Origin of the sequence: Leptospira johnsonii (assembly GCF_003112675.1) — a bacterium.
Classification (GTDB): Bacteria; Spirochaetota; Leptospiria; order Leptospirales; family Leptospiraceae; genus Leptospira_B; species Leptospira_B johnsonii.
The window spans coordinates 115,344-172,662 of the sequence record NZ_BFAY01000011.1 but is presented as its reverse complement, the minus strand read 5'-3'; the positions used below and the strand labels follow the sequence as shown (position 1 = coordinate 172,662).

General features: G+C 41.0%; 57 protein-coding genes (2 of these 57 only partly in view). 37 read left to right on the top strand and 20 right to left on the bottom strand.

Annotation, left to right across the window (positions count from 1 at the left end):
- The 9 genes in view from nuoF to LPTSP_RS09570 are tightly spaced (at most 26 nt apart) and all read left to right on the top strand, a layout consistent with a single transcriptional unit that may run on beyond the window.
- Positions 1 to 1,023 carry the 3' portion of an NADH-quinone oxidoreductase subunit NuoF gene (nuoF, locus tag LPTSP_RS09610; protein ID WP_108928579.1) on the top strand. The gene continues 273 nt to the left of window position 1, outside the view, so only the last 1,023 of its 1,296 coding nucleotides appear in the window; its start codon lies beyond the left edge, outside the window; its stop codon occupies positions 1,021 to 1,023.
- Positions 1,024 to 1,026: 3 nt separating this feature from the next.
- Positions 1,027 to 2,085, top strand: a complete 1,059-nt coding sequence (nuoH, locus tag LPTSP_RS09605; protein WP_108928578.1) for an NADH-quinone oxidoreductase subunit NuoH — start codon at positions 1,027 to 1,029, stop codon at positions 2,083 to 2,085.
- Positions 2,079 to 2,690 carry an NADH-quinone oxidoreductase subunit J gene (locus LPTSP_RS09600; RefSeq protein WP_108928577.1) on the top strand — a complete coding sequence of 204 codons (612 nt, stop codon included), beginning with the start codon at positions 2,079 to 2,081 and terminating at the stop codon, positions 2,688 to 2,690. Before nuoH ends, LPTSP_RS09600 begins: the two co-directional genes overlap by 7 nt.
- Positions 2,687 to 3,022: an NADH-quinone oxidoreductase subunit NuoK gene (gene nuoK / locus LPTSP_RS09595; RefSeq protein WP_425324605.1), complete on the top strand. Its 336-nt coding sequence runs from the start codon at positions 2,687 to 2,689 to the stop codon at positions 3,020 to 3,022. Before LPTSP_RS09600 ends, nuoK begins: the two co-directional genes overlap by 4 nt.
- A gap of 4 nt (positions 3,023 to 3,026) precedes the next feature.
- Positions 3,027 to 4,958, top strand: a complete 1,932-nt coding sequence (gene nuoL / locus LPTSP_RS09590) for an NADH-quinone oxidoreductase subunit L (protein WP_108928576.1) — start codon at positions 3,027 to 3,029, stop codon at positions 4,956 to 4,958.
- The gene (locus LPTSP_RS09585) at positions 4,959 to 6,608 is read left to right on the top strand and encodes a complex I subunit 4 family protein (protein ID WP_108928575.1); all 1,650 of its coding nucleotides are present in this window, start codon (positions 4,959 to 4,961) and stop codon (positions 6,606 to 6,608) included.
- Positions 6,605 to 8,083: an NADH-quinone oxidoreductase subunit N gene (locus tag LPTSP_RS09580; RefSeq protein WP_108928574.1), complete on the top strand. Its 1,479-nt coding sequence runs from the start codon at positions 6,605 to 6,607 to the stop codon at positions 8,081 to 8,083. Before LPTSP_RS09585 ends, LPTSP_RS09580 begins: the two co-directional genes overlap by 4 nt.
- Position 8,084: 1 nt before the next feature.
- The gene (locus tag LPTSP_RS09575) at positions 8,085 to 8,597 is read left to right on the top strand and encodes an SseB family protein (RefSeq protein WP_108928573.1); all 513 of its coding nucleotides are present in this window, start codon (positions 8,085 to 8,087) and stop codon (positions 8,595 to 8,597) included.
- 26 nt (positions 8,598 to 8,623) lie between these two features.
- Positions 8,624 to 9,244, top strand: coding sequence for a hypothetical protein (locus LPTSP_RS09570; protein ID WP_108929861.1), 621 nt, complete (start codon positions 8,624 to 8,626; stop codon positions 9,242 to 9,244).
- Here the strand turns inward: LPTSP_RS09570 and LPTSP_RS09565 are convergent.
- A complete protein-coding gene (locus LPTSP_RS09565; protein WP_108929860.1) occupies positions 9,234 to 9,662 on the bottom strand; it encodes an MAPEG family protein in 429 nt (142 codons plus the stop codon). The two genes, LPTSP_RS09570 and LPTSP_RS09565, sit on opposite strands and share 11 nt — an antisense overlap.
- Positions 9,663 to 9,830: 168 nt before the next feature.
- On the opposite strand from LPTSP_RS09565, the gene LPTSP_RS09560 reads away from it, so the two are divergent.
- Positions 9,831 to 13,670, top strand: a complete 3,840-nt coding sequence (locus LPTSP_RS09560; RefSeq protein WP_108928572.1) for a PAS domain S-box protein — start codon at positions 9,831 to 9,833, stop codon at positions 13,668 to 13,670.
- 17 nt (positions 13,671 to 13,687) lie between these two features.
- Here the strand turns inward: LPTSP_RS09560 and LPTSP_RS09555 are convergent, their stop codons facing one another.
- Genes LPTSP_RS09555 through thiL form a run of 3 tightly spaced genes read right to left on the bottom strand, consistent with a single transcriptional unit; the run spans position 13,688 to position 17,158 of the window.
- On the bottom strand, positions 13,688 to 14,851 hold the full coding sequence (locus LPTSP_RS09555) for a DUF418 domain-containing protein (RefSeq protein WP_108928571.1): 1,164 nt from the start codon (positions 14,849 to 14,851) through the stop codon (positions 13,688 to 13,690).
- Positions 14,852 to 14,860: 9 nt separating this feature from the next.
- Positions 14,861 to 16,189: an MFS transporter gene (locus tag LPTSP_RS09550; RefSeq protein WP_108928570.1), complete on the bottom strand. Its 1,329-nt coding sequence runs from the start codon at positions 16,187 to 16,189 to the stop codon at positions 14,861 to 14,863.
- A 48-nt stretch (positions 16,190 to 16,237) separates the two neighbouring features.
- On the bottom strand, positions 16,238 to 17,158 hold the full coding sequence (thiL, locus tag LPTSP_RS09545; RefSeq protein ID WP_108928569.1) for a thiamine-phosphate kinase: 921 nt from the start codon (positions 17,156 to 17,158) through the stop codon (positions 16,238 to 16,240).
- Positions 17,159 to 17,216: 58 nt separating this feature from the next.
- Here thiL and LPTSP_RS09540 point away from each other — a divergent pair, with 58 nt between their 5' ends.
- The gene (locus LPTSP_RS09540) at positions 17,217 to 17,861 is read left to right on the top strand and encodes a YceI family protein (RefSeq protein WP_108928568.1); all 645 of its coding nucleotides are present in this window, start codon (positions 17,217 to 17,219) and stop codon (positions 17,859 to 17,861) included.
- A gap of 75 nt (positions 17,862 to 17,936) precedes the next feature.
- On the opposite strand, the gene LPTSP_RS09535 is transcribed toward LPTSP_RS09540, so the two are convergent.
- The 5 genes from LPTSP_RS09535 to LPTSP_RS09515 form a co-directional block, all read right to left on the bottom strand.
- Complete coding sequence (locus LPTSP_RS09535; protein WP_108928567.1) at positions 17,937 to 18,596, bottom strand: hypothetical protein; 660 nt, start codon at positions 18,594 to 18,596, stop codon at positions 17,937 to 17,939.
- Between the two features lie 65 nt (positions 18,597 to 18,661).
- Entirely contained in the window at positions 18,662 to 19,333 is a 672-nt protein-coding gene (locus LPTSP_RS09530; protein WP_108928566.1) for a hypothetical protein, read from the bottom strand.
- 97 nt (positions 19,334 to 19,430) lie between these two features.
- Entirely contained in the window at positions 19,431 to 20,066 is a 636-nt protein-coding gene (locus LPTSP_RS09525) for a hypothetical protein (RefSeq protein ID WP_108928565.1), read from the bottom strand.
- Between the two features lie 55 nt (positions 20,067 to 20,121).
- Positions 20,122 to 20,697 (bottom strand): hypothetical protein, encoded by a 576-nt coding sequence (locus LPTSP_RS09520; RefSeq protein WP_135354752.1) that lies wholly within the window; start codon positions 20,695 to 20,697, stop codon positions 20,122 to 20,124.
- Between the two features lie 97 nt (positions 20,698 to 20,794).
- A complete protein-coding gene (locus LPTSP_RS09515; RefSeq protein WP_108928563.1) occupies positions 20,795 to 21,481 on the bottom strand; it encodes a hypothetical protein in 687 nt (228 codons plus the stop codon).
- Between the two features lie 139 nt (positions 21,482 to 21,620).
- Between LPTSP_RS09515 and LPTSP_RS09510 the strand changes: the two genes are divergently transcribed.
- The 6 genes from LPTSP_RS09510 to mpl17 all read left to right on the top strand — a co-directional run bounded on the left by LPTSP_RS09510 (position 21,621) and on the right by mpl17 (position 27,111).
- Positions 21,621 to 22,388 carry an LA_0442/LA_0875 N-terminal domain-containing protein gene (locus LPTSP_RS09510; protein WP_245915538.1) on the top strand — a complete coding sequence of 256 codons (768 nt, stop codon included), beginning with the start codon at positions 21,621 to 21,623 and terminating at the stop codon, positions 22,386 to 22,388.
- Between the two features lie 67 nt (positions 22,389 to 22,455).
- The gene (gene rplM, locus LPTSP_RS09505; RefSeq protein WP_108928561.1) at positions 22,456 to 22,905 is read left to right on the top strand and encodes a 50S ribosomal protein L13; all 450 of its coding nucleotides are present in this window, start codon (positions 22,456 to 22,458) and stop codon (positions 22,903 to 22,905) included.
- A gap of 13 nt (positions 22,906 to 22,918) precedes the next feature.
- Positions 22,919 to 23,317, top strand: coding sequence for a 30S ribosomal protein S9 (rpsI, locus tag LPTSP_RS09500; RefSeq protein ID WP_020768787.1), 399 nt, complete (start codon positions 22,919 to 22,921; stop codon positions 23,315 to 23,317).
- Between the two features lie 83 nt (positions 23,318 to 23,400).
- The gene (gene alaS, locus LPTSP_RS09495) at positions 23,401 to 26,160 is read left to right on the top strand and encodes an alanine--tRNA ligase (RefSeq protein WP_108928560.1); all 2,760 of its coding nucleotides are present in this window, start codon (positions 23,401 to 23,403) and stop codon (positions 26,158 to 26,160) included.
- 1 nt (position 26,161) lies between these two features.
- Positions 26,162 to 26,656, top strand: coding sequence for a YajQ family cyclic di-GMP-binding protein (locus LPTSP_RS09490; RefSeq protein ID WP_108928559.1), 495 nt, complete (start codon positions 26,162 to 26,164; stop codon positions 26,654 to 26,656).
- A 59-nt stretch (positions 26,657 to 26,715) separates the two neighbouring features.
- Positions 26,716 to 27,111 (top strand): cell surface protein MPL17, encoded by a 396-nt coding sequence (gene mpl17, locus LPTSP_RS09485; RefSeq protein WP_108928558.1) that lies wholly within the window; start codon positions 26,716 to 26,718, stop codon positions 27,109 to 27,111.
- Between the two features lie 103 nt (positions 27,112 to 27,214).
- Here the strand turns inward: mpl17 and LPTSP_RS09480 are convergent, their stop codons facing one another.
- Together LPTSP_RS09480 and LPTSP_RS09475 are read right to left on the bottom strand one after the other, a co-directional pair.
- Positions 27,215 to 27,634: a lipoprotein gene (locus LPTSP_RS09480; protein WP_108928557.1), complete on the bottom strand. Its 420-nt coding sequence runs from the start codon at positions 27,632 to 27,634 to the stop codon at positions 27,215 to 27,217.
- 17 nt (positions 27,635 to 27,651) lie between these two features.
- Positions 27,652 to 28,260 (bottom strand): hypothetical protein, encoded by a 609-nt coding sequence (locus LPTSP_RS09475; RefSeq protein WP_108928556.1) that lies wholly within the window; start codon positions 28,258 to 28,260, stop codon positions 27,652 to 27,654.
- Positions 28,261 to 28,367: 107 nt separating this feature from the next.
- Between LPTSP_RS09475 and LPTSP_RS09470 the strand changes: the two genes are divergently transcribed.
- The 8 genes from LPTSP_RS09470 to LPTSP_RS09435 all read left to right on the top strand — a co-directional run bounded on the left by LPTSP_RS09470 (position 28,368) and on the right by LPTSP_RS09435 (position 37,126).
- Positions 28,368 to 29,945: a M16 family metallopeptidase gene (locus LPTSP_RS09470; protein ID WP_108928555.1), complete on the top strand. Its 1,578-nt coding sequence runs from the start codon at positions 28,368 to 28,370 to the stop codon at positions 29,943 to 29,945.
- Positions 29,942 to 31,375 carry a M16 family metallopeptidase gene (locus LPTSP_RS09465; protein ID WP_108928554.1) on the top strand — a complete coding sequence of 478 codons (1,434 nt, stop codon included), beginning with the start codon at positions 29,942 to 29,944 and terminating at the stop codon, positions 31,373 to 31,375. The genes LPTSP_RS09470 and LPTSP_RS09465 overlap by 4 nt, the downstream gene beginning before the upstream one ends.
- Positions 31,375 to 32,205: an MBL fold metallo-hydrolase gene (locus LPTSP_RS09460; protein ID WP_108928553.1), complete on the top strand. Its 831-nt coding sequence runs from the start codon at positions 31,375 to 31,377 to the stop codon at positions 32,203 to 32,205. The genes LPTSP_RS09465 and LPTSP_RS09460 overlap by 1 nt, the downstream gene beginning before the upstream one ends.
- 3 nt (positions 32,206 to 32,208) lie before the next feature.
- A complete protein-coding gene (locus LPTSP_RS09455) occupies positions 32,209 to 32,895 on the top strand; it encodes an O-methyltransferase (protein WP_108928552.1) in 687 nt (228 codons plus the stop codon).
- Between the two features lie 54 nt (positions 32,896 to 32,949).
- Positions 32,950 to 33,705 carry a hypothetical protein gene (locus LPTSP_RS09450; protein ID WP_108928551.1) on the top strand — a complete coding sequence of 252 codons (756 nt, stop codon included), beginning with the start codon at positions 32,950 to 32,952 and terminating at the stop codon, positions 33,703 to 33,705.
- Positions 33,706 to 33,803: 98 nt separating this feature from the next.
- The gene (locus tag LPTSP_RS09445; RefSeq protein WP_108928550.1) at positions 33,804 to 35,159 is read left to right on the top strand and encodes an N-acetylmuramoyl-L-alanine amidase; all 1,356 of its coding nucleotides are present in this window, start codon (positions 33,804 to 33,806) and stop codon (positions 35,157 to 35,159) included.
- A gap of 113 nt (positions 35,160 to 35,272) precedes the next feature.
- A complete protein-coding gene (locus LPTSP_RS09440) occupies positions 35,273 to 36,757 on the top strand; it encodes an MASE3 domain-containing protein (RefSeq protein ID WP_108928549.1) in 1,485 nt (494 codons plus the stop codon).
- Between the two features lie 6 nt (positions 36,758 to 36,763).
- Positions 36,764 to 37,126: a response regulator gene (locus tag LPTSP_RS09435; protein ID WP_108928548.1), complete on the top strand. Its 363-nt coding sequence runs from the start codon at positions 36,764 to 36,766 to the stop codon at positions 37,124 to 37,126.
- An 11-nt stretch (positions 37,127 to 37,137) separates the two neighbouring features.
- Here LPTSP_RS09435 and LPTSP_RS09430 read toward each other — a convergent pair whose 3' ends face one another.
- Genes LPTSP_RS09430 through LPTSP_RS09420 form a run of 3 tightly spaced genes read right to left on the bottom strand, consistent with a single transcriptional unit; the run spans position 37,138 to position 39,866 of the window.
- Positions 37,138 to 38,568, bottom strand: a complete 1,431-nt coding sequence (locus tag LPTSP_RS09430) for an OmpP1/FadL family transporter (RefSeq protein WP_108928547.1) — start codon at positions 38,566 to 38,568, stop codon at positions 37,138 to 37,140.
- A gap of 51 nt (positions 38,569 to 38,619) precedes the next feature.
- The gene (locus tag LPTSP_RS09425) at positions 38,620 to 38,979 is read right to left on the bottom strand and encodes a hypothetical protein (protein ID WP_108928546.1); all 360 of its coding nucleotides are present in this window, start codon (positions 38,977 to 38,979) and stop codon (positions 38,620 to 38,622) included.
- The gene (locus tag LPTSP_RS09420) at positions 38,976 to 39,866 is read right to left on the bottom strand and encodes a patatin-like phospholipase family protein (RefSeq protein WP_108928545.1); all 891 of its coding nucleotides are present in this window, start codon (positions 39,864 to 39,866) and stop codon (positions 38,976 to 38,978) included. Before LPTSP_RS09420 ends, LPTSP_RS09425 begins: the two co-directional genes overlap by 4 nt.
- A 210-nt stretch (positions 39,867 to 40,076) precedes the next feature.
- Here LPTSP_RS09420 and LPTSP_RS09415 point away from each other — a divergent pair, with 210 nt between their 5' ends.
- The 3 genes from LPTSP_RS09415 to LPTSP_RS09405 all read left to right on the top strand — a co-directional run bounded on the left by LPTSP_RS09415 (position 40,077) and on the right by LPTSP_RS09405 (position 43,959).
- Positions 40,077 to 41,705, top strand: a complete 1,629-nt coding sequence (locus tag LPTSP_RS09415; RefSeq protein WP_108929859.1) for an FAD-binding dehydrogenase — start codon at positions 40,077 to 40,079, stop codon at positions 41,703 to 41,705.
- Positions 41,706 to 41,723: 18 nt separating this feature from the next.
- A complete protein-coding gene (locus tag LPTSP_RS09410; protein ID WP_108928544.1) occupies positions 41,724 to 43,457 on the top strand; it encodes a thiamine pyrophosphate-binding protein in 1,734 nt (577 codons plus the stop codon).
- Between the two features lie 67 nt (positions 43,458 to 43,524).
- Positions 43,525 to 43,959 (top strand): copper resistance protein CopD, encoded by a 435-nt coding sequence (locus LPTSP_RS09405; protein WP_245915537.1) that lies wholly within the window; start codon positions 43,525 to 43,527, stop codon positions 43,957 to 43,959.
- A 20-nt stretch (positions 43,960 to 43,979) separates the two neighbouring features.
- Here LPTSP_RS09405 and LPTSP_RS09400 read toward each other — a convergent pair whose 3' ends face one another.
- Positions 43,980 to 44,681, bottom strand: coding sequence for a Crp/Fnr family transcriptional regulator (locus LPTSP_RS09400; protein ID WP_245915536.1), 702 nt, complete (start codon positions 44,679 to 44,681; stop codon positions 43,980 to 43,982).
- A gap of 136 nt (positions 44,682 to 44,817) precedes the next feature.
- On the opposite strand from LPTSP_RS09400, the gene LPTSP_RS09395 reads away from it, so the two are divergent.
- From LPTSP_RS09395 to LPTSP_RS09365, 7 genes are read left to right on the top strand one after another with little or no spacing between them, the layout of a single operon-like run.
- Positions 44,818 to 45,264, top strand: a complete 447-nt coding sequence (locus LPTSP_RS09395; protein ID WP_108928542.1) for a c-type cytochrome — start codon at positions 44,818 to 44,820, stop codon at positions 45,262 to 45,264.
- A 53-nt stretch (positions 45,265 to 45,317) separates the two neighbouring features.
- Positions 45,318 to 47,198, top strand: a complete 1,881-nt coding sequence (gene nosZ, locus LPTSP_RS09390; protein WP_245915608.1) for a Sec-dependent nitrous-oxide reductase — start codon at positions 45,318 to 45,320, stop codon at positions 47,196 to 47,198.
- 12 nt (positions 47,199 to 47,210) lie between these two features.
- Entirely contained in the window at positions 47,211 to 47,819 is a 609-nt protein-coding gene (locus LPTSP_RS09385) for a hypothetical protein (RefSeq protein WP_108928540.1), read from the top strand.
- On the top strand, positions 47,806 to 48,246 hold the full coding sequence (locus LPTSP_RS09380) for a nitrous oxide reductase accessory protein NosL (RefSeq protein ID WP_108928539.1): 441 nt from the start codon (positions 47,806 to 47,808) through the stop codon (positions 48,244 to 48,246). Before LPTSP_RS09385 ends, LPTSP_RS09380 begins: the two co-directional genes overlap by 14 nt.
- Positions 48,230 to 49,525: a nitrous oxide reductase family maturation protein NosD gene (locus LPTSP_RS09375; protein ID WP_108928538.1), complete on the top strand. Its 1,296-nt coding sequence runs from the start codon at positions 48,230 to 48,232 to the stop codon at positions 49,523 to 49,525. Before LPTSP_RS09380 ends, LPTSP_RS09375 begins: the two co-directional genes overlap by 17 nt.
- On the top strand, positions 49,522 to 50,232 hold the full coding sequence (locus LPTSP_RS09370) for an ABC transporter ATP-binding protein (RefSeq protein ID WP_108928537.1): 711 nt from the start codon (positions 49,522 to 49,524) through the stop codon (positions 50,230 to 50,232). The genes LPTSP_RS09375 and LPTSP_RS09370 overlap by 4 nt, the downstream gene beginning before the upstream one ends.
- Positions 50,229 to 51,014 (top strand): ABC transporter permease, encoded by a 786-nt coding sequence (locus tag LPTSP_RS09365; protein ID WP_108929857.1) that lies wholly within the window; start codon positions 50,229 to 50,231, stop codon positions 51,012 to 51,014. Before LPTSP_RS09370 ends, LPTSP_RS09365 begins: the two co-directional genes overlap by 4 nt.
- Before the next feature lie 55 nt (positions 51,015 to 51,069).
- Here the strand turns inward: LPTSP_RS09365 and LPTSP_RS09360 are convergent, their stop codons facing one another.
- The 5 genes from LPTSP_RS09360 to LPTSP_RS09340 all read right to left on the bottom strand — a co-directional run bounded on the left by LPTSP_RS09360 (position 51,070) and on the right by LPTSP_RS09340 (position 55,930).
- Positions 51,070 to 52,227, bottom strand: coding sequence for a transporter (locus LPTSP_RS09360; RefSeq protein ID WP_108928536.1), 1,158 nt, complete (start codon positions 52,225 to 52,227; stop codon positions 51,070 to 51,072).
- A gap of 59 nt (positions 52,228 to 52,286) precedes the next feature.
- Entirely contained in the window at positions 52,287 to 52,961 is a 675-nt protein-coding gene (locus tag LPTSP_RS09355) for a hypothetical protein (protein WP_245915535.1), read from the bottom strand.
- Positions 52,962 to 53,151: 190 nt separating this feature from the next.
- On the bottom strand, positions 53,152 to 53,598 hold the full coding sequence (locus tag LPTSP_RS09350; protein ID WP_108928534.1) for an LIC_11090 family protein: 447 nt from the start codon (positions 53,596 to 53,598) through the stop codon (positions 53,152 to 53,154).
- Positions 53,599 to 53,703: 105 nt separating this feature from the next.
- Positions 53,704 to 54,675, bottom strand: coding sequence for a sterol desaturase family protein (locus LPTSP_RS09345; RefSeq protein ID WP_108928533.1), 972 nt, complete (start codon positions 54,673 to 54,675; stop codon positions 53,704 to 53,706).
- A gap of 76 nt (positions 54,676 to 54,751) precedes the next feature.
- On the bottom strand, positions 54,752 to 55,930 hold the full coding sequence (locus tag LPTSP_RS09340) for an NnrS family protein (RefSeq protein ID WP_108928532.1): 1,179 nt from the start codon (positions 55,928 to 55,930) through the stop codon (positions 54,752 to 54,754).
- A 181-nt stretch (positions 55,931 to 56,111) separates the two neighbouring features.
- Between LPTSP_RS09340 and LPTSP_RS09335 the strand changes: the two genes are divergently transcribed.
- On the top strand, positions 56,112 to 56,858 hold the full coding sequence (locus tag LPTSP_RS09335) for a helix-turn-helix transcriptional regulator (RefSeq protein WP_108928531.1): 747 nt from the start codon (positions 56,112 to 56,114) through the stop codon (positions 56,856 to 56,858).
- Positions 56,859 to 56,943: 85 nt separating this feature from the next.
- Positions 56,944 to 57,319, top strand: the 5' end (the start) of a protein-coding gene (locus tag LPTSP_RS09330) for a M24 family metallopeptidase (RefSeq protein ID WP_108928530.1). The gene runs 512 nt beyond the window's last position; only the first 376 of its 888 coding nucleotides appear in the window; the start codon lies at positions 56,944 to 56,946; the stop codon falls past the right edge of the window.

Genomic DNA, 57,319 nt, shown 5'->3' with positions numbered 1-57,319 from the left:
GATCGTAAACTGATAGAGAATCTTCCCCACCAGATCATTGAGGGGATGGTGATCGGTGCAAAAGCCATCGGCGCCAATAAAGGATTTTTTTATATCCGCGGAGAGTTCAATAAGGGGATCGACTCCATGCAGAAGGCTATCGATGAGGCTTATGCAAAAGGATATCTAGGCAAAAACATCCTAGGCAGCGGATTTGATTTTGATCTGGTATTATATGCAGGTGCAGGTGCTTATATCTGCGGAGAAGAAACCGCTCTTATCAATTCTTTGGAAGGTCGTAGGGGCCATCCTAGATTAAAACCTCCATTTCCTGCGGTTTCCGGATTGTATCGTTGCCCGACTGTGGTGAATAACGTGGAAACTTTTTCCACTGTGCCTCATATCTTGGACAAGGGTGCGGATTGGTATTCTAAGATCGGGACTGAAAAATCCCCGGGCACTCGTTTATTCTCAGTTTCCGGTCATGTGAAAAGACCAGGAGTATACGAGATAGAATTAGGAACTCCTCTATTAGAATTAATTAATGATCTTTGCGGTGGAATGCTGGACGATATGCCGTTAAAAGCGGTGATCCCAGGCGGTTCTTCCGTTCCGATCTTAACTGCAGAAGAATGTAAAACCGCAAACATGGATTTCGAATCTATGGCGGCTCATAAAACAATGCTTGGTTCCGGAGCGGTGATCGTGATCGGAGAAGGCACGGATCTGGTGGAGACAACGTATCGGTTTGCAAGATTCTACGCTCATGAATCCTGTGGACAATGTACTCCTTGTAGAGAAGGGACACATTGGGTGAGAGATCTTCTATATAAGATCAGAGAAGGGGAAGGCACAAGCGCAGACTTGGATCTTATCCTCTCCTTAGCTAGGAATATGGAAGGTGGAACTACTATTTGTCCACTTTCCGATGCATGTGTTGGAGCGGTCAGGCCTACTATCTTAAAGTTCAAACATGAATTCGAAGCCAGATTAAAAGACAAAGCAGACAAAGAAGAAGAAGTATCTGCGGGGACCGGAGCCTGAACCATGGATTGGAATATTGTTCTACTCTGGTTATTAAAAAGTGCGCTTTTTTTCTTAGTGTTCATCACTGCTTGTGCGTATTATACATTAGCAGAACGTAAAGTAGCCGGATTTATCCAGGACAGAAAGGGCCCAAACCGTGCGGGCCCGCTTGGCTTATTGCAACCTTTAGCGGACGGGATCAAGTTCTTAACCAAGGAAGAGATTTTTCCTAAGAACGTGAATAAGGTCATGTATCTGATCGCACCTGCGATCTCTATGACCTGTGCGATCATGGCTTGGGCTGTGATCCCTTTGGGTGGAACTGTTCTTTTGCCGGAGTGGCTTGCGAAAGAGATCGGTTCTCCGTATTTAGACCTACAGATTGCGAATCCAGATACAGGGATCTTGTTCTTGTTTGCGATCTCGAGTCTTTCGGTTTATGGGATCATTCTTGCGGGTTGGTCCAGTAATAACAAATATTCTTTGATCGGTGGGATCCGTTCCACTGCGCAAATGATCAGCTATGAATTGCCTTTGGGGCTTTCTGTGGCGGCTATCGTGATCCTGACCGGATCCTTAAGACTCACTGATATCAACGATGCTCAGATCGGTCTGTGGAATATTTTCAAACTTCCGGGCTTTATCGCATTTTCCGTTTTTGTAGTGGCAATGTTTGCGGAAACAAATCGACTTCCTTTCGATTTGGCGGAAGCAGAATCCGAATTGGTGGTTGGATTTCATACGGAATACGGTGCATTCAAATTTGCGTTATTCTTCATTGCGGAATACATGAATATGATCACCATGAGTTGTGTGGTAACTATCCTGTTTTTTGGTGGATACCATCTTCCTTTCGGTTTGTTGGACGGATCTATTTGGAAGGCCTGGGTAGGACTCGGGTTTTTTATCGTAAAAGTGTTGTTCTTCGCATTTTTGTTCATGTGGGTGAGGTGGACGTTGCCTAGGTTCAGGTACGATCAGCTTATGACGATCGGCTGGAAAAAAATGATCCCTTGGGCAGTGGCGAATATAATAGTCGCAAGCGTTTACGTTGGTTTGGACGGTTTCTGGAAATGGTAGGAATATTTGATAATCCTCAGCTTCTGCTCTTTTTTATTTTTAGCGGAGTATTGATTGCCGGCGCTCTTGGTGTGGTTTTTCATCCGAACGCGATTAGTTCCGCAGTTTTACTCGTGCTTTCTTTTTTTGCGTTAGCCGGAATCTACGCTGTGATCGGTTCCGTTTTTGTGGCCACCATGCAGATCTTGGTCTATGCAGGGGCGATTATGGTGCTTGTGGTTTTCGTTCTAATGCTTCTATCTTTGCATGATGAAGGGGCCGCAAAACTTTGGAACCACCCGCTCAAAAAAGTTTTGGTCCTTTCGGTAACGGTATTACTTGCAATTGTGCTTATTCATTCCGTGAAGGAAGGTATCCCAAACACAGATGCTACTCCTAACGGATATTCGGCTTCTGGATCTTACGAGTATACCTTGTCCGAATCGGAAGAAGGTAAGGCAGGTGTGATCGCAGAAGGAAATACCGCTGTGGTCGGAAGTTCCATGTTCTTGGATTATCTTCTTCCTTTTGAAATAGTTTCCATTCTACTTTTGGCTGCCGTGCTTGGTGCGGTTATATTAGGAAAAAAGAATTTAGGTAAAAAAACAGAAGAAGGGGAACAATGAATCCGGGAATTCTGAAACCAACTCTCGCGGGGATCCCCGTGGAATATTTGCTGATCCTTGCCTGTATCGTTTTTTCTATCGGCGTCGCCGGGGTTCTGTTCAGAAGAAGCGCAGTCATCATCTTCATGAGTATAGAGCTCATGTTAAACTCTGTAAATTTAGTATTTGTTGTTTTTTCCAAATCACTTCATCAGGTTCAGGGAGAAGTGGTGGTGTTTTTCGTGATGGCAATCGCAGCAGTGGAAGCGGCGATCGGTTTGGCCTTAGTGGTCGCAATTCATAGAAAGAAAAAGACAAGTTTCGTAGACGAAATGAATTTAATGAAATGGTAATTCGATGAGTTGGGAAATCCTTATACCGGTTTTAGTTTTTTCTCCTCTTCTTGGATCCGTATTAAACGCATTGTTCGGAAGATATTGGAAGGATCTTTCTGGTCCGATCGGGACTTTATTGTCTTTTGTTTCCTTCGGAGCTAGCGTATTCGCATATGTACAATTCCATCCTTTAGAAAGACAGGATGCACAGATCGTTACCCTATTCAATTGGGTAGAAGTCGGGAATTTTAAAGCGGATCTTGCATACCAAGTGGATCAGCTTTCTCTGTTCATGGCATTGATCATTACCGGGATCGGAAGTTTGATCCATCTCTACTCAATCGGATACATGAAAGGAAATCCCGGGATCGGTAGATTTTTTTCTTATCTGAACCTATTCGTCTTCTTCATGCTCCATTTGGTTTTAGCGGAAAACCTGGTGGTTCTATTTTTCGGTTGGGAAGGTGTTGGGCTTTGTTCTTATCTTCTGATCGGGTTCGATACTCATAAAGAAAACGCCGCACAAGCAAGTATCAAGGCTTTCGTTACCAATAGGATCGCTGACTTGGCGATGATCGGGGGAATTGCTCTGACCTATTGGCTTGCAGGTTCAGTCTCCTTTATTACAATTTCTGAATCTTTGCCACAGGCAAAGTTTTTGCTGAACGCACTTCCTTTTGTTGCGATCTGCTTTTTTATCGGAGCAATGGGAAAGTCTGCTCAATTCCCATTCCATGTTTGGTTGCCGGATGCGATGGCCGGACCAACTCCGGTTTCCGCTTTGATCCACGCGGCTACCATGGTAACTGCAGGACTCTTCTTGATCGCAAGATTGAATTTTATTTTTATCTTAGTGCCTAAGGTAGGTTTTTGGATCGTTTGTATCGGAACATTCACCGCATTTTTTGCGGCGACCATAGGCGTTTACCAAAACGATATCAAAAAAGTTTTAGCTTATTCTACGGTTTCTCAGCTCGGTTATATGTTCGTAGCGATGGGAACAGGCGCTTATGTAGCGGGACTTTTCCATCTATTGACACATGCATTTTTTAAGGCTCTTCTTTTCTTGGGCTCCGGTTCCGTAATCCATGGATTGTCCGACGAGCAGGATTTGAGAAGAATGGGCGGACTCAAGTCCCAGATGAAGATCACCTGGTTGACCTTCCTTTTGGGGACCTTGGCGATTGTAGGAGCTCCTCCGTTCAGCGGATTTTTCTCTAAAGATCTTATCTTGGAAAAAGCTTTCTACTTTCATCCTGTATTCTTCGGGATGGGAATTGCTACCGCATTCTTAACTACATTCTATATGTTCCGCCTAACGTTCTTGGCATTTACCGGTAAATCTCGGGTTTCCCATCATGTGCATCCTCATGAATCTCCTTGGACCATGACTTTGCCACTGGTTATTTTAGCAATCGGCGCTGCGTTTTCCGGATATTTATTGGTTCCTGAATCCTTAGGAGGCGGAATTGATTTCCTAGAGAAGTATTTTTCTCCTGTTTTTGCAAAAGGATTATTGTATTCTTCTCAGCAAAAGGGTCCTACGGAAGTTCATCATTTAAGCCATGAGTTGGAACTCCTACTGGCCGGACTTTCTTTAGGAGCGATCCTTCTCGGGGTAGGGATCTATTGGTTCTTTTTCGGCAAAAAGGAAAAGTTGCCTTTAGATGAATCCGCATATAGTGGCTGGAGAATTCTCCCTGCAAACAAATACTTCATAGATGAAATTTTCAAAAACGTTCTGATTGGGCCGATCTCCGCTTTATCCGAATTTTTATCCGAAGTGATAGAGAAACGTTTGATAGACAGGGTTTTGACCGGAACCGGAAAAATTTCCGGAGGTATCTCCTCATTACTACGTAGATTGCAGACGGGTACCGTAGTAGATTACGCTTTCCTAATCGTCTTAGGGACTGTTTTGATCTTGTCCGTATTCTTATGGAGGGGAATCTAAGTGCCCCAATACTATTTAAGCATTCTATTATTTTTGCCTGTTTTAGGGATCCCTTTCTTATTCTTTTCTAAGAACGAAAAATGGATACGGCTCTGGTCTTCGATCGTGACTCTCGGAGTTTTAGGGATGACCGTCCCTCTGTTTTTGGAATTCCTAAAAGGGGACAGCGGCTTTCAAGCTACACATCGCATCTGGAACTTTCTGCAATTACAGTCGGGAGGATTGGATTATCATATAGCGATAGACGGATTCTCCTTATTGCTAATTACGATGTCCGCGCTACTATTCTTTCTTTCAGCTTTATCCGCTTTTTCTAATGTAAAGCATAGGGTCCGAGAATTTTTTATACTTCTTCTTTTGGTAGAAACAGGTGTGATCGGAGTATTTCTTTCGGTCAACTTGATCCAATTTTACGTTTTCTGGGAATGGATGGTCCTTCCTTTTACCTTAATGGTAGGGATCTGGGGAGAAAAAGGAAGAATCAAGGCCGCAATGAAATATCTGGTATTCTCTTTTACCGGATCCGTTTTCATGCTGGCGAGCATTTTGGTTTTATATCATTATACACACACATTCGATCTAGAAGAATTAGCCGTGGCTTCCCTGAATTCTATTCCTGGGAATATTAAGTTTTGGTTATTTATAGGATTTAGTTTCGCATTTGCGATCAAGGTACCTTTATTTCCTTTCCATACTTGGATGCCTGATGTTCATGAAGAAGCTCCGACTGTAGGTTCCGTTGACTTAGCGGGTATCCTGTTGAAGATCGGACTATTCGCTTATGTGAGAGTGGTTATCCCTCTTTTTCCTCAAGTATTTTTGGAATACAGGAACTTGCTCATTGCTCTCGCAGTGGCCGGGATCGTTTACGGAGCGCTGGTCGCTCTGACCCAGAAAAACAGTAAACGTTTAGTTGCGTTCTCTTCTCTTTCCCATATGGGATTCTGTATTTTAGGGATCTTAACGCTTACCGAAGAAGGTGTGGCAGGTGGAATGCTCCAGATGGTGAATCACGGGTTCACTTCGGGACTTCTTTTCTTTATATTAGGATTCTTGCATGAAAGAACAGGGACCAATGAATTGAAGGATTATTCCGGTCTTGCTAAGTCTGCTCCATTCTTGGCCGTAGCGATCGGTCTGGCTGCGTTTGCAAGCGCTGGGCTCCCCGGGACAAACGGATTCGTAGGAGAATTTTTGGTTCTTATCGGAACTTTCAAATATAGCCTTCTTTACGGATTCCTAGCAGGATCTGCGGTAATCTTTGCTGCAGGGTATATGTTATATTTTGCAAGGAATTTGCTATTCGGTGAGCCGAATTCGCTATCTTCCGGTTTGTCTCCTTTAAATGTACGGGAGAAGTTTATAGTCTCGGTAGTTGCAGGAATTATAATATTAACAGGGGTTTTTCCAAACATTCTACTCGAATATTTGAAACCTAGTGCAAGAGTAGTGTTGAACCTCACTTCCAAGCAAGCTCTGCAAGAGAGAGCCTTTTTGGAACAAGAAGGTACTCTGAAAAACACCAAAAAGAAATTTATAAATTATAGGACCTTGGGCGTAGAGCCTCCTAGTTATGAGGATAGGATCAGTTCCGGACGAGGAACGGGGATCCCGGGTAAAAAGACAGTGTCCCAAGAGGCGGAAGAATGAATTTAATTCCAAATTCCAACGATCTAATTTCTATACTTCCTATTCTGGTTCTTTCCGGAGGAGGGATCTTATTACTTGGATTGCAGTTCTTTTTCCAAGGATTCGAATTTAGGATCGTTAGATTCACTTCCGGGTTGGTTTTGATCGCCGCATTCTTTTCTCTATTTGTTTCTCATTCAAACCCTGGAGTTGGCTCTTATTTTTCAGGACATTATGAAATCTCCACTATAGGTTTCTGGTTTGGAGTATTGTATCTGGTTGCCGCATTCTGCACAGTTCTTGCTTCTCCGAGAGTATTAGAACAAAATAAAATGGAATTTCCCGAGTTCTATCCTCTTCTTCTATTTTCAGTAGTCGGAATGTTCCTAATGACTTCCGGAACGGACACGGTTACCATTTTCGTTGGACTGGAATTGATGTCAGTATGCTTGTATGTTTTGGTAGGAATGGCCAGAAGCGATGTTTATTCTTTAGAAGCTAGTTTAAAGTATTTTCTTTTGGGAAGTTTTTCTACCGGATTTTTCTTATTCGGAATGGCATTCTTGTTCGGAGGATCAGGCACGACTCATTTACAAGACTCTTTAAAACCTTTGGTGAGTTCGGGATTTGATTCCAATTTTACGAAGATAGGACTATTACTTTTACTAACCGGGATATCATTTAAGATCGCGTTATTCCCATATCATTCTTGGACACCTGATGCTTATGAAGGAGCCCTGACGCCGGTTACTGGATTTATGGCGACTGCTTCCAAGTCCGCTTCGATGGGATTGTTATTAGTTGTCTTTTCTAAATTTCCTATTTCCGTTGCCGGTGGAGAGTGGACCTGGGTGATGGGAATTTTAGCTCTGATGTCGATGACGTACGGAAACTTCGTGGCTTTAAAGCAGACCAGTTTAAAAAGAGTTTTGGCATATTCTTCAATCGCTCATGCAGGCTATGTTGTTGCCGGGATATCCTTAGGCGGAAAAGAAGAAGTCTTATTCTATCTGATCGTATATTCTTTCATGAGTTTGGGAGCATTTGCAGTCCTTTCTTTCTTGGAAGAGGGGAATCGTCACGTAACGTATGAATCCATTGGTGGACTTGCAAAGTCCAGGCCATGGACAAGTTTTGCATTATTCATTTTCTTCTTATCCTTGGCTGGAATTCCTCCTTTAGGCGGTTTCTGGGCAAAGTTATTCTTATTCCAGAAGATCGCAGAAGGAACGGATCAGATATCAAGATGGTTGCTCATCGGAGGGATTGCAAACTCCGCACTAGCGCTATATTATTATGTAAAAGTAGGAATACTTGCTTACATGAGCTCTGAAGAAGGAGAAATTTCTAAATTAGATTCTCCTAAAGCGAGTTACGGGGTAATATTCGTTTCTGCAGTTTCTTTGGTTGCAGTGTTAGTGGGATGGTATTTTCTCCAACCTAAGGATTTGAATCATTTAAAGTTTGCAAACAAATCCGCAGAATTACGAAAGTAAGATGTATAACATTAAGAAAGTTCTATCATCCATTAAAGAATATTTTGAGCCCATTCCCAAGTTTGATGGAGAAAACGCAAAGTTCAGAGAGGCTATTTATCTTTATTCTAAGAACCGTTCCGAAAAGAATTTAGAAAAACTTTCCGCTGAACTTACCAAAGCTTACTTTCTCATCCCGCATGCTGGTGAGGAGGCTGTCCCTAAAAAGGCGAAACCTAAAAAGAAAGTTGCCGCTAAAAAAAAGAAGAAGACTCTTCCTAAAAAAGGACCGGAACCTATCGTATTATTATATGTAAGCGACGAGCATGGCAGGGTATTCTTACCCGCATTCTCCCATCCGTCCGAATCATTCCGCTATTTTAAGAAAGACGCCGCACTTGTTCCGATCACAGCAAAAGAATTATGGGCCTTAGGACTACAGAATAAAGGAGTTTCCGGAGTGGCAATCGATCCTGGCTCCACGTTATGGTTGCTTTCCAGGGAACATTTGGAATTATTGCAAAAAGAAAAATAATCTTTTATTTTATCGAACGCCATTCCATGTATTCTTCTTTTCGAATATATACTTTCTGCCTTCTCACTATATTCGCTTTATTTGCAAATTGTATCCTAGTTTCCAGATCGGAACTTTCTTCTCCTTCTACTTTAAACGAGGGAAAAGTATTAAAACATTATAAAAAAGTTTCCATTAAAGTGATCTATATCCCAGAGAAGGACGATCACGCTTATAATCTGGACGAAGAAGAGCAGAAAAGTCGAGAAGAAATCTGGACAGATCTGCTGACTTCGGCGTATGAGGATTCCGGATTGTTTCGAGAGGTGGTGACTTCTTCCGACGGAGATCTGAAAGTCCAAATAAAGATCGTGGAATCCCAAGCTGAAGATAGGGGAATGGATTACGCATTTTCCAAAGGTTGGGGTTTTCGTCCATACAGGGAAGAAGGCTCCTTTGCAATGAGCACAGACTTTTATAATTCTAAGGGTGAACTTTTAGGTTCGGTAGACTTAAGCGAAAAATACGATTACTATTATCAGGTTTTCTTTATATTCCTGATGCCTTTTTATTCTCCGGGCGGAGAATACGAAAGATTGGGACGATTTATGGGGCTAAAGACCTTGGATAGGGCCTTATCTAAGGAAATTTTTATCCCTAAAAAATAATTCCTAAAAATTTTCTGAAATAGTTCACCCAAATCCCGAACAAGATCAAATTACTCGCCGCAAAGATCGCCAACCTATGTATAACGTTGTTATAGGTGAGATGGATCAGGCTGTGCAATATCCTAAGTCCCACATAGATCCATGACAGTTGAAAATTTAACGGATCGTTAGAGCTCGTTAGGTATTGTATTAAGCAGATCAGATAGAACAATAGAGGCATTTCTAATAAGTTCATATAGTTCCGATTTGCAATGGATACCCATTGAGGAACATTTTTGGACTCTCCGAATTTAAAATCGTCCGGGATTACCTTTCCTATAAAACCTGCGTAAAAACGGCGGATAGGGATCTGCAATAAGACGAAAAAAGTCAATAGAGCTAACGCTCCGATCGGAAGAAGCCAATATTCTTTTTGCATTTCTGGACCTTTTAAATTGAAAAGAATTTTATATAGAATACTTTTCAATTTAATCTGCAAGCAAAAGACGCAGAATTTCAAAGCTCTTCATTTCTATTTTCATTGACTCCTATGCTTTTTTGACTAATCTAAAAGCCCTTTATTTTCGTCTCATACTCTTATACAAAAATGCAAGAATCCCTAGAAAAGTTAATCTATCACTGGATACAAAACGATTGGGAAGTTTTCCAGTTCATTCAAACTGAAGGGCTGGATGGGATCTGGGTATTGGATCTTAAGGATCGAGATCGATTTTGGATCAATCCAAAATTCAGATCAGTTCTTGGATTTTCCGGATCGGATAAGGATCTCTCTTCTATTCGTTGGAAAGATCTATTTTTAAAAAAAGATCATGAATCAATAGATTCTCAAATAAAGAAAATAGAAGAAACGAAAGTTCTTCCTATACGTTACAAAACCTTCTCCGGTTCTGAGTTAGAGACGGATACCAAACTTAAAATTTTAAAAAATTCGTCAGGCGATCAAATTTGTATAGGGGGGATCAAGATCGTCCAAGAATCGGAGATCCATTCTCTGAAAAGAGAATTAGATTTTCTATCTCTAATCAATGCTTTACCGGATATGATCGGTTATTGGGACTCTAACCTGATTAATAGGTTAGCAAATGATGCATATCAAAGATGGTTCGGAATAGAAGCTAAAAAGATATCAGGCATGCATATGAAAGCCGTGCTTGGGGAGGAACTATTCGCATTAAATTATCCTTATGTGCAAAAAGTTTTAAAAGGAGAAACTCAATTATTTGAGAGAAAGATCCCAACTCCTGACGGACAACATTTCGTGCATTCATTGGCGAAATACGTACCCGATTTTAGGGAAGGGAAAGTCATAGGATTTTCCGTTGTAGTTAGTGATATTTCTAAGATTAAGAATGCCGAAGCTGCCAATCTAAAACTAGCAAAGATTGTAGAATCTTCCGACGACGCGATTATCGGGAAGGACTTGGATGGTACGATCACTTCCTGGAATCATGGAGCCGAAAAAATTTTCGGTTATAGCTCTACAGAAATGATAGGATCTAAATTCGATCTATTAGTTCCGGAGGCATCCAAACTTTTGGAATCTAGGATCAATCTTAAGATCAAATCAGAAAAAGAAAACCTTCGTTTCGAATCCGTCCGTATGGGAAAGGACGGACACTGGATCGAAATGTCCATCACACTCTCTCCTATGTTCGATTCCTCTGGTAAGATGACTGGCTCTGCAGAGATAGCAAGAGATATAGGCGAAAGAAAGAGAATGGAAAGCTCCTTTAGGAGTGCTTTTGAATATTCTGCCATTGGAATGTCAATCCTAGATCCGAAAGGAAGATGGATCCAAGTTAACGGAAATCTAATCAAGTTGCTTGGATACGATTGGGAAGAATTATCCAAGCTAACCTTCAGGGATATCACATATCACGAAGATTTAGGAAAGGATCTTCAGTTATTAGCGGAGACTTTGGACGGAAAAAGATCCGGTTATCATTTAGAAAAACGTTATGTAAAGAAAGATGGGAGTATTGTGTGGGTACTTCTTTCTGTGGCCTTAGTTAGGGATGCTGACGGAAGGCCAAACCATTTTATCGCCCAGATCATGGACATAAACGAGATCAAAAAGACGGAAGAACAATTACGTCATGCCAAGGAAATTCTAGAACAAACCAATAAGCTTGTAAGAATAGGCGCCTGGGACCTGGATCTGAAGAACAATACGGAAACCTGGTCCGCGGTCACAAAAGAAATGTTCGAAGTTCCTTTCGATTTCGATCCAGATACAAGAGGAGTATTGAAATTTGTTAAAGAAGGAGAGTATAAGGAAAAAATTTTAGAAGCGGTAGATAAGCTTACGAAACAAGGAGAACCTTACGATCTCGAGATCCAGATGATCACAGATAAGGGGAACGAACTTTGGGTAAGGACAGTAGGAAGTGCGGAGTTCGAAAATGGAGAATGTACACGGATCTACGGTGCATTTTATGATATAGATAAAAGAAAAAAAGCGGAACTGGAATTGTTCCGAGAAAAATCCAGACTTTCCGCATTCGTTGAACATGCTCCTGCTGCGGTCGCTATGTTCGATGCAGAGATCAAATACATCGCCGTTAGTGAAAGATGGTTAACTGAATATCATTTGTCCGGGAGAAATATCATAGGGCTCTCACATTACGAAGTATTTCCTAATATTTCCCAGGAATGGAAGGAAATCCATAGCCGATGTTTATCAGGAGAAGTGCTGAAGAATGATGAAGATGTATGGAGGCCCGAGGGTTGGGATGACGACCAATATCTTCGTTGGGAAGTAAGGCCTTGGTATCAGCTGGATGGTTCAATCGGCGGAATCATGATGTTCACCCAGGACATCACTGAAAGTTGTAAACAAAGAGAAGAATTAACGAAAGCAAAACTAGCCGCAGAGCAGGCAAATAGAGCCAAGTCGGATTTTTTAGCGAATATGAGCCATGAGATTAGGACTCCTTTGAACGGGATCATAGGATTTTCGGATCTTTTATTGCGGACTTCCATGGATTCTACCCAACACCAATACATGATGACCGTATTCCAATCGGCTGAATCCTTGCTCGATATTATTAATGATATATTAGATTTTTCTAAAATAGAGGCTGGAAAATTGGAATTGTCTTATGAAAAGACAAACCTATTGGAACTTTGTAGCCAGATAGTAAATACGATCAAGTTCCAGGCGCAGAAAAAAGGATTAGAAGTTATAGTAAATGTAGCCTGGGATGTGCCACGTTTTGTAAAAGCGGATAGTGTAAGGCTAAGGCAGATCATAGTAAATCTATTCAGTAATTCCATAAAGTTTACGGAAGAAGGCGAGATTGAATTTAAGATAGAACTTCTTAAAAAAATTTCAGAAACGGAAGGGGAGTTTAGATTCTCCGTAAGAGATACCGGAATAGGTATCGCACCTGATGCGAGGGATAAGATCTTCGAGGCATTTACCCAAGGAGATGTATCTACCACTCGTAGATTTGGAGGCACGGGCCTTGGGCTTGCTATTTCCAATAAACTTCTTTCTATAATGGGAAGCGGTCTTCAGCTCAAAAGTGAATTAGGAAAAGGAAGCACATTCTATTTCGATTTAAAACTGAATATTTCCGAAATTGTGGGAGAGGATTGGATTAGGCTACGTTCTATCAAAAAGGTCTTAATTGCAGATAAAGATCAGGAGAATATAAACTCGATCGGAGAAATGTTGTCTTTGCAGAATATTCCCGCTGACTTCTTCAGAAATGGAGAAGAGATGCTGAAGACTTTATCAGACGGAAATAGATACGATATCATTTTGATGGATTCCGAAATGCCGGAAGGGGACGGTTTGGAACTCGTCCGAAAAGTAAGAGAGGATCTTAAGATCAGAAGTGAAGATCAGCCGATCGTATTGATCGTAAATCCGGATGAAGGGGATTCGTTTACAGAAGAGTCCAGAAAACTCGGGGTCCAGGAAGTGATCTCTAAACCGATCCATATGCAGAAATTATTCGATATCTTGGCCAGAAATCAGATCTTTAAGGAGCCTTTCGAATTTCCTTTGATTACGAGGGACCAAGAGGGAGCCGCTACCATTCGTAAAACCGTAACTGTCTTGATCGCAGAAGATAATTCGGTGAATATGATGCTCGCAAAAAGTATCGTAAAAAGAATTCTTCCCAAGGCAAAATGTATAGAGGCGCAGACAGGAAGAGAGGCAGTCGATAAGTATAGGGAAACTGATCCGGACTTGATCTTCATGGATATTCAAATGCCTGAGATGAACGGATACGAGGCCACCAAAGCGATCCGTGTTCTCGAAAAAGACGGTCACAGGGTCCCGATCATTGCAGTGACTGCTGGTATCGTTTCCGGCGAAAGAGAAAGATGTTTAGAAGCAGGTATGGATGATTATATCAGTAAACCTGCTGTAAAAGCGGATTTTGCTCGGATCATCTTTCGCTGGATGAGTTGATCATACTTTAAGTATCTCTAAAGTATTTTGATCGTCTTCCAATAGGTCCAGGATCTTAAGATCCATTCCATAGGGCCTAAAGAAAAAGTCCTTTTCCAAACCATTGAAAATATTCCCCAGAAAATCCAAATGGGAACAGTCAAGATTAGAACGATAAAACTTCCTATTTGATCGAAATATCCTAATCCCCAACCGCAAAAGATCCAGGTGCAAACCAAAGATTCTCCTAAATAACAGGTCAAAGAAAGTTTTCCCATTGATTCGAACCAGACCCTGTCCGCAAAACTTCTCTCGGAGTTATAATAATTTCCGAGTAAATACACGTAGCAGAATGTGAGTGCAGGTGCGCTGAAGGTATCCGAGATCGCAAATAAGATCTTTAAAAATACACCTTGGTTCTCCGGAAGAATATGCCGGGAATGTAATGTGTAAACGAAATTCCCTATAATACCGAATATTAACGCCCAAGGAAAAAGTTTTTTGAGTTCGGGCTTTGTATTCTCCCAATCAGTAAAGATGGAATTTTTGGCCGCATAAAAACCCAATGCGAACATGGAGAGAACCGAAGGCCATTGGTAAAATACCAAAAAAGGAATGGAAAGAATGGTATCCTTTGTCCTCTGCACTGTGCTTTCCCAGAACCCGCCTAAATATGCTTTTCGACTCTCTTGTAATAGGCGGGGAAGATTTACTTCTAATTGGGATCTGAATTCTCCTTCTGCAAAACTCATTCCTATTCTGCAAAATACTGCAATCACCAAACAGGATAGAGAGAATTTCAATAGCCAGGAAGAGGATTTGTTCCTTAAAAACCAGAGCAATGCCCCTAAAATAGCGTAAGAAAGAAGAATATCTCCAATGAACAGGAAAACTCCATGCAGAAGTCCTAATATTCCTAAACCTAGTATTCTTCTGAAATATCTGGATTTAGAATTTGTTTCCGGATTATTCTCCAATTGGATGAAAAATCCATAACCGAATAAAAAGGAGAATAATACATAAAACTTGGATTCGAAGAAGAACGCTACAATCCATGAACCTATGGAATCCAAAAGAGTAGAATTTTCTCCCAAGGAAGCAACGAGATACATAGGTTTAGAAAAATAGGGGAGATTGACTACAAGTATTCCTAATAATGCAAATCCTCTTAAAAAGTCTATGAAACCGATCCTGTTTTTCATTTTCGTCTCTTAATGTTTAGGTTTCCAGTTCCAAGTGAAAGCAAGTAGGATTATGGCCAGGATCGCTGAAACGAATATTATAGATATAGAATATTCCCAGCGAAACCAGGAGAAGGAACTCATCCATCCTAAACCTTTAGAAAGTGCTGTCCTTCCTAAATAACCGAATAATCCTATAAATCCAGCCGCCGTCCCAACCGCTTTTTTTGAAGTAAAGTCCAGTCCTGCTACTCCTAGTAACATTACAGGAGGATAGATAAAAAATCCTACCACTCCGAAAAGTGTGAGGTCCGCCCATAAATATCCTGGAGGAAGAAGTAGTATTCCGAATAACGCGAATAATATCGGGACCATACAGACCAAGCTGACTAAACCTCTTTTTCCTCCCACTTTGTCGGAATACCAACCCACAAGTAATGTGGAGCCTATTCCTGCAAATTCATAGATAAGAGTACTGATCCCTCCTTTTTCCAAACTTGCTCCTTTCGCAAATTTTAGATAAGAAGGTCCCCAATCGGTGAGGCTGTATCTGACTATGTATACGAAAAAATTCGCTAAGGCAAAAACCCAGATATACTTATTTAAAAGTACTAGATCTATAAAAATTTCCTTAAAACTAAGTTCTCTTTCCGATTCGGAAACTTTGGAAGGATCCGTTTCTGTTCCGGTATATTCTTCAATGGAAGGAAGTCCGACAGATTGAGGAGTGTCCAATAATCTGAAATACAAATAAATCGCTGTTAAAAATGAGATTGCTGCAGGGATATAAAATGCGTTTCTCCATCCGAACCAAGAGGCGCTATAAGCCGCGATCACTCCTACAAGTCCGCCTCCCACATTATGTGCGATATTCCAGATTGCGAATTTTGCTCCCCTTTCTTTAACAGAAAACCAATGGCCCAAGGATCTTCCACAAGGTGGCCAGCCCATTCCTTGGAATAAACCGTTCAGTCCCCATAAAATTAGATGTGTTTGGTAATCGGAAGAAGCTCCGAAACATACATTACAAATTCCTGTTAGAACTAGGCCTAACGGCATAAAGACCTTAGGATTACTTCTGTCCGACAGAGCACCCATTAGGAATTTTCCAATCCCGTAAGAGATTGCAGTGATTGCCAAAATATTTCCGATCTGTTCTTGGGAATAGGAGAGAGCTTGCCCTATTTCCTTGGAAACTACAGGAAAATTGTTACGTACAGTATAAAAGACTGAGTATCCTAAAAATGTGGCTTCTAAAATTCTCCAGCGAAACTTTGGATAAAGGGAGCGGACTTCCGACTCGGGAAGTAATGGTTTGGGGGACTTCGGTAAAATCCAAGATAATAGACCGTTTCTCATCGATCGGGAAGAATGATCGTATCTATCCTAAGCACAAGTAGAATTTGATTAAAAATGTCTAAATCCGGATTCTTTAGGAGAGTAAGGTTTTCCTTCGTAAGAATATATGACCTGAGGGGATTCGCCTTTTTCCAAATCGAAGACTGAACCTATCTTTCGGATAGAGATCCCTTCCCAAAAAGAAGGCAATTCGTCCGGAGATAAAAATAGAAGTTCTAATTCTTCTCCAGAAGTTAAAACACCTTCGATCCCGATGGCTTCTTTTACTCCATTTTCGAAGGGAAGTTCATCTAAGTCCAATTCGATCTTGACACCAGAGGATTTGGCCAATTTGAATACGTCCTGTTTGAGTCCATCGGTCAGATCCATTCCCGCATGTATTCTAATTTTTGAATATAAAGAACGACTTAAGTTCAACCTTGATTTAGGCCTTAAATGCCTATCCAAGGCGATCTTTTTGACTTCCGAGGAAAGGGAAATATGGGCACCTTCTAATATTTTATAACCTAGAAGAGAAGCGCCTATATGACCGCTCAAGTACACATTATCTCCATGCTTTCCGCCCTTTCTGTCTACAGGAGAATCTGATTTTCCTAATAGAGTTAAAGTTAAGTTTAACTCTTGTGTCCTATAAGTGTCGCCGCCGCAAAGTTCTATCTTGTAAGAGGTTAATGCCTTTTTGAATGAATCGATAAACGGTTCTAGGAACTCTTTTCGATTGCAGGAAGGAGAAAGTCCGAAATTGAAAAACGCTTTTTGAGGAGTTCCGTTAGCCGCTGCTATATCCGATACGTTAACTTCTATCAACTTGTTTGCCAAGTCTTCGGGACGACTCCAGTCCAATCGGAAATGAGTTCCTTCGACTATCGTGTCTGTAGTGATCAAGTTTCCTTCTTTGTCCGAATAACAGTCGTTTTCCTGTTCTTTGCCGGGAGGATATAAGGAGGAGATGAGTTCTTCTTCGTTCAAGTGTTTTCCAATATCTAAAAATCTTGACTTTGTTTTATTTCAACCCTAGTATAAGGCTATGAAATCACGTATAAATTCTTTTTATCTCGCCACACTGATTTTTTCAGTATTCTTCCTTGGAGCAAGTTGGCAATTCAATTCGTTATCTGCAGAGACTTCTTGTAAATATTCCGTGAACCCAGAAGTAACTGGTCTGGAGTGGAAAGCATTTAAATTCACCGAGAAAACTGGAGTGGGTGGTAAGTTTACTAAAGTAAATATTACTGGAGTTAAATCAGGGGCCACGGTTCCGGATGCATTAAAAGGCTTAAAATTCTCTATAGACGCTTTAGACCTGGATAGTGGAAATCCGGAAAGAGATCCTAAGATCAAAGGAGCATTTTTCGGAAATCTGAAAAAGAACGGAAAGATAGAAGGTTCCGTATCTTCTGCAAAACTGGAAGCGGATGGAAAATCCGGAACTGGAGTAGTAAAACTTACTTGGAACGGTGTGAGTAAGGATGTTCCATTACAATTCACTTTAACTGGAGAAGTTTTAGAAGCAAAGGGTTCTTTGGATGTAAACAATTGGAATGCAGGCAAAGCATTAACTGCGTTGAACGCAGTTTGTAACGATCTACATAAGGGCAAGGACGGTAAGTCTGTTCTCTGGCCGGATGTAGAAATTACGATTAAATCTACTTTAAAGAAAGATTGTAAATAAGATTGAAATGCGGAGTGGGTGACCACTCCGTTCTATTATAAATTTAAGATATTCTTTCTAATTCAATCAGCTGATCTAACTTGACGGTCTATAACAGATACAAAGTATCCTGAAAGCGTTGTCACAGGTTTCGGCCTGTACACTATTCCAGGTACCTGCTGCAGAAAGAAGAGGACTTCCTACGTATCCAGTGTTGGATGAGGTATTGTCGTCCCCGTCATTACAGGTAACACCTGAAGCGTAATTACCGGTTCCATCTCCATAGGTCCAGAAATTAGTGCTGCCCAAACCTCCGGCTTCTAAAGTCACATGTAGATCCAGGGAGAAAAAAGAAGCCAGATCGTCTGCGAGGATCGTGCCTGTAGGTCCTCCTCTCATTGGTGAGTTAGTCGGAATATCAGAATAGAAAGAGGTTAAATTATTAGCAGATACTGCAAGTGTAGATACTAAGGGAGCTACGCTTTGACATCCAGTATCTAAGATAGAAGCAAAAGTTCGTTCTTGCTTGCAAATAGTCTGTAAGCTAGGGTCTAAGTTGCCTGTACCTAAAATGGATAAGTTCCCGCCATAGGCTACAGTGGAGGAATATACATAGATCCCTGACGGTGCGGAGAAAAAACTCAGCAAGCTTGCCGTAGGACTACAGGATCGATCTTGGTCCGAACAAGTTTTTGTATCCATACAATTCTGGGCTAAAAACGTGAAAAACAAGATCAGAATAATACGGTATATCATAACATTTTTCCTTATCAGAGGATCCTTTCGATTATATTAAAAATTCAGAATATTGTTCTAATAGATCAACCGCCGCCGGAGGAAGGGACGTAACAAAGACAAAGTACTTTATGTAATTCCGCGCAACCTCGAATGTCAGTGGCAAACCAGCTTGCTTGATTCTTTAAAGCGGTATTTCCGGTGGCACCCAGGGTAGATAAGCTGCCGTCATCTTCTCCGTTAGAACAGGTATCTGCAGCAGCATTACCGTTCCCATCTCCGAAACTCCAAAAGGTTAGGCCCCCTAGCCCACCTGCTGACAGAGTATATTCTAGATCCACTGTAAAAAGGTTGGCATAATCTAAGGCAATCTGTGTTCCGAATGGACCACGGATCGGAACTCCAGTAGTAGGGAGATCCGAATAGAATGCGTTAAGTGACGATGCGGCAACAAGAGAAGTAGAAACTAAAGGAGCATATTTAGAGCACTTTGTATCTATGATGTTTGAAAAAATCCGTTGCTGGCCGCATATAAAATTCAAACTAGAATCCAAGTTGCCTGCTCCCAAAACGGATAAATTTCCGTTGTAGCTTGTATTCGTAGCGTATACATAAATTCCGTCAGGAGCGGAAATTAGGAGACTCAGTAAAGTTGCCTTAGGACTGCAGGTCCTGTCCTCATCCGAACACGTTTTATCGGAGAGACAAGCGTTAGATAGTACACAAAAGAATAAAACAGGAAGAATGCGAAGAGTCATCCAACCAAGGGTAATATTGTGTTAATCCATAGGCAAGAAATTATAAATCGATTTCAGGCCCGAAATCCTTTTTAAGCCTGAATTCTTGAGACTTAACTTAGTTTCTATAACAAAGGCAAACTATCGGATGCGACTCACTACACGCAGGCGCACCCGCCTGCAACCAAGCGTTACTGCTGTCTAAAGGGTCTCCAGTGGCACCTGCGGCACCAGTATTGGTTCCGTTAATACAATTGTCCGCAGAATTATAAACTCCCCCCGAACCTGCGAAAGTCCAAAACTCTTGGGATACCACTCCCGCCTGTTCCAAGCTGATCAGTAGCCCGGGAAACATATTCGTCCAAGAATTGGCAATGATATCTCCCTTTGGTCCTCTCACTGGATAATCCGTACTATTAGGTAAGCCATAATCCGTTGCAAAATTGTAAAGAGGACGTGTGGAGGTAGAAACTACCGGAAGAACATTAGAACAACTAAAATCGGTGATCGCAGAGAATAATTTATTGCTGGTGCAGATATTATGGAGGCTATCTTCCAAACTGGATCCGTATTTTGCCAGATCGCCTTGATAACTTTGGGTGGAATACAAATAGATCCCCTTTGGAGTGGAAAAGATAGAAAATAATTGTTCTTTCGTATTGCATACTTTGTCCGTATCCGAACAGACATCGGAAGACATACAAGCATTGGAAAATAAAAGTAAGAAGCTAAAAAGGTAAAATGTTTTGTTCATATAAAAATTCCCGAAAGTAAACGATTCTCTAAAACTTAAGACGAAAAAAAAGTCTTCAATAACAGATGCATAAAACCTTTCGATATTGGTCACAGGTTTCATTTACGAAGGAACCCCAACTTAAATTTATATCATTTGGATCTCCTGTAACTCCTAGATTTCCGTTATCCATCAGAGTACCATTCAAGCAGGAACTGGAAGAATATGCCCATCCAGTGGTGGCAAAAGTCCAAAATTTTTCAGTCGTAACTCCCGCTTGGCTCATAGACAATGTAGGAGTAGAAGCGAAAACCTGATCCCATGTGCTAAAAATTAATTCTCCTCGAGCTCCTCTTACCGGTAAAGTCCCATCCAAAGAAAAATCGGTGGTATAAGTGTTTGCTGAACTAGTCGGACTTGCAGTCATAGGGAGAGTATTCCCGCAATTAGAAATGGTCTGAGCGAAAAGCCTCGCTTCCGCACAGATATTCATGAGGCTTATCTGCAGATCTGGCCCATACGCGGCTAAGTTCCCTTGGTAGGACTTTTGGGTAGAATAGAGATAGATTCCCGGGGGAACGGAGATATAAGAATACAAAATTTCATTAAAGCTGCAACTTTTGTCCTCTGAGGAACAGGTTTTATCACTCATGCAGGAGCTTGAGAAAAAAAGCACGAAGAAAGATAACCAGGCAAGAAATTTCACCGCACGATTAAAGACCGAATGGGTGGCTTTTGCAAGAAATAATTTACTGAGCTTGTTGAGAACTGCTATCCGGCGTGAAACAAATACAAAGTACTCGATGACTTGTATCGCATGAGACTGTAGTCTCTCCGTTTTGACTTAGCCAATCAGTATTCGTAGTCGTTGCGGACCCAATTGCCCCGAAAAATTCCGAAGTCTTATCCGTACCTTGGCTACAATCGTTTCCTGCAAGTCCCCCGCCTTGGGCGGAATAGCTCCAAAAATCTTCGGTTCCTAAACCTGCACTTGCCAAGGATTGGAGTAACTGGGTACCGCCATTAACGACAAAATTATCCCAGTTGGAGGCAAGTATACCTCCTGTCGGTCCGTAAACAGGGAGGCCGGCCGGAACAGAATAGGATGTGTTATAATTATATAGAGCTACTGACACGGTCGATATAAGCGCCCATACATCCGGACAAAATTGATTTACAAGAGAGGAAAATAATTTTTCTCCTCTGCATATATTTTGCCCGCTTATTTCCAGAGTGGATCCGTAAGCAGCAAGATTACCTTGGTACTTCGCGTTCGTAGAATAGACATAGATCCCTTCTGGAACGGAGAACGCAGAGGTAAGTAAGGCTTGGGTACTACAACTTTTATCCTCGTCGGAACAGGTTTTTCCACCCAAACAATTGTAATAAAGGGAAGAATATAAAAAGACTATTAGGAAAAATGAGCGACTTCGCATAATATAACACTCCTTAAAGGGCTATACAAAGTTCAAGGAATTTCTCATTCCCACTTGACTAAATTGTCAGAAAGTTTTTCCTTCTGCCAAGATGCGTCCAAACCTTAAAGCTCGTTCTATAATTTTTTTCCTATTGGCAATGGTACTAACTCCAAGCCTATTATTTGCCGATCAGACCATTCTTCTTCGCAAGGGAGGCAAGGTAATCGGTAATGTAGTAGGCCAAAACGAGAAGACGATCACTGTTCAATCCGACTCGGGCAAACAGACCATTAACAAAAGAGATATATTAAAGATTATTTATAAAGATATCACAAGAGAAGAAGAGAACCGCATCCGTAAGGAAGAAGAGAAGAAAGTCCAGGAAAACCCTCAAGTAGTTGAGGAGCCTGTCCAGGTCATTCCACCTCCCACTTCCAACGAACCGAGCAGGAGTAGATGGAGCGCAGTCTGGCGTTCTGCGATTCTGCCTGGTTGGGGACAATGGTATACTGACAATAAATTGGAAGCTAAGATTACGGGCGGGGCCTTCCTCGGTAGCTTGGCATACGCAGGATATTCCAGATCCGAAGCAGAATCAGCAAAGAGTAAATACGACGACGCAGTTTCCAAGAGTAGCAGTACGGGGGCATTGATCTACGGAGGTGGAATTGCGAACTTCTACCTTCTAACCGTAGTCCCGAGCGCGAGGGCAGATTACGAAAGTTCCGTCCAAGCTTATAATACTTCCGTGTATGTGCTGGGAGGAGTGTATCTGGCCCAATTGGTCCGGACATATTTCCTCGGAAAATCTTGGGAGCAGGGGGCTTCTCCCAATCCTGTAGCTTGGACAGTTGTACCTAGACCGGACTGGTCTGCTGGCAAAGTGGGCTGGGGCGCAGAAGCAAGTTTTAGCCTTGGTTTTTAGTAATTTTGTCCGTATTTCCTTGACCCCTTAGGCCGGTACGCGAAATTGGCCAATACAGGACATACCCATGCCAATCGTATCTAAACCGCATAGAACTCCTTCCTTAAAAAAGGAACAAGCTAATAAAGCTTGGTACGTAGTCGACGCTGAAGGCAAAACCTTAGGTCGTCTCGCTTCGGAAATTGCACACAGACTCCGCGGTAAACATAAACCTACTTTTACTCCCCACGTAGATTGTGGGGATAATATCGTCGTTATCAATGCTGCTAAGGTAGCTGTGACTGGAAATAAAGAGACTCAAAAAGAATATTTCCATCACTCTCGTTATCCGGGTGGTATGACTGCTACTACTCTCCAAAACATGAGAGTGAAACAACCTGAAAAAATCCTGTATGAAGCAGTAAAAGGTATGCTTCCAAAAAGCAAACTCGGTGCTGAAATGTTAACTCATTTTAGGATTTTCCCAGGAACCGAGCATAATCTCGGCGCCCAAAAGCCGATCAAACTGGAACTCTAGGAGATATTAGAATATGGCAACCGCCAAGGAAATCTGGGCAGTAGGTCGTCGCAAGAACGCGATCGCCCGTGTAAAATTAAAAGAAGGTTCCGGCAAAATTGTAATCAATGATAAGGATTACAAAGACTATCTTCAAAACAGCCGCTCTAATATTAAAGAAGCATTAACTGCTTTAACTCTGATGAATGTTTCCGAAAAGTTCGATCTTAAGGTAAACGTTTCCGGAGGAGGGATCATCGGGCAAGTCGGAGCGATCCGTCACGCACTTGCAAGAGTGATCTGCCGTTATAATCCCGAGTTCAGACCGACTGTTAAAAAAGAAGGCCTTCTGACTCGTGACCCACGTATGGTGGAGCGCAAGAAATACGGTCTACACAAAGCACGTAGAGGAACTCAGTTCTCTAAACGTTAATTTACGCTTTTTAGATCTTTTTTTGGGAATGCCTGAAGTTCTTGCCAACAAGACCTCGGGCATTTTCTGTTTTTAGGGGTTACATGAATTTTAAAAAAGTTTCCGAAGTCCGCAAAATCTTTTTGGATTATTTTAAGGAGAAGGGCCACACGGTAGTTCCTTCTTCTTCTCTATTACCTGCGGGAGATCCTACACTTCTATTCACCACTGCCGGAATGGTGCAGTTCAAACCTTTATTCACAGGTGCGGTAGAACTTCCTTATACTAGAGCAACCTCCGCTCAAAAATGTCTTCGAACCACCGATCTGGAGAATGTAGGTAAAACGGAAAGGCACTGCACATTCTTCGAAATGTTGGGGAATTTCAGCTTCGGAGATTATTTTAAGGAAGAAGCGATCGAATACGCTCTGGATTGTTCCGTAAACCATCTTGGATTTCCTAAAGAAAAGATTTGGATCACAGTATTCGAAAATGATGATGAAGCGGAGAAGATCTGGCTCTCCAAAGGTATTCCTAAGGAAAGGATCACTCGTTTAGGCAAAAAAGATAATTTCTGGGGACCTGCGGGAGACAGCGGTGCTTGCGGACCTTGTTCTGAGTTATACTTGGATAGAGGACCGGAAAAGGCTCTTCCGGATTGCGGAGTCAAATACGAATGTAAACCTGGCTGCGATTGCGATCGTTTTTTAGAATTTTGGAATATAGTATTCAACCAATTCAACCAAGATACGGAAGGAAATCTTCATCCGCTCAAACAAACCGGGATCGATACAGGTTCCGGATTAGAAAGAGTGGCTCTACTTCTGCAAGGTGTGGATTCAGTTTACGATACGGACGAACTAAGAAGAATTATCCAAGAAGTAGAAAAAATCTCCGGAAAAACTTATAACGAATCCACCAAAGTTCCTTTTAGAGTGATTACGGACCATATTCGTTCCGTACTATTCACTGTGTCCGATGGGATCTATCCGGACAGAACCGGAAGAGGATACGTTATCCGTCGCTTGATCAGAAGAGCGGTTCTATTTGCAAGAAAACTGGACCTAAAAGAGCCTTTCTTGTACAAATTGGTAAAATCCGTATGTGATATTTATAAAGAAAGATATCCTGAGTTAGAAAAACATATTTCCTCGGTAGAAAGAACACTTCTCGCAGAAGAAGAATTATTCCTCAAAACCTTAGAGATCGGTCTGGAAAAGATAGAAGTCCTGGTTTCCAAAACAAAATCCGAAGGTTCCAGTACATTCTCCGGAAAGGACAGCTTTCTGTTATACGGAACGTACGGATTTCCTGCGGAGATGACGGAAGAGATCGTAGCTGAACACGGACTTTCTTTCGACAGAAAAGGTTTCGAAGAAGAACTGGAGAAGGATAGGCAATCTTCCCGAGAGACCTGGAAAGCGAACAAGGTTTCCTTATTCACAGGGATCAAAACGGATAAGACCCAATTTTTAGGCTACGATGTTTTAGAAGCCGAGTCGGATCTTAAATTTATATTCTCCGATAATAAACAAGTTTCCGAGCTTAAAGAAGGAGAGTCAGGGGTATTGGTTTTCTCTTCCAGTCCATTCTATCCGGAAGGAGGGGGACAAGTAGGAGATATTGGATTCATTCGAAAAGGACAATCCGTATTTAAGGTTTTAGATACCCAAAAAGAGAATGATATCATTCTTCATATAGGAACCGTTCTCTCCGGAAGTTTCTCCTCTGGAGACAAAGCCAGATTGGAAGTGGAGAAGGAAAGAAGAGAAAGACTGAAATTCCATCACTCCGGAACTCACTTATTGAACGGTGCGCTCAGGAATCTTTTAGGAAATCATGTGCTCCAGAAAGGATCCATTGTTTCTCCTGAATATCTGCGTTTCGACTTCTCTCATCCGAGCCCTTTAAGTTCGGAAGAAATTCGTAATATAGAATCCTGGGTGAACGAAAGTATTGTTCGCCATATTCCTGTGGATACCAAGGTGCTGCCGATAGAAGAGGCTAAAAAAACCGGAGCGGTTGCCGCCTTCGACGAAAAATACGGAGACAGTGTAAGAGTTCTTCAGATGGGAGATCGTTCCTTGGAGTTCTGTGGAGGGACCCACGTAGGAAATACGGGAGATATCGGATACTTCTTCATTAAAAAAGAATCCAGCCCTGGCGCCGGAAATAGAAGGATAGAAGCAGTTGCAGGCCCGCTGGTTGTAGAGACCTTCCAAAACAGATTTGCAGAATTAACGGAAGCGGTTCAAAATCTAAATCTTAAGATCAAGGACGAGTTAGGGGCAGAGGGTAGTTCACTTTCTATCAAAACTATAATCCCAGGGCCGGATGAGATCAGATCCTTGTTTGAATCCAAGGGTGCGGATGCAGTAGTTTCTCTCAGGGATCTTTCCGAAAAATTATCCATTGAATTGGAAGAAACCCAATCCAAGTTCTTAAAAGAAAAGAAGAATAGAGAATCCAGGGATTTCGAGAACAATCCGGAAGTCATCGCAAAAGTATTCGAAAATTCTAAAGTGATTGGATCTACTAAAATTGTTTCTGCTATCTTCGAGTCCAAGGATGCAAAGGCTTTAAAAGGACTTTCTGATAATATCAAAGTCAGAGAAAAAGAAATAGTAGCGATTCTCGCAAGTAAAAATACCGAAGATGCAAGTATAGTAATAACCTGTTCTTCTTCATTGGTAGGAAAGATCCACTGTGGAGAGCTTGTAAAAATCGCCTGTGAAATTTTAGGCGGAAAGGGCGGCGGAAAACCGGACATGGCCCAAGGCGGAGGAAAGGAAGTTTCCAAAGTAGAAGAAGCGGTTCGATCCGCATTAGAAAAGGCAAGTTCCAGTTTGAACGGAGGAAAATAAAATGAGCGATCCATCATTCGATGTTGTTTCCGAAATAGATAAACCTGAATTACAAAACGCGGTTACCCAAGCGATCGCCGAGATCAAGAACAGATTCGACTTTAAAGGATCCAAGTCCGAGATCAAACTAGAAGAGGAAAATCTGATCCTAATATCAGACAATGAAGCAAAGTTGGAAAGTGTGATCGATGTACTGATCAACAAGATGGCAAAAAGAGGGCTCGGTCTTAAGTCTTTCGATTTTAAATCCAAATTGGAACCTGCTACAGGCAATACCGTCCGAATGAAAGTGAAAATACGTAACGGTCTCGAAAAAGAACAGACTAAAGAGATCACTAAGATCGTAAAAGATTCTAAACTGAAAGTGATCCCTACCATCATGGGGAATTGTGTTAGGATCCAAGGAAAGAAGAAGGATGATCTTCAGGAGATTATGAAACTCTTGAAATCTGCGGATCTTCCTTTCGACGTTCAATTCCAGAACTTTAAAGGTTAATGGATTTTTTTCAGGCGGCTTGACAAAACATTCTGAAACGATAAGGGTCTAATTTAGGTATGAAACGTTTTATATTTCTCGCAATTATTTCTATTTTTTTGATCTCTGGGCTCTCGGCAGAGGAGGAAAACCCGATCAAGTTCAAGATAGAAAAAACCTCTCCTTCCGTTTATCTTTTGAAAGTCGCCTATCCTGAAAATTTCGGGATCCAAAAAGAAGCTCCACATCGAATCTTACTCAATCCTGGATCTGGATTAAAAGTGGTTTCTGCGGAGCTAAAACTGAAAGGTAAAACTTCTACCCGAAAAAAAGAATATTTCGAATCTGTGGAACCTATGCAATTGAAATTAGAAGGAAAAGGTGAGCTGGAAATCCATGCAAAAATTTTCTACTGCGACTATAACAGGAATATCTGCATCCCCGGAAAGATATTACAAAAAGAAATTATACAATAATCGAATGTATTTTGTTTAGAAAGAAAAAGCGGTCGAAAGCCGCTTTTTTTATTTGGATTTGTTTTAAGATCCCTTTGTAGGAGTTCCTACGAATAAGGTCCTATCATTTCTTGATTTCGATCTTGAGATCCGGTTGAGATACATGAAATAGATAATATGTCTTTCCATTGATCGGCTTGGAAACTTTTACGAATTTGCCCTTGGAATCTACAAGTTCTTTCAGGAATTTTCTGTCGGTTGGACGGAATGAGTCTCCCTTCTCCGCTATAAAAAGATTTAAGGCCCTTTTTTTGGCTAGATCCAATGCCTCGCTTTCGTTCCCATCCAGAGAAGACACAACAACTTGATACGTAGAAGAGCTGATAAAACCTTCGGTTGCTTTTACGAATTGGTCGTCTTCGGTCGGAGCGGATTCTTCCGCTACATTCTTAGGGGTTTCTTTTTTAGGTTCTTCCGTTTGAGGCGTTTTACATACGGAAATGAGAGAAACGATCAGTAACGCGAAGATTGTTTTTGTAGGCATAGCGTTAGATTCCTTTGTTATGGAATTAGTTTAGATTCTAAGGTTCGCTTAAGTAAATCCGCATCCACAACCCTAAAAACAAAAGTACAACTCTTAGGGTCGCTATAATCTTCTCTGTATAAGAACAGTTTATCCAAAAGCCAAGCGAAAGAAGCTCGGTAGGTTAAATAATCCGCATTTACGATTTCCGTCTTCTTCTTTTCTTTTTTTTCTTCCGGAGAATCGTCTTCTACCGGGGCCTGTATGTTTTGGGTAGCTATAGAAGCTGTACCCATAGGAGAATTGGATTTGGTTCGAACTGCTTGAGGTGGCCCTGGAAGTGGCTCATATTTGGGAACGGTAGAATTGACCCCAACCCCGATCCAAGTTTTTCTTTCTTCCGAAACCTGAGCTAAGAGCAAGTTTACGGACATCTCATCTCTTTTGCGGATTGCTCTTGCTTTACAATCTTCTCGCAACGTTAAGAGAGGTTTTTCCTGATTCGGGACAGGAACTGTCACCACCACTTGGAAATAATCATGAGAGATAAAACCAGAGTCGCTTAAATTATCCCAAACCTTTCTTCTGTATTCTGGATCTGCAGGTTCACAATAACCCAAGAAAAATGTCAGGAATAAGACCGACAAAACCCGCAACATAGTTCCTAGTTTAAAGCTCCCCTCTACAAAAACCAGCGGGATTTTTTCCCGGTATCTTCTGGACAACATAACTTTTAAGGGAAATCTTGTTGGTTATGTGGGAATACCTTTCCAAGTCCGTCATTTCTCGTTTTAGCTTTTTGTTTTTCACTCTTTGCATTTTTATAAACCTCGAAACCTTCGCCAACGAAGACATCTTCTCAGAGATCCGAACCAATTTGGAGTCCAGAGTAAAGAAGGTGACTCTGAAGAATGGGATCAGGCTTCTTATGATGAAGAGAGCGGATTCCCCTACTGTTGCGGTTTATACCAAATTTTTGGTAGGAGCTGCGGATGAAACTCCAGAGATCGCAGGAACGGCTCACCTTTTAGAGCATATGCTTTTTAAGGGCACAAAGAATATTGGGGTCACCGATGCTCAAAAAGAAAAAGTATATCTGGAGCAGATCCGTGTTTGGGGAAAACGTTTAGATTCTTATCGTCTGCAAGAAAGGGAATTGGCCGCAAAAGGTGAACCTGTTCCGGAAAAACTGATCAAAGACAAAAATATTTTAGAGATTAGATTTAAAAATTTGTTGGAGCTCCATCGTAAGTTTGTGGTTTCCAACGAGGACTCTTATATTTACGAAAAGAATGGCGGCACCGGCTTTAACGCATACACTACGAATGATGTTACAAATTACCAAATTTTGCTTCCTGCAAATAGATTAGAGATCTGGGCTAAGCTGGAATCGGATAGATTAAAAGATCCTATATTAAGAGAATATTATACTGAAAGGGACGTGGTCCTGGAAGAGCGCAGGATGAGAGTGGAAAACCAAGGAATGGGGATCCTAAGAGAAAAATTTTTAGGTGCCGCTTTCCCGAAACATTCTTACGGAATGCCTGTGATCGGTTACGAAGCTAATCTCCCTTTTTTAGATATAGATAAAACGGAAGAATTTTTCAAAAAGAATTATAGACCACATAAAATGGCGATCGGGATCGTAGGAGATCTTGATTTTGATAAGACTGAAACATTAGTTCGGAAATATTTCGAAGATATTCCGGATGGACCTTCTCCTAAACTTTCTCATGAGCCAGAAAGTTTTGATCATGAGACTAGGAGAGTGAGTGTAAAACATTCTTCCGGTCCTATGAAGGTAATGGGTTGGTTGACTCCTGCTTCTCCTCATTCTGATCGACCGGTTTTGGAATTGATAGATGCGATCTTATCTCAGGGAGAGACAGGAAGATTGTACAAAAGACTTGTTCTTAGGGACAAACTTGCCCAAAGAGTGGCTTGTTGGACTGGAGAGCCGGGAGAAAGATACGCAAATCTTTTCGCGATCTATGTGACGAATGTAAGAGGAGCAGACCCGGATAAGATCGAATCTTCTATTTTAGAAGAGATTGAAACTCTCAAAAAAGATGCGGTTACCGAAGAGGAACTGGCAAAGATCAAAAACCAGATCGTTGCTGATTATATCAGAGGTTTAAACAGTAATTCAAAACTCGCAGATGTTCTTACTTATTACGAATTGGTGGCCGGGGATTGGACAGAAATTTTCGACGATTATGCACGTTTGGATAGGGTAACTCCGGATGATATCAAGAGAGTCGCCCAAAAATATTTCACACCCCGAAATTTGACTGTAGGTGATCTGATCAATTCAGACGGAGAGAAAAAATGAATATTATAAAAAAATTAATTATCTCCGCATTCGTATTTTTATTCTCCTTTGTTGCTTCTGATGCTGCTCCTGGGGATTTCATAAAAGACGTAAAGGTCCCCGCTTTAGAATTCCATTTCCCGGAAATTAAGGAGATCGGTCAGGATCCAAATACTCGGATCTTATATCTGGAAAATTCAGAGTTCCCGATCAAAACTTTGGAGATCACTTTTTACTCAGGACCTTCTTTCTATAACAAAACATCTTTCGAGCTAGTTGAAATTTTCCCGGAGGCTTGGAAGAAGGGAGGCACAATTTCCCATCCTGGTGAAAGTTTCGCTGAAGTCTGGGAGTCCTACGGTTCCAAGCTGAGAGTAGACTCCGATCTGGATACTGTGACCGTAACATTCTCCTGGCTTTCCAGATACGACCGAGAATCCAAGGCTTTAATCTCAGAATTCCTAAAACAGCCGATTTTTGGAAAGGAAGCATTCGAGATCGCAAGATTGCAGTTAGGCGAGCAAGTCAAAAGAAGAAACGATAATATTGTGGGACTCGCTTTTAGAAAGGCAAACGAACTTGTATACCAAGGTAAAGTAAAAGGTAAGTCTCTTTCTTTGCCCGCACTCGAGCAACTAAAGGAAGAAGATCTAGAAGAATATTATAAAAACCAATTATTGAGTTCCAGACGCTCTATACTCGTGAGCGGTAAATGGAGCCAAGATGAGATCCCTCAGTTTTTAGGAGATATTCTTCCGAAATTTGTCGGATCTCCTGTGATGGAATCACAAGGTTCCAGTCCGGAAGAATTGAATAAGAACCTAAAGAGTAAAGAGATCAAAAACCTGATCGTGGATAAGGCAAACACCCAAAACGTGGTTTTATTTCTGGGAGTTGGGCCTGCTCATAACGATAAGGATTTTTATGCAGTCCAAGTTTTAAATTATTTGGTTGGAGGCGGAGGTTTTACTTCTTACTTCATGAGTAAGATCCGATCCGATAAGGGTTTGGCTTATTCTTCTTCCAGTCATCCTGTGTTCGAAAAGGATCATTCAGTAATTTACTTTTTTACTCAGACTAAATCCCAAAGCACCATGGAGGTTTATAATCTCATGGGAGAAATTTTGGGAGATTCTACATTCTCCAATATAAGCGAAGAAGAATTGAAGAATGCAAAAGAGGCAATTCTAAACAAGTTCATCTTCTTGTTTACCGACTCGGTGGAAATTCTCAGAAACGAAGTCCGATTCAGAGAGCATAAAATGCCTAAGGATTATCTAAAGAATTATAGGGACAAAATCCAAGAAGTAAGTCTTGCAGATTTGAGAAGAGTGGGTAAGATATATTTTAGAAGAGATAAATTGACAGCGGTGATCTCCGGACCAAAATCTTCGGTCGCTTCTGACCTGCCTGGACAAAAAACAATAGGTCCGGAAGATCCGATCCCATAATGGATTGTAAATTCGAACATAGAGGATATTTATTCGAAGGAATTTCGGAAGGAGGGATCCGTACCTCTGTTGTCATGCCTCGTTTAGGATTGATGTTCGATATTGGACACCAAAATCCGGATCGTATCAATATAGAAAGGTTACTCTTAACCCATGCACATTTGGATCATTCTGCGGGAATTCCTTATTATATTTCCCAAAGATCCTTACGTAAATTAGGACCTCCTAAAATATATCTTCCTAAAACTTTGGAAGCACCTATGAGAGAAATTTTATCTCTCTATTCCAAGATAGAGGATTTCCCTTACAACTATGAGATGAAAGGATTGGAAGAAGGGGAAGAAATAGATATAGACGCGTACCATTTTTTTAAAGTATGGAAAACTTTCCATAGAGTGGATTCCCAAGGTTATACGATCTACGAAAGGAAAAAAAAGTTAAGATCCGAATTTGCAGGGCTGGACCGGAACGAACTTTTAAAAAAGAAAGAAGAAGGGATTGAAATCAACGAACTTCATTCCAAACCTGTGGTCAGTTTTTCCGGAGATACTAAAATTGAATACGTCCTGACTCATAAGGATGTAGCAGAATCAGAAATTCTATTTTTAGAATGTACTTATATAGATCATGAGAGAAATGTGGAGGATGCCAGGGAGTGGGGGCATATTCACTTGGACGAGATAATGCATCACCTCTCTTCTTTCAAAAACGAAAAGATAGTTCTGATCCATTTTTCTAAACGTTATCCTCCCGCTTATATTCGAAGAGTATTCTCTAAAAGAATTCCACCTTCCGAAAGAGATCGGATCCATCTTTTTATTCCCGAATAATTTATGGCTTCTCAAAATCCAAAACAGAAATACGGGACTTCTATTTATAAGGACGGATTGGAAGAATGGATCCATTCGGAATTAGTAAAACGCCCTTATGATTGGCTGGAAGATCTGGAAAGGAAGGCAGCTCAGGATAAGTTTCCCGTTTTGACTCCTGCCTCAGGAGCTGTTCTCGCATTTTTGGCTTCTTCTTGGGATCCGGACTTCGTTTTGGAATTGGGGACCGGATATGGGATCTCTTTATTTTGGATCTTATCTGTAGTTCGTAAAATCACTAAGATCCAAACTGTGGACCGAGAGGCGGAGTTTATCCAAGTTGCGAAAGAATTTCTTTCTAAACTGGAGCCAAATTCTTCCAGAGTGGAATTTAAGAATGCGGACTGCTCCGAGATCGCAAAAGAGTTTTTGGGGACTTCTTCTTCCGGACAAAAAGAACTGATGTTTGTGGACTGCGATAAGATCCGTTACCCTGAAATTTTAGAAATTATCCTGGAAAAAGGTAGAACCAGAAATCTAAGAGTGATCTACGATAATGTTCTCTGGCATGGGAGGATTGCAGATCCTGAAAACCAAGCTCCTTCAGACCAGGCGGTGCGTAAATTATGGTCCCTAACCAAAAATTCTAAGATAGAATACACCTTATTCCCTGTTGGTGACGGAATATTATGTTTCGATTTTAAGCAATAAAAAGCTTGTTTGCTTCTTAAGCGTTGTGTTATATTACCGCGAAGGGTCGATCACATGACAAAAATTTCTTTCCCTCGGATGGTCGCGGTTCTTGCGGCATTCTTCTTAATTTCGTACGGCGTAACTGCACAAAATAAACCTACAAGTAATGACGGTAAGGGTTCTGCCTTGGCTAACGCAGCCGAAGATCCTAAATACCAGGGAGATTATTTGGAGGAATTTCATTTTGCCAGGACCTTGGATTCCACTCAGAACAAGATCAAAGGTGATTTAGGTGCTCTAGAAGTGGTTGTAAAAAATTTCGGATCTCAGGTCCAGAATTCCCAACAGGATTTCGATACCATCTGGAAAAAATACAACGAAGCATATCGATATTCTTTAATGCGCAAGTATATTGTCGCCGGCCGTAAAATGAAGGAAACGGAAGACGAGACCAATAAGTTGTACGGAAAATTTTCCGATCTATACAACCAAAAAGTGGATCAGCTATTGGGGGAATGTGCGGACGCGATCGTTTCTATCGAACAAAAGTCCGGACCTGGGGCTGCAGCAAAAGGATATGCGGGAAGAGAAGTTTCTCATAACCAGCACAAACTTCAGATCGCTTACTACCAGTTCATCCAAGCGGAGAAGATGAGAAGGGACTCCAGATATAAGGACAGTCTAATGCATCTCCGCATCGCGAAAGAATATGGAATTTCCATCCTGAGCAAATTAAAGACCGAAGAGGAAAGTAAAAATGTCCGGGAGAAATATAAGGTGGATCTGAGCGATAACCGCAATATGGTGTACGCAGAAACCAAACTTTAAAATATCTCCCGAAGGAAAACATTCGGATTCCTTCCTTGACGTATCATGAGGGGATACCAGGCTGTGCCTGATATCCCCGGAGAAATAAATTTCCATACGTGATACGAAAAATTTTACTCATCCTTTTCCTTTTAATATTCTCTCTCTCCGTTTCTTCCCAAGAAACAATTCCGAAAAGAACCTATAATATAGTCATAGATCCTGGCCATGGAGGTTTGGATTTAAAACCGAAAGAGGAACACGGAGACAAATACGATCCTATCTCCAATAAATATCTGGAACCTTATAAAGCAGGCGCCCAAACAAAGTCCAGAAGAGAAAGTGAAGTCGTATTAGCTCTTGCAAAAGAAGTAAAAGAAATTTTGGATCTCACTAAAACTCCGGAAGGATTCGAAACATTTAGAACTTACGCCAAAAAATTCACGAATGATACACTCCCATGGATCAGGATCGATTCGGATCTCACTAGAGAAGAAACAGCAAAAGAAGAAGGAGCAGATCTTTCTTCCGATCCGAATGCATTTTATAGATTATACGATTACCCGGATAAAAAATCAGGTAAGATCAAACCGGGTAGAATTTCCAGGATCAACGCTGCTCGACCTTATTTAGTTCTATCTTTACATTTGAATCCAAGTTGGAAAGGACATCCGGGAGGAATGGCTGCAGTACTGTCTCCTTCTTATAGAACATTCTATAATTTACGAAAAATATCCGAAGGGAAATCTTCCAAGTCATTCGAAGAAGGACCTTGGAGCGAATGGATGCGTTTCAAAATGGAATGGTCGCGTTTAGAAAATGCGGTAGCGGATGCTTGGATCTACTTTAATGGGTACTGGCCGAATAAATCCGGAAAAAAAACGGACCTTTCTAATTTCGAAGGGTATCGCCAAAACATGGTGACCTGGAAATATGCGGATCCTTCCGGATGGATCGATAAAGCGGTGTTAGACGGTCCGGGACCTTATGCCAAGAAACATTCAGAATATTCCGCCAAAGGAAAATTCTGGGACAGAGAAAGAGGAGAGCCTGAACTCTGGAGAAGAGAAGACGGTGCAGAAGGTTTCGGGGGAGACAATCATTACGCCGCAGCAGAACTCATGAGATTTTTGCAATACGGCCTTAGGACTCTTCCCAACCAAGAGGAAGAATTATCCAATCCTGGTCCAATCAATAAACCATATATCTCTACTTATAGCCTTCCTACTTTTATCAATGCAATCTCCGCTTATTTGGAAATTGGTTATATTGATAAGGAGAAGGACATGAAAATCCTAACCCAAAGAAGAAGGGATACTGCAATCAGTTTAGCAGTAGGACTTTATTCGTTATTCCATGGTATCAAAATTAAACCTGCTGATCTACCTTACGTCCCTAAAGGTAAAAAAATAGACTGGCAACGTTATGAGAACTTGAAGGAAGGAAATTATTTCAGGGTAGTAAGGGACGAGTGATCCCTCATTGATATTTGTCAACATTCCGATCAATGAATTGTAAGAATTCTGAATGACAGAATTTATTTTTACTCATACATACATTAAACTCATTTCAGATCGGAATGGCGGTAATGGATCAGGAAACTTCTTATTCGAATCGTCATTGGCTGAACGTAGTTATAGTCTTATTTCTTGCTTCTCTTCCCATACTCGTCATTCAGGTTTTTCATTCGTCAGTCTATTTCGAATCCGAAATTCCTCCTTATCTCGTTTTTCATAATATAGCCGAATCATTCAGTATTATAGTATCGATGTCTATTTTCGGAGTAGGCTGGTTTACTTATGCACAAAGTAAAGATAGTCACACCTTATTTTTAGGGACTGCATGTTTGGGAATCGCCTTAATGGATATGATGCATATGCTGGGCTACACCGGCATGCCGGATCTACTTACCCCGAATTCTCCTAATAAATCCACACAGTTCTGGATCATAGTTCGTCTCTTTGCGGCAATTTCGTTTTTGGTGAGTGCATTTGTTCCGAACGAAAACGGTCTATTTACGCGGAAAAGATGGATACTTATTGTGCCGGGTCTAGTTTCTATATTTACATTCATTGGAGTAACCTATTATCCGGACCTTCTCCCTGTTACCTTTTCTCCTGAGATTGGTTTAACACATTTTAAACGGGTTTCGGAGTTCGTTATTATTTTCATCCTTGTTCTTGCTTTGATCGCTTATCGATTTAGGATACCTAGGTTTGGCTGGAGTCATACTAAATACTATATTTACGCATTTATCTTTTCTATATTCAGCGAGCTTGTATTTGCGGTGTACACTACTGTATTCGATATATATAATATACTAGGCCATATTTATAAGATCGTTTCTTTCTGCTTGATTTACAAAGGTGTTTTTATATCTTCGATTAATAGCCCATATCGAAAAATCCTAGAAACAAACGAGATATTGTCCAGATCCTTGGTCGAGAAAGAAAACTTGATCCGAGAGATATATCATCGTTCCAATAATACCCTGCAAGTGATTGGTAGTTTGATCTTTTTGCAAGCAGAGGCATATCCGGACAGTCCAGAAATTAAAACGGTAGTGTATAGGATCCAGGATCGTATTCAAGCGATCTCTCTTGTCCATCGATTGCTATTTTCCGGGCAAGATCTATCTTCCGTACAAATAAAACAATATATCTCCGAGTTATCGAATTATGCATTGCAGAGCAACAGCAATGATTCCTGCAAGCTGAGTCTTAAGATGGAGATCGAAGATCGGAAACTTCTTTTTGACGTAGTAATTCCTATCGGTTTGATCCTTTCTGAACTTTTGAATAATTCGGTCAAATATGCTTTCCCGGAAGCTTCTTCCGGGAATATCTCGATCTCTTTCTACGAAGGTAAGGATAATAGATTTCATTTAATATATTCCGATGATGGAGTAGGAATGAAGGAAGATTACAATTTTAAAAGTTGTAGTTCTCTAGGTATACAGCTCATCCAAGGGATCGCGGAAAATCAACTATCAGGAAAGGTCCGTTTTAAGACAGGCTCGAAGTTCCAATGCGAGATCGATTTTCCGAATAATATATATAAGAAGCGGGTGTAACTAATAATGAACGGTTTAAACGTGCTTCTTGTAGAAGACGAGGTCATTACTGCCATGTTGATCCGAAGAGAGCTGAAAAAGATCGGATATAATGTGATAGACCTCGCCACATCAGGAGAAGAGGCGGTTCGGATCGCGAAGGAAGATCGTCCTGATCTGATCTTAATGGATATCACTCTCGCAGGAGAAATGGATGGGATTGCCGCAGCTTCCGAGATCAAAGAGGATGTAGATATTCCCATCGTTTTTGTCACCGGATACCAGGATAGAGGCACTAAAGATAGAGCCGCCTTAACTAAACCTTTGGGTTATTTTGTAAAACCATTACAGATCGATCAATTGAAGAGTCTGATAGATTCTCATTTTTGAACCCTTCCCCCTTAAATATTTTTCTCAATACCAAAACTTAAGCTCAATACTGAAACTGATTTGCTGAATTGGAATTGCGCCAGTTGGATTTCCTTTGCAGAAAAGATAGAATGTGCCAAGGTCCAATCAGAAGACTCGCTTCCCTTCATAGATTTTGGAAATGCATATTCTATCGCAAAATGAAGCGCAGAACCGCTCGTAGTATAATATCCTAACCCTCCTGCAAGATGATGTTCATTCGTGGTCCCAAGCATTGGATTTAATCCTTGGGGAGTCATTGGGGTTTTAGCGTAACTGTATCCTGCTCTAAATCTAAATCCGTATTTCCACTCGTATTCCGCGCCTAAAGCGAAACAATATTGATCTCTCCATCTGAAATTCATCTGCATTACGTTTGATTCCGAACCGACTGGAGTAGTTACTAACGGTTGCTCTAAGATAAAACGATTTGTGCGAAAACTTTGGGACCAAGGAATGAACTTAATATCAAAATCGAAAATCCAAGAATTATTACGATAAGAGATCCCGAAAATATGTCGATCCGGCCAAACCATATATCTTGAAACGCGAGATCCGTTTTTGACGATCGGATCTTCTCCTTCTACCTTCATTTGTCCGTCCATATGTAAAACGTTTCGAAGTGTATAAGAGTAAGCTACTCTTATACTTGAGGAGAGTTCATAAGAAAATCCTAATTTTCCTCCGTATGAGTAAGCAGGATCGCTATTATACGCAAGGCTGCCGGGCAGTTCGACTGTCCTGCTCAGATCCATATTTGTCTTCTTCATTTCCATAAATGCATAGGCAAGATCAAGTCCTAAACCTACGGATAGATTTCCGAATCTATATCCGGCTCCTATAGTCAGCTTAGTAAGCATAAATTTGAATTTAAGATCTTCTTGTAATTTTCTTTCTGTTCCGAAAGGAACATCTCCACCTAAGGTATCATTTAAACTTTGTTTGCCAGGTGAGATCCGAGTGATATTTGAAAAAGAACCTCCTCCTCCTCCTTGTGTATACAATGCGAATCCAATCCCGAGCCGATCCGTGACAGGATGGATATAGCCCATATATGGAAAAACTGCTCTCGGAGTTTCTAGGATCTTATTCTGGTAGGAAAGGTTAGGGTCTTGGTCTATAAAAGAATCTGAATATTCTATTTTTGCAAAATGAACAGAAGTGCCGAACTCCCATTTAGGAGTAGTGAGCCTTGCCAAATGAGATGGATTGGATTCTAAGTCCATAACGGAACCTCCGACTGCTTGGAATGCGCCTCCCATCCCGGCTTGCCTCGCTCCGAATGAAGTTGGCATGATCCCTTGGAATCCGTACACGGAAGAGTTTATTGATAATATGAGGAGAAGGGTCAGTAAGAAGGGGATCGCTCCTTTTCTCGATTGAGGCAATATTTTAAAAAATATGATATTAATTCCGAGTTTCATTCTCAAATTATACAAAAAACCATAATTAGCGCATTGATTCAAATCAATTTTTTAGAACCTGGTGAGGTAGACCATTGGTTCCGGATATGCCGGATAACGGATGGAGAATCTTGAGGCGGTGTCCGTTTTTCTTCTATCTTCAGGAAAACAAATGAATTCTATCCGAAAGTCTTTGATTTCCATCTCAGGAGGTTGGATTCCATCTATAAAATCCATCCACTCCCAAGTTGGAACATTGATAAAAAGAAGTCCCCCCTCCGGGAATTCGTAACGAGGCTCTTTCTTATATTCTTTCGAATTCCATTCTAGATGGATATACACTCTAGGATGATGTTCTTCGAAGTCCATTATCAATTCATAATTGATCCGATCGAGCGCAGGTTTGAGAGAGGGGAAGGAAATCGTTTTCATAGCTTTCGTTTTAAAAATTTTGCGGCCTTTCTTCCGATTTCTTTTCCTAGTTCGACTGTTGCTTCAAGCTTGGATTGTTTCGTTGTGATTAATCCGACAGGAAGTTTAGATTCGGGTGCAATCGTATAAATGCGAACTCCTTTAGGTGGATTAGATGCGATTTCTCTTGCAGTATTATAATTCGTATGATGGGAAAATTTCATGATCTTGGATAGTTTGCGATCCAGAGGAAAAGATAAAAATCTGCTTATAGATGTGAGCGGAGGAGATGAATGTTGAATAGGCGAGTTTAATACTACCGTTATATCCTTATATCCTGCCTCGATCAAATCTTGTAGAGGCAAAGGATTCAGGATTGCTGCATCGGATAGATATTCTCCTTCTACCTTATATTTTCCTTTGGTTGCAATCGGAAGTGATGTTGCTGCCTTTAATAGATCGAATAAATTTTCTTTTGTGGCTTTTCTATATTCTATAGATCTGGATCGAAGATTGCTGACTGCGATCCTTAGTTCAGGTAGTCCTTTTTTTCCTAAATTTTCGGTCACGATCCTATATTTTTTTCGGAATAGGTAATCTATTAAATATTTCTGATCTAAGAACGGTTTTCCGAAAAGAGGATGAAAGACCGAGATTAATTTTTTGCCTGCGAGTTCGTATTTCCAAATAGAAAGTGTATGATCTCCGGAAACCGGCTCAGGATCAGGTGTAGTCGCGTAGTATGCAGCACAACAAGCTCCTGAAGAAACGGCAAGGACAAGATCGAAATTTTTGGCAGGTAGAATACAATTCAAAGAATGTAATACTCCTCCGGCAAACGCTCCTTTCATTCCTCCTCCTTCTACCAATAATGCTCGCTTTCCTTTTTTTGCTTTAGGAAGTTCCATGATTTCTCCTTTATCAGGAACTAAGGATTTTATCCGTCCTTCCCGTTTATAAAAGATATGAGATCATCTCTTCGGAAAAGGTTGCAAATTCAAGAAGACTCTAAAGGTAAGAGAATCATTTCAGCTCATTAAACATGATAAATGTTAATACGCACATTGATTTCAATCAATTGCGTTAGAAAGATTTTCAGTTACAATTCTATCTTGAAAATGGAAGGAAAGAAGAAAGGAAAAATATCCTTATCCACTGAAGTCTTAGTGATCGGAGGTGGGCTGGCCGGGATCGTTCTTGCTTTGGATCTACTGGATTCGGGAAAAAGAGTGATCTTAGTGGATCGTGATTCTGAAGATAAGTTAGGAGGGCTCGCCAAACTTTCTTTCGGAGGTATCTTTATGGTAGATACTCCGATCCAAAGATGGAACGGGATAAAAGATAATGTATCTTTGGCACTTTCCGACTGGCATTCCACGGCGGAATTTTCTGAAGAGGACAAACTTCCGAAACTATGGGCAAAGGAATACGTTAACCGCTCTTTAGAAGATATATTTTATTATCTTAAAGGAAAGTCCGTCGGCTTCTTCCCTGTAGTACATTGGGTAGAAAGAGGATTATTTAAACCGGGAAATAGTGTTCCTAGGTTCCATATGGTTTGGGGAACAGGAGACGGTTTAATTTCCGCATTAAAGAAGAACTTATACTCGCATAAAAATCTGGATAAACTTCGGTTTCTATTTGGGACTCGAGCAATGGAATTGATCCGCTCTGGAAAGAAGGTGCAAGGCTGCATTGCTGAATCTGAAGAAGATGGAAGAAGTTACGAAATATTTGCGGAACATACAGTACTTGCTAGCGGTGGAATTGCGGGAGACATGAAGAAGATCAGGAAATATTGGCCTAGATCTCTTGGTAAACCACCTGAAACGATTCTAAACGGTTCACATAAATATGCGATCGGGGATCTTCATACTGCTTCTGCAAAGATAGGAGCGAATCTAACTCATCTGGATAAAATGTGGAATTATGCAGCGGGAGTTCATCATCCGGATCCAAAATGGGAAGGAGAAGGACTCAGTCTGGTTCCTCCTAAGTCTGCTCTTTGGCTGAATTCTAAAGGAGAAAGGATCGGACCGATCCCATTAGTTACAGGTTTTGATACACGCTATCTTGTGGAAAGGGTCTGTGCCCAAGAAGAAAAGTTCTCTTGGCAGATCATGAATTGGAAGATCGCGGTTAAGGAACTTGCTGTTTCCGGTTCTGAATTCAACGACTCGATCCGAAATAAGGACTTCCTTGGATTTTTGAAAACGGTATTTTTCGGGAACGAAGCTTTTCTAAAAAAAATCAGCTCCGAATGTCCGGATTTCGTAGTGGCAGATTCGATTTCTGAGCTTGCAGAAGGAATGAACCAACTCAACGAAGATCGTTCCATCGATGCAGACAAATTGGAAAAAACCATTCTTGCATATGACGAGATGATCGAAAGGGGAGAAGCATTCCATAACGATGATCAACTCCGCAGGATCACACAACTTCGTAATTACCGGGGAGACCGTGCCCGAACTTGTAAGTTCCAAAAGATCCTAGATCGAAAAGCAATGCCATTGATCGCAATACGTGAATTTATACTCACTCGAAAATCCATGGGAGGTATCCAAACGGATTTAAGATCCAGAGTTTTGGATTCGAGAGGAAATCCTATTGAGGGTCTGTATGCAGTCGGAGAAGCCGCCGGTTTCGGTGGAGGAGGGATCCACGGAAAAGGAGCCCTTGAAGGGACCTTCTTAGGAAGTTGTGTGCTTACCTCCCGGATTGCTGCCCGTTCTATTATAAAACCTTAATAAATTCAGGAAATCATTATGAAAAAGACTGGAGCCGAATTGATCGTATATGCCTTGGAACAGATCGGAGTGAAATTTACTTTCGGGATACCCGGAGTTCATACTACTGAGTTGTACGACGAGTTAAATTTATCCAAGAGCATCACCCCATTCTTAGTAACCCATGAATGCGGGGCAGCGTTTATGGCGGACGCTATCAGCAGAACTTCGGAATCACTCGGCACCTTGGTGATCGTTCCTGCGGCCGGGGCAACTCATGCGTTAAGCGGTATAGGAGAAGCTTACTTGGATGGAATTCCGATGCTTATCATATCGGGCGGAGTAAGAACGGATAGCGGAAAAAAATTCCAGCTACATCAAATAGATCAATCAGGCTTCTTAAAAGGGATCACTAAAAAATTCTTTCGAGTAGAAACTCATGAAGATATCGTTCCGATCTTATTCGAAGCGTATGAGGTTGCAACAGAAGACGAAGCGGGGCCTGTCTTTGTAGAAATTCCAGTAAATATACAATTATTCTCTGGAAAGGTTTCCCATATTCCTAAGTTTACTCCCGAAAGAAATGTATGGAAGATCGATGAGGCAGCACTTGAAAAAGCATGTGAACTTTTGCAAAATTCTGAACATCCAGGTATTTTTGCAGGTTGGGGAGCAAGAGAAGCGACGAATGAATTGATCGAACTTGCTGAGCTTATTGATTCTCCAGTTGCGACTACATTGCAAGGATTGAGCGTGTTCCCCGCGGATCATCCTCTTCATACTGGAATGGGATTCGGTTCATATTCCGTTCCTGCGGGAGAGGCGGCATTCGAAAATTGCGATTGTCTCCTGGCTATCGGGACAAGATTCTCTGAGATCCCTACCGGAAGTTTTAGTATGAAGGTGCCTGAAAATCTGATCCATATAGATGTGAATCCGGATGTATTCTCAAAAAACTATCCTGCAAAGTTTGAGTTAGAAGGAGACGCCAAACAAATATTAGGTGCTATACTGGAGAAGTTAAAGAAGAAAGAGATCCAAAAAAAAGGATTTTCAAAAACGAAGGATCTGATCTTAAAAAAGAAAAAAGAATACTCAAAAGAATGGGAAAAACATTCCGTTCCGGATCGTATAAATCCTTTTGTTTTCTTTAGTGAGTTGCGTAAACAAATGAAGGAAGATGATATTCTGGTAGTCGATGACGGAAATCATACTTTCTTGGCCGCCGAGTTGTTTCCGGTGCTTCGTTCTAAAACTTTTATCTCACCTAGCGATTTTAACTCTATGGGTTATTGTGTCCCTGCTTCAATAGGAGCTAAGATCGCAAACCCTGATCGAAATGTAGTGGGAATCGTGGGAGACGGAGCGTTTCTGATGACCGGCTTAGAATTGCTGACTGCGACTACAAATTCTGTCGGTGTAGTGATCTGCGTATTTTATGACGGGGAATTAAGCCAGATCTCGCAAGGACAACAAATACCATATTCTCGAAAAACTTGTACAATTTTGGGTGATTTACATTTAGAAGGTATAGCCAAAGGAACAGGTGCCGCTTATCTTTCTCTCGAATCGAATGAAAACATAGGATCCGTACTCGAGAGGGCCTTTCTTATCGCGGAAGAAGGTAGGCCGGTCATTGTGGATATAAAGATAGACTATTCAAAAGCTACTAGATTCACTAAAGGAGTGGTTCAAGCCAATCTGGGAAGATTTCCTCTCGGGGAAAAATTTAGATTTATCGGTCGTGCTCTTTGGAGAAAATTAACAGGCTAACTTTCTTTCCATGTATTTTATAGCTCTCTTATTCCATTTTTTCGCTGCTGCCTTTTGGGTAGGAGGAATGCTTTTCTTTGTGTTGATCTTTCGGCCGGTGTATAAGGACAAAGAGCTTTCAGACGTTAAAACTTTGCTATTACTTAAGATTGCGCTACAATTTAGAAAACTTTCTTATTATGTGTTTATAATATTATTTGTATCCGGAATCAGTATAGCTTATCTGAAAGGATACTTCGAGGTATATTCTCAATTTCACTATTGGGTATCCCCTCATGGAAGGATCTTTCTTATAAAAATGATCTTGTTCTTTCTTCTTCTTTTTAGCTCCATTCTTCACGATTTTTTAATTGGTCCAAATGCATTTAAGGAAATGCAGAATGGAGTCAGATCGGATAGTCGAAGCCGGAAGTATGCGTCCATTTTTGGGAGAGTCAACCTTCTCATCTCTTTAATGATCGCCGTAATGGGGCTTGCATATTCCAGAGGTTTTACGTTTTAGTGGACCTTCTTTTCTAAGTATCAAAAGAATTTTTTTAATTCTTCTTTATTTATAACCTCTATTAGACCCCTTTCAGGATTTATGATACCTTGGTCTTTGAGTTGTTTGAGTGCCCGAGAAAAAGTTTCCGGTCTTAATGCAAGCATAGAAGCGATTTGAGAATGCGCAAGCGTTGCGTGGTTCTCCGGAAGATAATACAGGAAGTGGGCGACCCTCTGCAAAGAATCCATAGTCATTCCTCGATTGATCGAAAGGTTTAATGCTTGGATCTTATTGAACAAAGATTGGATCAATAGATGATTTAAAGGGATATCCGTCTTTATCTTTTCACGTAGCTCTTTAAAAGGAAGAGAAAGAACTGCTCCATCTGTCACGAATCTACCTGACGCAGGAAATGGGATTCCATTGATAAGTGCAAGCTCCGCAATCATCGAGACCGGTGAGAAAAAATTCAAAGTGATCTCGTTTGAACTCGAATCGTATTTAAATATCTGCAATTTACCTTCTATAAGAAGGTGTAAACAATCTGTTTCGTCACCTTGATGAAATAGGAATTCGTCCTTTTTATGAGTCCGCTTCCTTCCGCCGGAAAAGATGGATAACATCTCTTCCTTAGATATTTCATCGAAGATCATTAACCCCATATAATACTCATCATCATTCGATTCTTTTGTATAAGTTTTGACGATCCGAAAACGGACAAACCGATCATTAGATCTCATGACAATTATCATTCGTGGCTTTTTAAACCGATTGATCCCGGTCAAGGTGCTTCTTCTTCGAACGTAGTTAGATGAGTGAAAGTCCGGCCGCGGGTCTCCGATGCGGAAGACTGAAGAGTCGGACGATCAGGTGTTTATGAAAATAGTTAAGAATATCATAAAATTCTGTAAGATTACTCCGCTACTGTTAGGTTTAATTGCTTTCTCTTTTTGTGGGAAGGAAAAACCAGCGGAAGCCGAGAACACAGTCGGAAGTAAGGGGATAGGTCCTGTTACCTCCGTTACGTTAGGCGCTTTGGATGACGGGATGGCTCAGAAAGGAAAACTGAACTTCGAAGCGAAATGTAGCGCTTGTCATAAATTCGAAGAGAAGGTCGTAGGGCCTGCATTAAAAGGAGTAACCGAAAGAAGAGCTCCGGAATGGATCATGAATATGATCTTAAATCCTGCAGAAATGACTCAAAAGGATCCGATCGCAATGGAACTTCTCGCTGAACATCTGACACAGATGACGTTCCAGAACGTTCAGGAATCCGAGGCCAGAGAGATACTGGAATATCTAAGAAAAATGGATAAGAAATAAGGAGGAAGAAGATGAAAAAACACGGATTCAGGAATCTGTTTCCTATCGGACTGATGGTCCTCATCGGTCTGGGATTCGGATGTAAGAACGGGGCCGCAACAGCTGCACTCGCTTCCGATGCTGCGAAGAGAGTGTACGTAGCGCCGGGAGAAAAGGACGAAGTCTACGCTTTCCTTTCCGGAGGATTCAGCGGGCAGATGTCTGTCTACGGAATTCCTTCTACACGTTTATTCAAGATCATTCCGGTATTCTCAGTTTTTCCGGAGAACGGTTATGGATATGATGAAGAAACTAAGAATATGCTTAAGACTTCTCACGGCTATGTTCCTTGGGACGATAGTCACCATATAGAAGCATCCATGACGGATGGAAAACAAGATGGTCGTTGGTTGTTCTTGAATGCAAATAACACACCCAGACTTGCTCGGATCGATCTAAGATCTTTTGAAACTAAGGAGATCATTGAGATCCCTAACAGTGCGGGAAATCACGCTTCTCCTTTTGCTACAGAAAACACCGAGTATCTGATGGCGGCGACAAGGTTCTCCGTTCCGATCCCTCAAGCAAGTATTCCTATCGAGAATTTTTCTAAGGGAGATTTTAAGGGAACAGTTTCCATGGTGAAGGTGGATCCTAAATCAGGAAGACTTTCCATTGAACTTCAGATACTAGTTCCCGGTTTCGATTACGATCTATCTCACTGCGGAAAAGGAAAGTCTCACGATTGGTGCTTCTTCACATCGTATAACTCCGAACAGGCGTATAAAATGATAGAAGTAGGAGCTTCCAAGAATGATAAGGACTATATCTTAGCATTCAACTGGGTTCGTGCTAAACAATGTTTGGACCAAGGAAAAGCTTCTAATTTCGGCGGAGAATATTATAGGAATTACCTACCTGAAAATCAACCTGCGATTTCTGAAAAGCTAAGTGGAGTGAAAATGCTCCAACCAAAGGACTGTCCTGGAGTCATGTATTATATGCCAACTCCTAAGAGTCCTCACGGAACAGATGTGGATCCTACGGGAGAATATATTGTAGGTGGAGGAAAGCTCGCAACAGTCATTCCGGTTCACTCCTTCTCTAAACTTATGGAAGTGAAGGATAAACCTGAACATAGATCCGGAATGATCATGGATATCCCAATATTAAAATACGAATCCACTCTTGCTGGAGAAGTAAAGAAACCTTGTTTAGGTCCTTTACATACTGAGTTTGACGGAAAAGGATATGCTTACACTTCCTGTTTCGTAAGTTCAGAAGTTGTAAAATGGGAATTGGGAACCTGGGAAGTTGAGCAACATCTGCCTGCTTATTACAGTGTAGGTCACCTTTCCATCGTAGGAGGAAGTTCCAAAGAGCCGTACGGAAAATATCTGATCGCTTTGAATAAAATCACTAAAGATAGATATCTTCCTGTAGGTATGGAGCTGCCTCAGAGTGCTCAGCTCTACGATATTTCCGGAGGCAAAGCAGAACTTCTCTCAGATTTTCCAACAGTAGGAGAACCACATTATTCTCAAATGATCCCTGCAAAACTTCTCATGGATAAGGCAGCGAAAATTTATCCATTAGAAGAGAATAAACATCCTTATGCGATCAAGAATGAGAAGGATGCGAGAGTTGTTCGGGAAGGGAATACTGTCCGGGTCTATATGACACAGATACGTTCCCACTTTAAGCCGGATACTATCGAAGTCAGAAGCGGAGACACTGTCTTCTTCCATGTTACTAACTTGGAACAAGACTATGATATCCCTCACGGTTTTGCAGTGGGCGGGGCTCCTGAGATGCCTAACCTTCTGATCATGCCGGGGCAGACCAGGACTTTCAAATGGAAAGCGCCTAAGCCTGGGATCTATCCGTTCTATTGCACGGATTTCTGTTCGGCTCTTCACCAAGAAATGCAGCAATACATAAGGGTGCTTCCTTAAAAGGGGGATCTTATGCTGGAACTTCTACTGAAGAAGATCTCCAAAATGAACCGGCTCCTAATTTTAGGAGTCGGTCTTTTGTTTGTATCAGTTTATTTTTTGCCGATCTGGCATATCTCCTTGGATGCTCCTCAGTATCCGGAAGGTTTGGGAATGAAGATCTGGATAGATAAGATCACCGGGTCTTCTACTTACGATCTTCAGAATATTAATCTTCTGAACCATTATATAGGAATGCATGAGATCGTTTCGGAATCCGTTCCGGAACTATTGTTTATGCCCTATGTTTTGGGATTTCTGATCTTTGGAGCATTCGTCACTTTTCTTCATCCGAAAGTGTATCTAGTAATTTTAGGAATTCTGAATATTGTAATATTAGGGATTCTGGGAATGTACGATTTCTGGAGATGGGAGTATAATTACGGGCATAATCTGAATCCGGAGGCCCCGATCATAGTTCCAGGAATGGCGTACCAGCCTCCACTTTTAGGATGTAAGGAGATGTTGAATATCACTGCTTGCAGTTTTCCTTCTTGGGGAGGGATCATTCTATTCGTATCTCTTGGGATCCTGGCTCTCATCGTATGGAATGAGAAGAGGAGAATGGATGTTTCTAAATAGATCCGGTATTCCGAGTATCGCAGTATTGATGATCGTATCGATTTCTGTTTTCTGTTCCAAAAGAGAACCGATCCTTCCTGAATTTGGAAGAGAGCTTTGCGCTCATTGTTCTATGGCGATCGTGGATAAACGTTTTCATTCTCAGTTATTGACCGAAAAGGGGAGAAGATACTATTTCGATTCGATCGAGTGTCTTCATTCCTTCGAGAAGTCTCCGCGGCCTCAGTCGGGATCTGTGTGGTTTGCTGACTTTGAAAATCCGGAGCGAATGCTCTCCGAAGATACAGCGGTGCTTGTTCGCTCTTCGGAACTTCGTTCTCCTATGGGAGAAGGCCTTGCGGCATTCTCCTCAATGGACCGTGCTAAAGATTTTCTGAATACTCGTAAAGGCTCTATTTGGAGTCGAAACAATGAAAAAGAACAGTGATTGGAAGGGAAGAATTTTTCGGATCAACGTCGGATACTCTCGTCTTGTTTTGATGTCCGCCTTCTTCCTTTTTTGTTTAACCCCCTTCAGTATCTTTTCCAAAGAATTAGAAGTTTGTAAGGAGAAGTGCAACTTCTTTTCAATACAAGCCGCGATCGATTCCGCAAATTCAGGAGATACAATCCGAATAGGAAAAGGGATCTATAAAGAAGGTATGATATCGATCTCAAAACCTTTAGTCATAGAAGGTTCTGTCGGCGTAGTTTTAGACGGACTGAAAGAAAAACATGTATTGGATATTCGATCCGATAAGGTTACGATCCGAGGAGTGAGTATTATAGGAAGCGGAGTCTCCGATACCTCTGAGTATGCAGGAGTTCATGCTGAAAAAATAAAGTATTGCGTAATTGAAAATAATACATTCGAGGACAATGCATACGCGATCTATCTTGCAGAAGTGGAGGATTGTATTATACGAAGAAATATTTCATCTGGCAATGCAGTAAACGAAGTCTCGGGAGGGAACGGGATACATCTTTGGTCTTCCAAAGGAATACGGATAGAAGGGAATGAATTAAGGAAACATAGGGATGGGATCTATTTGGAATTTTCGAGCAATCTCAAGATAGAGGAAAATTTTTCCCACGATAATATTCGCTATGGGATGCACTTTATGTTTTCTTCGGACAACGATTTCCGAGGGAACAGATTCGAAAATAACTCGGCCGGCGTCGCGGTGATGTATAGTAAAAACATTCTCATCGAAAATAACCGCTTCGAGAATAACTGGGGAGATAGTTCTTACGGCCTTTTACTGAAGGAAATCTCGGAAAGTATTCTTACAAAAAACGCATTCGTGCATAATACCGTGGCGATCTTCGCAGACGGATGCAATCGAAATTATTTTACTTATAATGATCTGAAAGATAACGGGTGGGGAGTAAAAATTTTAGGAAATAGCGAATCCAATCAATTTGTGAGAAATGAATTTAAGGAGAATGTATTTGATATCAGTACAAACACCAAACATAGCACGAATTCGTTTCGAGAGAATTATTGGGATAGTTACGACGGCTACGATCTGGATCTAGATAAGTTCGGGGATATTCCTCATAAGCCCGTTCATTTTTTCGGATATTGGGTAGTAGTTTATCCTTTTCTAATGGTTTTATACAATTCCCCGGTTGTGAATTTTTTGCAGGCGATTGAAAAGGCGTTTCCAATCGTTACTCCAATCGATCTGGAAGATCCGAAACCTAGTATGAGAGGCCATGTATGATGCAGGTAAGAGACCTAACCGTTCAGTATGGAAAATCGTTCGCAGTAAAAGGAGTCTCTTTCGATGCGGAAGCGGGGAATATTTTATCTTTGATCGGTCCGAATGGATCCGGAAAAAGTTCCGTGCTCAAAAGTATCGTAGGATTGGTAAAACCGGTTCAGGGAAAGATAGAATTTAGAGAAAAGGAAGAAGGTAACTTCAATTCTAAAATTGGATATATGCCCCAAGCTCCTTTATTTCCTAAAAACGTAAAGGTCTCCGAGTTAGTGGACTTTTTGAAACGATTAGAAACATCCGACCCCAAGGAGTTCCAGGAATTATTCGATCTGCTCGGTCTGAAGGATTATGAAAACGTAAAATTCGGTTCTTTATCGGGAGGAACTAAACAAAAAGTGAATATTCTGCAATGTTTTTCGATCCGAAAGCCTGTGTATATAGTGGATGAACCTACTGCAAGTTTAGATCCTTATATCTCTAATCTTTTAAAGGAAATATTGCTCCGAAAAAAGAAAGAAGGTGCCTTACTTGTTTTCTCCACTCATATTCTGAACGAAGTAGAAGAGATTGCGGATCGTTTTTTACTTATGTCGGAAGGTTCCCTATTGATCGATGATTCTCCGCAAAATTTCGTAAAGAGTAGAGACAAAGGAAATCTTCAGAACACATTAATGGAATTTTGGAATTCCGAGTATTTGGAAAAAAGATGAATGAATTGATCTTATTCGAATTAAGAGAAAATATCAGAAGCAAATGGATGTTCGTGTTTGCAGGTTTTCTTGCAATCTCGGCTGGAGCACTCAACTATTTCGGAGATGAAAGCGAAGGAAGGTTGATCGTAAGCCAAATGAATCTGGTCTTATTCGTCGTTCCTTTATTTTCTATCACATTCGCAGGATTAACATTTAACGATTCACTTCCTTTTGCAGAAGTACTTCTTTCCAAATCATTGACGAGGTCTCAATACTTCTTCGGAAAATATTGCGGGGTCAGCTTATCTCTTTTTTTAAGTTTCTTGATGGGGTTGGGAGTTCCGGGAGTTCCACTTTTTTTCAGCGAACCTGGACTAATCGTTTTGTACATGGAATTGATCCTGTTTGGAAGCGTATTGATCTTAGTCTTCGTTTCTTTAGGGTTTTTATTGGCTTCCTTTTTTAAAAAAGGAGAATTAATAGTCTCCGGTGCATTACTTGTCTGGCTATATTTCTTTTTACTCTTCGATTCATTCGTCTTTATGTTGAGTATATATCTTGGGGACTATCCGGTGGAGATTCCTGCGTTACTCGTCATTCTATTTAACCCCGTCGATTTGGTGAGGATACTCATCATTCTTCAGACAAAGGCTTCTGTGTTGCTCGGTTTTTCCGGGGCCTTTCTTGTTAGGAGTTTAGGTATATCGAGCGTGGTTCTGTTAGCTATTCTGTTCTTGGTGTTTTGGATTACGATGCCTCTTGTCGTTTCTTATAAAAGATTCTTGGTGCGAAATTTCTAGGAATAAAAGTAGAAGGCCCGCAATACAAATTGATCCGGGACTTCTGCTCTATATATCAATTTAGATCGTAACGTATAAAGATATTAAACATGGTTTGCATAGCAATCTGAGGTCCGTTCAGATGTTGATGGAATGGTTTTCCCGCTTCGAAACCGAATCGGATATTTTCGTCTAAAAGAAAATTCATGCCGACTAACGCATCCGCGCGATTTCCTCCTTGCCGATTCGGATCGTTTTGAGGATCCATTTTAGGATCGAGAGAGCCGTCTTGTCCTTTAATATTATCCCAATAAACTGCTTGCACTCTAAATGAAACGCTCGCCCAGGAAATTATGGAGTAAGCGATCCAGGAATTCAGTTCATATATGTTTCCGAAACGATATTGGTTCTGATTTTTGGAACTCCGTAGATTTGCATTCGCACCTAGTCCCCAAGAGAATCGATCCGATTTTGAAGAATATCCAATCCCAGGTAAGTAATTGATCGTTCCTGTTCCCGGTTGCATGTTATAAGGAACTTTTTGGTTTCCCATCATAGGCATCCAATCCCGTTCATCGATCGAGCCAGTCGGAAGAGAGATCCCGAAATTCAGAAAGAATTCGTGATCATTTCGTTTTAGGATACGATGAGCAGCGGAAAGAGAAATATCTCCTACACCTCCCGACTTCATGGCGGAAGAATCGAAGTTACTAGTTTCCATCATCATTTGGTTTTTTACAACCGGGACCATGAACATGATCATAGTGTCTTCCGAGATGCCATACATCGCGCTTGTCATATAACTTTCCATCAGCATCGACTTAGGGACCGACATATAACGGTATCCGTTGGCGGAAGTCTGAGGAATACTTGGCCCCCCAGTCAGTAAACTTCCGGTCGGCATTGAAACGCTAGGATCGAATTGAGGAAACCATAGTGCTTCATAGGTTCCCATAGATTTGCTTCCGTTCAGGAGGCCAGACATTTGCATTCCCATATAACGAAAATCTAAAACCCAAGAACCTTTTTTATGCACATGAGGGAACATCAAGCCGGCGGGTGCGATCTGATCCGCTCTCAATTCATGCTGGTGCTCTTCCTTTTTAGACTCCTTGCGATGATGTGCATGAGGATCGACTTTTTCTGCCGGTTTCGGCACTTCGACCTCATCGGACAGAATATTATGAAAAGAAAATATGATTAGAAATATTAGTATATAAGTAAGATACTTCATGATTACCTCCAAGTATCCGATTAAAAAAAGGGCCGCTTAAGCGGCCCCAGTGGGAACGATCAATCGACTTGGGACAAAATCGAACCGATCGTAAAAGACGTTAGTTTTGCTCCATTCAGGATGAAGCCGATCCGATTTCCGGAATAAGTGGGAATACTCATCATCTGCATCACCGGGAACATCATCATTGAGTTCCGTTCTGTTTGGGTGACCTCGGAGCAGGCTTTTGGCCAGGCATTGATCCATTGTTCCGAATTTGCATATTGAAAATCGATGCAGTACACGTAATTGGTATCAGGGGTCAAGGCAGCTGTCCCTTTACTAACGGTTTCAAAATTTCCGGACATATCGGAATAGAATTGCTCCTTTCCGGAATCCGTTAGTCGGAATGCCGGACCTGAGATTGGGGTCCCGGAGCTGTAGATATACGCAGTCAGACTTCCGCCGGATTTCAGGGAGAAGGAAACTTCTAAATTTGTTCCTCCATTCGAAGTAGGAAGAACAACGTCGCCTAAGCTGGAGAATATTGAATCTGAGGAATGACCGCTTAACCCTTTTTCCAGGTGAGAGGTATTAGCAGCAAAACCCAGTCCTTCTAAATCGCTAGGAGAACAATTTCGGATATCATATATAGTCCGCGCGGGATGCACATAGGAGAGAGTATTTGAAATTGGAGTTAAACTTTGGATGGAACAGCCTTCCTTAGCTGCTACTCCGAGGATGAGAGTTTGCAAGAGTTGTTGTTCTGAAGAAGTTCCGTTCGACAGAGAACCCAGCTGGGAGCAATCAGAGCAGAGAAATGCGAGGATAATCGTAGTTATAGAAATATAACGTGATAACATATTTACTTTCCTTTATATTAAAAATATATACTTAAGATTTATCAGAAAGAGACTAGCGGTTTCTGAGAAGATTGAATCAAGTTTAGGAAAGTGATTTAGGAGGACGTTTTAGTTTTTGATTATGAGCTTTAGATAGTTCTTCGGAATATAGATCTTTCATTTCAAATATAGATCCCGGAACAGGAATGATATGTATATTAGGAACGATCACATAATAAGAAAAGACTCTGATTTGAGCGAAGATCCGATCGCCATTCTCTTTTTTGCACGAGCATCCATGAACGAATGATTCTGGAGCGGAGTGACAGTTCGGGCGATCCTGTTTTTCAGAGCCGGATGATTTAGGCAGTTCCGTCTTGCTGCTGAAAAAATTATCCTCTTTGTTTGGATGGGTCTCTCGGTTCGAATTGTGATTACAGAGGCAGATCGAATTTCCTAAAAACAATTTTTCGAATACGCTGCCTTCCGCAGGAACAAGCAAGCGGGGGAAAAAGATCAGAGTTAAAAACCAAGCGGTAAACGTTTTCATCTCGAGAGACTCTAACGTATTAAGTTTAACTCCTAAAGAGCGTAAAATGCATTGATTGCGATCAATCTAGAAGAGTAAAAACCGTTTTTTCAGTTTTGATTTATCTCAAGATTTAGATTTTATCCTATTTAGTATCTTTCTAAAGGGTGAAAAGTAGATCTGAAACAAATTACGGAAGTTTTCATCCTCTTCTTCTTCCAGGCCAAAAACTGTATGTTCTGCTTCCCCTTTCTCCGGAATATAAAGACTTCTGAAAAGAATATCCCAGAGAGCGAAAGATACTCCTATGTTCTTATTCTGAAGATCAATATTCGTGCTATGATGAATTTGATGTTGGGCGGGACTTAAAAGTATTTTACTCAACCATCTAGGAAAACGGAGGCCAATATGAGAATGTCTTAAATTAGCATATAGATTGAATGCAAAAATTCCGGCGTTCACTCCTAAGAAGGATAACATGTTGATCCCATTCGGAAATAGAAAGACTGCGATCCCGGTTACTATCCCTGAACAAAGAGCGCCTAATGAATTCACTAAGATTGCCTCTACTGGATGTACTCTATATACTGTAAGAGGATTCAAAACTTTAGCTGAATGATGTAATTTGTGGAACTCCCAAAGGAAAGTTTTATGAAGCAACCAGTGGGCAAAAAATCTGCCAAAATCGTTAGCAAGCCAAAATAAAATAGAATAGACGATCAGGAAGAAGGATCCTGGGGGAACGGTATTATTGATCCCTCCGAACATTTTAGATAAATACACGCTTACAAAAGCGGATACACTTGCACCTGAGAGAACGAAGTAACCGAAGAATAAGGCAAACAAGAAAGTATTTACGAAATAATATTTATAATCGACTATCGCTGACTCGTGTAACCATATCTTTTTTGATACGGTTACACGTAGGTATTCTTTAGGCCGAAAGCCTTTTTCCTTCCAGCCTCTCCATGCGATCAACAATAGTGTAATCAAAATTGAACTGAAAATATAGAACCAATAGATCTTTACTGAAGGAAGAAATATGATCCGGATCGGACTGAGAAGTGAATATAAAATCTCCGTTAAATATGCCTGCATAGGACCCCATTTGAATTGAGCCGATGAGAAGAAAGTTGGTCAAACGGAAAATCTAGGGGTAGAGACCTGAGAAATCTCAAGAATTGCTAAATGTTCTAGGGCTTATTAAGATTTTAGAATATTTAATCGCAAAGATCAGAAAAGCGATTATCCAGAATATCGAGGAAAACAGATAAGCTTCTTTATACTTATTTATTAAAGGAAGAAATACCCTAGCGATAACCGCTAAGTTGATCAAAATATAACCGAGGATTATCGATCTCGAGGCTTTGATCGGTCTACCGGTATGACCTAGAGAGACTCTTGTTATCATACCGTATATGAAAACTCCTATTCCCCCTACAGTGAAGATATGGAAAGCAGAAGAAGTTGGAAAGAATCCAAGATGCGAAAGTCCATAAGCTAAGAATCCGGAACACAACCAGAAATAACCGAAATGTAAGATCCATAGAATGGGTACGTTTTTGGATTTCCAAGGTTCCCAGAAAAGCCAACGTGAATAATTCAACATACCGAAAGCGAGACAAAACAATCCTGCGAATGGAGCGATCATCGGGAGCCAATAGGTGCAAGCTTCTATCACTATGAATAGAAATCCTCCGTAACGTATTATACTTTCCAATTTTAAGAATCTCTTTGGATTCGAACCTGGTATGGCAGCCGAAGAGAAGAAAGGCATAATCCTTCCTCCGATCAAAATCACGAATTGTAGTATTACGAAAAGAGAAAGATGGATAAAATGCAGGCTCCATTCTTCCGGAAAAATATTTAAAAATGAAAATGCTGTCAGTATATGAAGTAAGAAGAGAAGAAAGTAAGTGATCACAACTACACGATTATGTTCTTGTCCTTTCGCAAAAAGAGGAGGACCAAGATAAAAAAGAACCAATAAATCTAAGTATAGATCGGCGGTAAGTGCGAGATAAGAAAGATAGGGGCTAGCTAAGAATCCGAATCTACCCAAAAACCAGAGCCCGAATAGAAGCGCTAAATAACCTTCTTTAGCGAGAACTTTTTTTGTCCAATTTTGGCCTGCAGTAAAAAGGAATCCTATGATTGCTCCGCGTCCAAAGCCGAAAACCATTTCATAGGAGTGGATCTGAATTCCGCCAGTTAAGAAGGGAGAAGGGATGACGGAAAACAGGATCAAGATCCAGATCAGAACTGCAAATATCGCGTGAAAGGAACTCGCTAAAAAAAATGGGCGAAAAGCAACTGACCAGATAGCGGAGCGAAAATCCAGGAGAGATTTCATCCTTTCCATTTTATAATCAGATCATTATTTTGTCTTTGATCTGGATCAAAGATCAATTGGTTTGGAATAAACCGTCGCCGCAATTGGAAGAGTATTTGCTTCTTGTAAGCAAGAATTAGAGTTATAGTCTTATATGGATTTTACAAGCAGAGGAATTCTCTATCTATGGAATGGCCGTGTGATGTTTGCCACAAATTCCATGCAGACCGATTTCCATACCCACTATGCAGCTACCTTGGCTATTTCCTTAAAAAGTAATATCAGTATAGAAACTGAAAAAGGAAAGGAAGAGTATCGCGTGGCCTTGGTAGGGCCAAACACATATCATAGAACTGTTTCTCCAGGGGTCGAGATGATCGCCCTACTCATCGATCCGGAGACCTACGAATATTCATCTATTTCAAAATTCGCTAAAGTCGGAGAAGTGAAGAAGTTGGACATCTCCTCTTTCTTACCTTTGATAGAAAGGTTATGGGAGTTATATTACGGAAAATTAAACGACTTGGACGCCTGGGAATTACATTTGGATCTACTTAGATCTGTTTATCCTTTCCAAAAATTGGAGAAGGGGATGGATGAAAGGATCGTCCAGATAGCAGATATGATCCGTAAGGAAATGCCCGACAGTATTAGAATGAAAGAGATAGGTAAAAATTTTTCTGTCTCGGAAGACAGACTTATTCGACTCTTTAAGGAAAATCTAGGGATCCCGATGCGTAGGTATTTGTTATGGGTCCGGATCTTAGAAGCGACAAAACTTTTGAAAGAAGGAAAGAGCCTTACGGAAGCGGCACATTCTGCTGGGTTCTCCGACTCTGCTCATTTTACTCGGACGTTTAAGGAAAATTTTGGATTTGTGCCTTCTCTATTCTTCGGACACCTAAAATCGATCGAAGTTCGTTTTTGCGAATCTGGTGATCTGATCTAATTAAAATTTACCCAATACCGGAATCATTCAAGCAGAACTGTCCTCTCTCTGTTACTCTTCTCTTATCTTGACTTAGGGAAAGTATATGCCAATCGAAAGACAAAAAGGATTTTTATCCAAACTCTCCTCCAAAATTTCCAGATACAATTCCGGATCCATTCATACTCCTAACCCAGAAGAAAAGGCAGGATTTTTAAAAGCACAAAGATTGGCTTACCAATGTGTTACCGAAATAGAAAAGGAAATGCAAGAAGGTTGGACCGAGCTCCATGCAGTAAAACGAATGAACACATTCTTGAGAGATCACGGGGTTAAAGTATTCCTTCATCGTCCATTTGCTTGGTTCGGAGAACATGCAAGATTTGACGGATACAAAAGATTCACTCAATTCCATCCGAGCAAAAGAAGATTACAAGCAAACGAATCCTTTATCTTAGATGTGTCTCCCGTCGTGGACGGTT

Bases quoted from the DNA above. Each gene is read 5' to 3' on its own strand.
- LPTSP_RS09550 (WP_108928570.1), bottom strand. From the start codon at position 16,189: ATGAGAAACGGTCTATTATCTTGGATTTTACCGAAGTCCCCCAAACCA.
- LPTSP_RS09415 (WP_108929859.1), top strand. From the start codon at position 40,077: ATGGAAGGAAAGAAGAAAGGAAAAATATCCTTATCCACTGAAGTCTTA.
- LPTSP_RS09465 (WP_108928554.1), top strand. From the start codon at position 29,942: ATGAATATTATAAAAAAATTAATTATCTCCGCATTCGTATTTTTATTC.
- LPTSP_RS09555 (WP_108928571.1), bottom strand. From the start codon at position 14,851: ATGAAAAACAGGATCGGTTTCATAGACTTTTTAAGAGGATTTGCATTA.
- LPTSP_RS09440 (WP_108928549.1), top strand. From the start codon at position 35,273: ATGGATCAGGAAACTTCTTATTCGAATCGTCATTGGCTGAACGTAGTT.
- alaS (WP_108928560.1), top strand. From the start codon at position 23,401: ATGAATTTTAAAAAAGTTTCCGAAGTCCGCAAAATCTTTTTGGATTAT.
- nuoL (WP_108928576.1), top strand. From the start codon at position 3,027: ATGAGTTGGGAAATCCTTATACCGGTTTTAGTTTTTTCTCCTCTTCTT.
- LPTSP_RS09450 (WP_108928551.1), top strand. From the start codon at position 32,950: ATGACAAAAATTTCTTTCCCTCGGATGGTCGCGGTTCTTGCGGCATTC.
- LPTSP_RS09395 (WP_108928542.1), top strand. From the start codon at position 44,818: ATGAAAATAGTTAAGAATATCATAAAATTCTGTAAGATTACTCCGCTA.
- LPTSP_RS09535 (WP_108928567.1), bottom strand. From the start codon at position 18,596: ATGATATACCGTATTATTCTGATCTTGTTTTTCACGTTTTTAGCCCAG.
- LPTSP_RS09335 (WP_108928531.1), top strand. From the start codon at position 56,112: ATGTTTGCCACAAATTCCATGCAGACCGATTTCCATACCCACTATGCA.
- LPTSP_RS09360 (WP_108928536.1), bottom strand. From the start codon at position 52,227: ATGAAGTATCTTACTTATATACTAATATTTCTAATCATATTTTCTTTT.
- LPTSP_RS09570 (WP_108929861.1), top strand. From the start codon at position 8,624: ATGTATTCTTCTTTTCGAATATATACTTTCTGCCTTCTCACTATATTC.
- LPTSP_RS09425 (WP_108928546.1), bottom strand. From the start codon at position 38,979: ATGAAAACGATTTCCTTCCCCTCTCTCAAACCTGCGCTCGATCGGATC.
- LPTSP_RS09480 (WP_108928557.1), bottom strand. From the start codon at position 27,634: ATGCCTACAAAAACAATCTTCGCGTTACTGATCGTTTCTCTCATTTCC.
- LPTSP_RS09460 (WP_108928553.1), top strand. From the start codon at position 31,375: ATGGATTGTAAATTCGAACATAGAGGATATTTATTCGAAGGAATTTCG.
- LPTSP_RS09345 (WP_108928533.1), bottom strand. From the start codon at position 54,675: ATGCAGGCATATTTAACGGAGATTTTATATTCACTTCTCAGTCCGATC.
- LPTSP_RS09515 (WP_108928563.1), bottom strand. From the start codon at position 21,481: ATGCGAAGTCGCTCATTTTTCCTAATAGTCTTTTTATATTCTTCCCTT.
- LPTSP_RS09350 (WP_108928534.1), bottom strand. From the start codon at position 53,598: ATGAAAACGTTTACCGCTTGGTTTTTAACTCTGATCTTTTTCCCCCGC.
- LPTSP_RS09375 (WP_108928538.1), top strand. From the start codon at position 48,230: ATGAAAAAGAACAGTGATTGGAAGGGAAGAATTTTTCGGATCAACGTC.
- LPTSP_RS09370 (WP_108928537.1), top strand. From the start codon at position 49,522: ATGATGCAGGTAAGAGACCTAACCGTTCAGTATGGAAAATCGTTCGCA.
- LPTSP_RS09490 (WP_108928559.1), top strand. From the start codon at position 26,162: ATGAGCGATCCATCATTCGATGTTGTTTCCGAAATAGATAAACCTGAA.
- LPTSP_RS09410 (WP_108928544.1), top strand. From the start codon at position 41,724: ATGAAAAAGACTGGAGCCGAATTGATCGTATATGCCTTGGAACAGATC.
- LPTSP_RS09340 (WP_108928532.1), bottom strand. From the start codon at position 55,930: ATGAAATCTCTCCTGGATTTTCGCTCCGCTATCTGGTCAGTTGCTTTT.
- LPTSP_RS09600 (WP_108928577.1), top strand. From the start codon at position 2,079: ATGGTAGGAATATTTGATAATCCTCAGCTTCTGCTCTTTTTTATTTTT.
- nuoK (WP_425324605.1), top strand. From the start codon at position 2,687: ATGAATCCGGGAATTCTGAAACCAACTCTCGCGGGGATCCCCGTGGAA.
- LPTSP_RS09560 (WP_108928572.1), top strand. From the start codon at position 9,831: ATGCAAGAATCCCTAGAAAAGTTAATCTATCACTGGATACAAAACGAT.
- mpl17 (WP_108928558.1), top strand. From the start codon at position 26,716: ATGAAACGTTTTATATTTCTCGCAATTATTTCTATTTTTTTGATCTCT.
- LPTSP_RS09455 (WP_108928552.1), top strand. From the start codon at position 32,209: ATGGCTTCTCAAAATCCAAAACAGAAATACGGGACTTCTATTTATAAG.
- LPTSP_RS09530 (WP_108928566.1), bottom strand. From the start codon at position 19,333: ATGACTCTTCGCATTCTTCCTGTTTTATTCTTTTGTGTACTATCTAAC.
- LPTSP_RS09365 (WP_108929857.1), top strand. From the start codon at position 50,229: ATGAATGAATTGATCTTATTCGAATTAAGAGAAAATATCAGAAGCAAA.
- nuoH (WP_108928578.1), top strand. From the start codon at position 1,027: ATGGATTGGAATATTGTTCTACTCTGGTTATTAAAAAGTGCGCTTTTT.
- LPTSP_RS09510 (WP_245915538.1), top strand. From the start codon at position 21,621: ATGGTACTAACTCCAAGCCTATTATTTGCCGATCAGACCATTCTTCTT.
- LPTSP_RS09525 (WP_108928565.1), bottom strand. From the start codon at position 20,066: ATGAACAAAACATTTTACCTTTTTAGCTTCTTACTTTTATTTTCCAAT.
- LPTSP_RS09385 (WP_108928540.1), top strand. From the start codon at position 47,211: ATGCTGGAACTTCTACTGAAGAAGATCTCCAAAATGAACCGGCTCCTA.
- LPTSP_RS09400 (WP_245915536.1), bottom strand. From the start codon at position 44,681: ATGAGATCTAATGATCGGTTTGTCCGTTTTCGGATCGTCAAAACTTAT.
- LPTSP_RS09580 (WP_108928574.1), top strand. From the start codon at position 6,605: ATGAATTTAATTCCAAATTCCAACGATCTAATTTCTATACTTCCTATT.
- LPTSP_RS09380 (WP_108928539.1), top strand. From the start codon at position 47,806: ATGTTTCTAAATAGATCCGGTATTCCGAGTATCGCAGTATTGATGATC.
- LPTSP_RS09470 (WP_108928555.1), top strand. From the start codon at position 28,368: ATGTGGGAATACCTTTCCAAGTCCGTCATTTCTCGTTTTAGCTTTTTG.
- LPTSP_RS09405 (WP_245915537.1), top strand. From the start codon at position 43,525: ATGCTTTTCTTTGTGTTGATCTTTCGGCCGGTGTATAAGGACAAAGAG.
- LPTSP_RS09520 (WP_135354752.1), bottom strand. From the start codon at position 20,697: ATGAGTGATAAAACCTGTTCCTCAGAGGACAAAAGTTGCAGCTTTAAT.
- LPTSP_RS09575 (WP_108928573.1), top strand. From the start codon at position 8,085: ATGTATAACATTAAGAAAGTTCTATCATCCATTAAAGAATATTTTGAG.
- rpsI (WP_020768787.1), top strand. From the start codon at position 22,919: ATGGCAACCGCCAAGGAAATCTGGGCAGTAGGTCGTCGCAAGAACGCG.
- rplM (WP_108928561.1), top strand. From the start codon at position 22,456: ATGCCAATCGTATCTAAACCGCATAGAACTCCTTCCTTAAAAAAGGAA.
- nosZ (WP_245915608.1), top strand. From the start codon at position 45,318: ATGGTCCTCATCGGTCTGGGATTCGGATGTAAGAACGGGGCCGCAACA.
- LPTSP_RS09430 (WP_108928547.1), bottom strand. From the start codon at position 38,568: ATGAAACTCGGAATTAATATCATATTTTTTAAAATATTGCCTCAATCG.
- LPTSP_RS09435 (WP_108928548.1), top strand. From the start codon at position 36,764: ATGAACGGTTTAAACGTGCTTCTTGTAGAAGACGAGGTCATTACTGCC.
- LPTSP_RS09540 (WP_108928568.1), top strand. From the start codon at position 17,217: ATGAAATCACGTATAAATTCTTTTTATCTCGCCACACTGATTTTTTCA.
- LPTSP_RS09565 (WP_108929860.1), bottom strand. From the start codon at position 9,662: ATGCAAAAAGAATATTGGCTTCTTCCGATCGGAGCGTTAGCTCTATTG.
- LPTSP_RS09420 (WP_108928545.1), bottom strand. From the start codon at position 39,866: ATGGAACTTCCTAAAGCAAAAAAAGGAAAGCGAGCATTATTGGTAGAA.